General features: G+C 39.2%; 56 protein-coding genes, 1 tRNA gene and 1 pseudogene (2 of these 58 running past the window's edge). 28 read left to right on the forward strand and 30 right to left on the reverse strand.

Annotated features, from left to right (window positions below; genetic code table 11):
* The 3 genes in view from ACZ5XX_RS05735 to cfbC are tightly spaced (at most 19 nt apart) and all read left to right on the forward strand, a layout consistent with a single transcriptional unit that may run on beyond the window.
* A protein-coding gene (locus ACZ5XX_RS05735) for a peptidase U32 family protein (RefSeq protein ID WP_464583385.1) crosses the window boundary here: on the forward strand, nt 1-153 show its 3' portion. 1,038 nt of this gene lie to the left of the window's left edge; 153 of the gene's 1,191 nt are visible here — the last part of the coding sequence; its start codon lies beyond the left edge, outside the window; its stop codon occupies nt 151-153.
* A gap of 10 nt (nt 154-163) precedes the next feature.
* Nucleotides 164-640 carry a CBS domain-containing protein gene (locus tag ACZ5XX_RS05740; RefSeq protein WP_464583388.1) on the forward strand — a complete coding sequence of 159 codons (477 nt, stop codon included), beginning with the start codon at nt 164-166 and terminating at the stop codon, nt 638-640.
* Nucleotides 641-659: 19 nt separating this feature from the next.
* The gene (cfbC, locus tag ACZ5XX_RS05745) at nt 660-1,469 is read left to right on the forward strand and encodes a Ni-sirohydrochlorin a,c-diamide reductive cyclase ATP-dependent reductase subunit (protein WP_464583390.1); all 810 of its coding nucleotides are present in this window, start codon (nt 660-662) and stop codon (nt 1,467-1,469) included.
* On the opposite strand, the gene ACZ5XX_RS05750 is transcribed toward cfbC, so the two are convergent.
* Complete coding sequence (locus ACZ5XX_RS05750; protein ID WP_464583392.1) at nt 1,444-1,881, reverse strand: GIY-YIG nuclease family protein; 438 nt, start codon at nt 1,879-1,881, stop codon at nt 1,444-1,446. The two genes, cfbC and ACZ5XX_RS05750, sit on opposite strands and share 26 nt — an antisense overlap.
* Before the next feature lie 111 nt (nt 1,882-1,992).
* On the opposite strand from ACZ5XX_RS05750, the gene ACZ5XX_RS05755 reads away from it, so the two are divergent.
* Entirely contained in the window at nt 1,993-2,406 is a 414-nt protein-coding gene (locus ACZ5XX_RS05755; protein ID WP_464583394.1) for a DUF371 domain-containing protein, read from the forward strand.
* A gap of 32 nt (nt 2,407-2,438) precedes the next feature.
* On the opposite strand, the gene ACZ5XX_RS05760 is transcribed toward ACZ5XX_RS05755, so the two are convergent.
* Nucleotides 2,439-3,524, reverse strand: coding sequence for a transglutaminase domain-containing protein (locus ACZ5XX_RS05760; RefSeq protein WP_464583396.1), 1,086 nt, complete (start codon nt 3,522-3,524; stop codon nt 2,439-2,441).
* 413 nt (nt 3,525-3,937) lie between these two features.
* Nucleotides 3,938-4,021, reverse strand: a tRNA-Leu gene (locus ACZ5XX_RS05765).
* Nucleotides 4,022-4,141: 120 nt separating this feature from the next.
* On the opposite strand from ACZ5XX_RS05765, the gene ACZ5XX_RS05770 reads away from it, so the two are divergent.
* Genes ACZ5XX_RS05770 through galU form a run of 3 tightly spaced genes read left to right on the forward strand, consistent with a single transcriptional unit; the run spans nt 4,142 to nt 5,574 of the window.
* Complete coding sequence (locus ACZ5XX_RS05770) at nt 4,142-4,435, forward strand: DUF167 family protein (protein ID WP_464583398.1); 294 nt, start codon at nt 4,142-4,144, stop codon at nt 4,433-4,435.
* A gap of 24 nt (nt 4,436-4,459) precedes the next feature.
* The gene (locus ACZ5XX_RS05775) at nt 4,460-4,705 is read left to right on the forward strand and encodes a hypothetical protein (protein WP_464583400.1); all 246 of its coding nucleotides are present in this window, start codon (nt 4,460-4,462) and stop codon (nt 4,703-4,705) included.
* An 11-nt stretch (nt 4,706-4,716) separates the two neighbouring features.
* Nucleotides 4,717-5,574: a UTP--glucose-1-phosphate uridylyltransferase GalU gene (galU, locus tag ACZ5XX_RS05780; RefSeq protein WP_464583402.1), complete on the forward strand. Its 858-nt coding sequence runs from the start codon at nt 4,717-4,719 to the stop codon at nt 5,572-5,574.
* On the opposite strand, the gene ACZ5XX_RS05785 is transcribed toward galU, so the two are convergent.
* Nucleotides 5,546-6,787 carry a CPBP family glutamic-type intramembrane protease gene (locus tag ACZ5XX_RS05785; RefSeq protein ID WP_464583404.1) on the reverse strand — a complete coding sequence of 414 codons (1,242 nt, stop codon included), beginning with the start codon at nt 6,785-6,787 and terminating at the stop codon, nt 5,546-5,548. The two genes, galU and ACZ5XX_RS05785, sit on opposite strands and share 29 nt — an antisense overlap.
* A 305-nt stretch (nt 6,788-7,092) precedes the next feature.
* On the opposite strand from ACZ5XX_RS05785, the gene ACZ5XX_RS05790 reads away from it, so the two are divergent.
* A complete protein-coding gene (locus tag ACZ5XX_RS05790) occupies nt 7,093-8,439 on the forward strand; it encodes an MFS transporter (protein WP_464583406.1) in 1,347 nt (448 codons plus the stop codon).
* On the opposite strand, the gene galE is transcribed toward ACZ5XX_RS05790, so the two are convergent.
* Nucleotides 8,432-9,409, reverse strand: a complete 978-nt coding sequence (gene galE, locus ACZ5XX_RS05795) for a UDP-glucose 4-epimerase GalE (RefSeq protein WP_464583408.1) — start codon at nt 9,407-9,409, stop codon at nt 8,432-8,434. The genes ACZ5XX_RS05790 and galE overlap by 8 nt on opposite strands.
* Before the next feature lie 84 nt (nt 9,410-9,493).
* On the reverse strand, nt 9,494-10,015 hold the full coding sequence (locus ACZ5XX_RS05800; RefSeq protein WP_464583411.1) for a metal-dependent hydrolase: 522 nt from the start codon (nt 10,013-10,015) through the stop codon (nt 9,494-9,496).
* Between the two features lie 263 nt (nt 10,016-10,278).
* Between ACZ5XX_RS05800 and ACZ5XX_RS05805 the strand changes: the two genes are divergently transcribed.
* The 3 genes from ACZ5XX_RS05805 (at nt 10,279) to ACZ5XX_RS05815 (ending at nt 12,171) form a co-directional block, all read left to right on the forward strand.
* Nucleotides 10,279-10,596 carry a DUF4064 domain-containing protein gene (locus tag ACZ5XX_RS05805; RefSeq protein ID WP_464583413.1) on the forward strand — a complete coding sequence of 106 codons (318 nt, stop codon included), beginning with the start codon at nt 10,279-10,281 and terminating at the stop codon, nt 10,594-10,596.
* A 6-nt stretch (nt 10,597-10,602) separates the two neighbouring features.
* The gene (locus ACZ5XX_RS05810) at nt 10,603-11,016 is read left to right on the forward strand and encodes an FxLYD domain-containing protein (RefSeq protein WP_464583415.1); all 414 of its coding nucleotides are present in this window, start codon (nt 10,603-10,605) and stop codon (nt 11,014-11,016) included.
* Nucleotides 11,017-11,148: 132 nt separating this feature from the next.
* Nucleotides 11,149-12,171 carry an adenylosuccinate synthetase gene (locus tag ACZ5XX_RS05815; protein ID WP_464583417.1) on the forward strand — a complete coding sequence of 341 codons (1,023 nt, stop codon included), beginning with the start codon at nt 11,149-11,151 and terminating at the stop codon, nt 12,169-12,171.
* Here ACZ5XX_RS05815 and thiD read toward each other — a convergent pair.
* The 4 genes from thiD to proS are packed head-to-tail and all read right to left on the reverse strand — an operon-like array spanning nt 12,166 to nt 15,703.
* Complete coding sequence (gene thiD / locus ACZ5XX_RS05820) at nt 12,166-12,909, reverse strand: bifunctional hydroxymethylpyrimidine kinase/phosphomethylpyrimidine kinase (RefSeq protein ID WP_464583419.1); 744 nt, start codon at nt 12,907-12,909, stop codon at nt 12,166-12,168. The two genes, ACZ5XX_RS05815 and thiD, sit on opposite strands and share 6 nt — an antisense overlap.
* Before the next feature lie 6 nt (nt 12,910-12,915).
* Nucleotides 12,916-13,593, reverse strand: a complete 678-nt coding sequence (gene cofC / locus ACZ5XX_RS05825; protein WP_464583421.1) for a 2-phospho-L-lactate guanylyltransferase — start codon at nt 13,591-13,593, stop codon at nt 12,916-12,918.
* 15 nt (nt 13,594-13,608) lie between these two features.
* A complete protein-coding gene (locus tag ACZ5XX_RS05830; RefSeq protein WP_464583423.1) occupies nt 13,609-14,289 on the reverse strand; it encodes an ARPP-1 family domain-containing protein in 681 nt (226 codons plus the stop codon).
* 13 nt (nt 14,290-14,302) lie between these two features.
* Nucleotides 14,303-15,703: a proline--tRNA ligase gene (gene proS / locus ACZ5XX_RS05835; protein ID WP_464583425.1), complete on the reverse strand. Its 1,401-nt coding sequence runs from the start codon at nt 15,701-15,703 to the stop codon at nt 14,303-14,305.
* Between the two features lie 145 nt (nt 15,704-15,848).
* On the opposite strand from proS, the gene ACZ5XX_RS05840 reads away from it, so the two are divergent.
* From ACZ5XX_RS05840 to rpiA, 3 genes are read left to right on the forward strand one after another with little or no spacing between them, the layout of a single operon-like run.
* Nucleotides 15,849-16,895: an NAD(P)-dependent glycerol-1-phosphate dehydrogenase gene (locus tag ACZ5XX_RS05840; protein ID WP_464586258.1), complete on the forward strand. Its 1,047-nt coding sequence runs from the start codon at nt 15,849-15,851 to the stop codon at nt 16,893-16,895.
* Nucleotides 16,896-17,333, forward strand: coding sequence for a UPF0179 family protein (locus tag ACZ5XX_RS05845; protein ID WP_464583427.1), 438 nt, complete (start codon nt 16,896-16,898; stop codon nt 17,331-17,333).
* 21 nt (nt 17,334-17,354) lie between these two features.
* On the forward strand, nt 17,355-18,017 hold the full coding sequence (rpiA, locus tag ACZ5XX_RS05850; protein ID WP_464583429.1) for a ribose-5-phosphate isomerase RpiA: 663 nt from the start codon (nt 17,355-17,357) through the stop codon (nt 18,015-18,017).
* 14 nt (nt 18,018-18,031) lie between these two features.
* Here the strand turns inward: rpiA and ACZ5XX_RS05855 are convergent, their stop codons facing one another.
* The 3 genes and pseudogenes from ACZ5XX_RS05855 to ACZ5XX_RS05865 form a co-directional block, all read right to left on the reverse strand.
* Nucleotides 18,032-18,826, reverse strand: coding sequence for a metal ABC transporter permease (locus ACZ5XX_RS05855; RefSeq protein ID WP_464583431.1), 795 nt, complete (start codon nt 18,824-18,826; stop codon nt 18,032-18,034).
* Nucleotides 18,827-18,836: 10 nt separating this feature from the next.
* Nucleotides 18,837-19,481 (reverse strand): annotated as a pseudogene (locus ACZ5XX_RS05860) (metal ABC transporter ATP-binding protein); the annotation flags it as partial.
* A gap of 112 nt (nt 19,482-19,593) precedes the next feature.
* Entirely contained in the window at nt 19,594-20,442 is an 849-nt protein-coding gene (locus ACZ5XX_RS05865) for a metal ABC transporter solute-binding protein, Zn/Mn family (RefSeq protein WP_464583433.1), read from the reverse strand.
* An 85-nt stretch (nt 20,443-20,527) separates the two neighbouring features.
* Here ACZ5XX_RS05865 and ACZ5XX_RS05870 point away from each other — a divergent pair, with 85 nt between their 5' ends.
* Nucleotides 20,528-20,935 (forward strand): CopG family ribbon-helix-helix protein, encoded by a 408-nt coding sequence (locus ACZ5XX_RS05870; protein WP_464583435.1) that lies wholly within the window; start codon nt 20,528-20,530, stop codon nt 20,933-20,935.
* Here ACZ5XX_RS05870 and cobM read toward each other — a convergent pair.
* From cobM to ACZ5XX_RS05885, 3 genes are all read right to left on the reverse strand, one after another.
* On the reverse strand, nt 20,922-21,689 hold the full coding sequence (gene cobM, locus ACZ5XX_RS05875; protein WP_464583437.1) for a precorrin-4 C(11)-methyltransferase: 768 nt from the start codon (nt 21,687-21,689) through the stop codon (nt 20,922-20,924). The two genes, ACZ5XX_RS05870 and cobM, sit on opposite strands and share 14 nt — an antisense overlap.
* Nucleotides 21,686-21,943, reverse strand: a complete 258-nt coding sequence (locus ACZ5XX_RS05880; protein ID WP_464583439.1) for a TIGR00304 family membrane protein — start codon at nt 21,941-21,943, stop codon at nt 21,686-21,688. The genes cobM and ACZ5XX_RS05880 overlap by 4 nt, the downstream gene beginning before the upstream one ends.
* A 99-nt stretch (nt 21,944-22,042) precedes the next feature.
* Nucleotides 22,043-22,525: a methyl-coenzyme M reductase family protein gene (locus ACZ5XX_RS05885; RefSeq protein WP_464583441.1), complete on the reverse strand. Its 483-nt coding sequence runs from the start codon at nt 22,523-22,525 to the stop codon at nt 22,043-22,045.
* Nucleotides 22,526-22,627: 102 nt separating this feature from the next.
* Here ACZ5XX_RS05885 and ACZ5XX_RS05890 point away from each other — a divergent pair, with 102 nt between their 5' ends.
* The 7 genes from ACZ5XX_RS05890 to ACZ5XX_RS05920 all read left to right on the forward strand — a co-directional run bounded on the left by ACZ5XX_RS05890 (nt 22,628) and on the right by ACZ5XX_RS05920 (nt 27,475).
* Complete coding sequence (locus tag ACZ5XX_RS05890) at nt 22,628-23,071, forward strand: hypothetical protein (protein WP_464583443.1); 444 nt, start codon at nt 22,628-22,630, stop codon at nt 23,069-23,071.
* 82 nt (nt 23,072-23,153) lie between these two features.
* A complete protein-coding gene (locus ACZ5XX_RS05895) occupies nt 23,154-23,564 on the forward strand; it encodes a hypothetical protein (RefSeq protein WP_464583445.1) in 411 nt (136 codons plus the stop codon).
* 108 nt (nt 23,565-23,672) lie between these two features.
* Nucleotides 23,673-24,050: a roadblock/LC7 domain-containing protein gene (locus ACZ5XX_RS05900; protein ID WP_464583447.1), complete on the forward strand. Its 378-nt coding sequence runs from the start codon at nt 23,673-23,675 to the stop codon at nt 24,048-24,050.
* A gap of 2 nt (nt 24,051-24,052) precedes the next feature.
* A complete protein-coding gene (locus ACZ5XX_RS05905; protein WP_464583450.1) occupies nt 24,053-25,228 on the forward strand; it encodes an ATPase domain-containing protein in 1,176 nt (391 codons plus the stop codon).
* A 1-nt stretch (nt 25,229) separates the two neighbouring features.
* Nucleotides 25,230-25,928 (forward strand): RAD55 family ATPase, encoded by a 699-nt coding sequence (locus tag ACZ5XX_RS05910; protein WP_464583452.1) that lies wholly within the window; start codon nt 25,230-25,232, stop codon nt 25,926-25,928.
* 1 nt (nt 25,929) lies between these two features.
* Complete coding sequence (locus tag ACZ5XX_RS05915; RefSeq protein WP_464586260.1) at nt 25,930-26,616, forward strand: RAD55 family ATPase; 687 nt, start codon at nt 25,930-25,932, stop codon at nt 26,614-26,616.
* 1 nt (nt 26,617) lies between these two features.
* The gene (locus ACZ5XX_RS05920; protein WP_464583454.1) at nt 26,618-27,475 is read left to right on the forward strand and encodes a tetratricopeptide repeat protein; all 858 of its coding nucleotides are present in this window, start codon (nt 26,618-26,620) and stop codon (nt 27,473-27,475) included.
* Here the strand turns inward: ACZ5XX_RS05920 and ACZ5XX_RS05925 are convergent.
* The 4 genes from ACZ5XX_RS05925 to metG all read right to left on the reverse strand — a co-directional run bounded on the left by ACZ5XX_RS05925 (nt 27,455) and on the right by metG (nt 32,454).
* The gene (locus ACZ5XX_RS05925) at nt 27,455-28,336 is read right to left on the reverse strand and encodes an MraY family glycosyltransferase (protein WP_464586262.1); all 882 of its coding nucleotides are present in this window, start codon (nt 28,334-28,336) and stop codon (nt 27,455-27,457) included. The two genes, ACZ5XX_RS05920 and ACZ5XX_RS05925, sit on opposite strands and share 21 nt — an antisense overlap.
* An 85-nt stretch (nt 28,337-28,421) precedes the next feature.
* Nucleotides 28,422-28,883 (reverse strand): helix-turn-helix domain-containing protein, encoded by a 462-nt coding sequence (locus tag ACZ5XX_RS05930; protein WP_464583456.1) that lies wholly within the window; start codon nt 28,881-28,883, stop codon nt 28,422-28,424.
* 31 nt (nt 28,884-28,914) lie between these two features.
* A complete protein-coding gene (locus ACZ5XX_RS05935; protein WP_464586264.1) occupies nt 28,915-30,468 on the reverse strand; it encodes a DUF530 domain-containing protein in 1,554 nt (517 codons plus the stop codon).
* Nucleotides 30,469-30,492: 24 nt separating this feature from the next.
* The gene (metG, locus tag ACZ5XX_RS05940; RefSeq protein ID WP_464583458.1) at nt 30,493-32,454 is read right to left on the reverse strand and encodes a methionine--tRNA ligase; all 1,962 of its coding nucleotides are present in this window, start codon (nt 32,452-32,454) and stop codon (nt 30,493-30,495) included.
* 956 nt (nt 32,455-33,410) lie between these two features.
* On the opposite strand from metG, the gene ACZ5XX_RS05945 reads away from it, so the two are divergent.
* Nucleotides 33,411-33,716, forward strand: a complete 306-nt coding sequence (locus tag ACZ5XX_RS05945; protein WP_464583460.1) for a hypothetical protein — start codon at nt 33,411-33,413, stop codon at nt 33,714-33,716.
* 29 nt (nt 33,717-33,745) lie between these two features.
* Here ACZ5XX_RS05945 and ACZ5XX_RS05950 read toward each other — a convergent pair whose 3' ends face one another.
* The 3 genes from ACZ5XX_RS05950 to ACZ5XX_RS05960 form a co-directional block, all read right to left on the reverse strand.
* A complete protein-coding gene (locus ACZ5XX_RS05950) occupies nt 33,746-35,158 on the reverse strand; it encodes a Mur ligase family protein (RefSeq protein WP_464583462.1) in 1,413 nt (470 codons plus the stop codon).
* Nucleotides 35,159-36,241: 1,083 nt separating this feature from the next.
* Nucleotides 36,242-39,790, reverse strand: coding sequence for a cobaltochelatase subunit CobN (locus tag ACZ5XX_RS05955; RefSeq protein ID WP_464583464.1), 3,549 nt, complete (start codon nt 39,788-39,790; stop codon nt 36,242-36,244).
* 17 nt (nt 39,791-39,807) lie between these two features.
* Nucleotides 39,808-41,589 (reverse strand): AAA family ATPase, encoded by a 1,782-nt coding sequence (locus tag ACZ5XX_RS05960; protein ID WP_464583466.1) that lies wholly within the window; start codon nt 41,587-41,589, stop codon nt 39,808-39,810.
* Between the two features lie 188 nt (nt 41,590-41,777).
* On the opposite strand from ACZ5XX_RS05960, the gene ACZ5XX_RS05965 reads away from it, so the two are divergent.
* Nucleotides 41,778-42,122, forward strand: coding sequence for a hypothetical protein (locus tag ACZ5XX_RS05965; RefSeq protein WP_464583468.1), 345 nt, complete (start codon nt 41,778-41,780; stop codon nt 42,120-42,122).
* 390 nt (nt 42,123-42,512) lie between these two features.
* On the opposite strand, the gene ACZ5XX_RS05970 is transcribed toward ACZ5XX_RS05965, so the two are convergent.
* Nucleotides 42,513-43,610, reverse strand: coding sequence for a DUF763 domain-containing protein (locus ACZ5XX_RS05970; RefSeq protein WP_464583470.1), 1,098 nt, complete (start codon nt 43,608-43,610; stop codon nt 42,513-42,515).
* 607 nt (nt 43,611-44,217) lie between these two features.
* Between ACZ5XX_RS05970 and ACZ5XX_RS05975 the strand changes: the two genes are divergently transcribed.
* On the forward strand, nt 44,218-44,547 hold the full coding sequence (locus ACZ5XX_RS05975; RefSeq protein ID WP_464583472.1) for a TSUP family transporter: 330 nt from the start codon (nt 44,218-44,220) through the stop codon (nt 44,545-44,547).
* A 14-nt stretch (nt 44,548-44,561) separates the two neighbouring features.
* Nucleotides 44,562-44,753, forward strand: a complete 192-nt coding sequence (locus tag ACZ5XX_RS05980; protein WP_464586265.1) for a hypothetical protein — start codon at nt 44,562-44,564, stop codon at nt 44,751-44,753.
* Nucleotides 44,754-47,690: 2,937 nt separating this feature from the next.
* On the opposite strand, the gene ACZ5XX_RS05985 is transcribed toward ACZ5XX_RS05980, so the two are convergent.
* From ACZ5XX_RS05985 to ACZ5XX_RS06000, 4 genes are all read right to left on the reverse strand, one after another.
* Nucleotides 47,691-49,061 (reverse strand): MATE family efflux transporter, encoded by a 1,371-nt coding sequence (locus ACZ5XX_RS05985; RefSeq protein ID WP_464583474.1) that lies wholly within the window; start codon nt 49,059-49,061, stop codon nt 47,691-47,693.
* Nucleotides 49,062-49,181: 120 nt separating this feature from the next.
* The gene (locus ACZ5XX_RS05990) at nt 49,182-49,763 is read right to left on the reverse strand and encodes a hypothetical protein (RefSeq protein WP_464583476.1); all 582 of its coding nucleotides are present in this window, start codon (nt 49,761-49,763) and stop codon (nt 49,182-49,184) included.
* A gap of 20 nt (nt 49,764-49,783) precedes the next feature.
* Nucleotides 49,784-50,908 (reverse strand): DUF4352 domain-containing protein, encoded by a 1,125-nt coding sequence (locus ACZ5XX_RS05995; RefSeq protein ID WP_464583478.1) that lies wholly within the window; start codon nt 50,906-50,908, stop codon nt 49,784-49,786.
* Between the two features lie 60 nt (nt 50,909-50,968).
* On the reverse strand, nt 50,969-51,481 hold the full coding sequence (locus tag ACZ5XX_RS06000; RefSeq protein ID WP_464583480.1) for an RDD family protein: 513 nt from the start codon (nt 51,479-51,481) through the stop codon (nt 50,969-50,971).
* A gap of 359 nt (nt 51,482-51,840) precedes the next feature.
* Between ACZ5XX_RS06000 and ACZ5XX_RS06005 the strand changes: the two genes are divergently transcribed.
* Nucleotides 51,841-53,205, forward strand: a complete 1,365-nt coding sequence (locus ACZ5XX_RS06005; RefSeq protein ID WP_464583482.1) for a B12-binding domain-containing radical SAM protein — start codon at nt 51,841-51,843, stop codon at nt 53,203-53,205.
* A gap of 23 nt (nt 53,206-53,228) precedes the next feature.
* The gene (locus ACZ5XX_RS06010; RefSeq protein WP_464583484.1) at nt 53,229-54,782 is read left to right on the forward strand and encodes a B12-binding domain-containing radical SAM protein; all 1,554 of its coding nucleotides are present in this window, start codon (nt 53,229-53,231) and stop codon (nt 54,780-54,782) included.
* Here the strand turns inward: ACZ5XX_RS06010 and ACZ5XX_RS06015 are convergent.
* A complete protein-coding gene (locus tag ACZ5XX_RS06015; RefSeq protein WP_464583486.1) occupies nt 54,779-55,204 on the reverse strand; it encodes a YkvA family protein in 426 nt (141 codons plus the stop codon). The two genes, ACZ5XX_RS06010 and ACZ5XX_RS06015, sit on opposite strands and share 4 nt — an antisense overlap.
* A 3-nt stretch (nt 55,205-55,207) precedes the next feature.
* Nucleotides 55,208-57,671: the 3' portion of an ATP-dependent helicase gene (locus ACZ5XX_RS06020; protein ID WP_464583488.1), read on the reverse strand. 251 nt of this gene lie beyond the right edge of the window; only the last 2,464 of its 2,715 coding nucleotides appear in the window; the start codon falls outside the window, past its right edge; it ends in the stop codon at nt 55,208-55,210.

A 57,671-nucleotide genomic window follows, 5' to 3' on the forward strand; every position in this document is an offset into this window, starting at 1 on the left:
GGGAAAACTACGGGTTCATTAACTGAGAAAGTGGAATCCTTACAGATAAATGGAAAAAACGTTAAAAAAGCAGAGAAATGTAGAGTTGGGGTCAAAGTAACAGATAGAGTAAGGCCCGGAGACCTTATATACAAGAGAGTGAAAAGAGGGTAAGGTGATAAATTTGATAAAGGTAGAAGATGCAATGCAAAAAAATGTTATAACAATCAAAAACGACATGAAGATAGAAGAAGCCGCTAGAATATTAAGGGAGAATAGGATAAGCGGCGCCCCGGTCATAGACAAAAACAACAGATTAGTTGGCATATTAAGTGAAGGAGACATCATAAGACTCATCGAAGTCCATTCCCCCAAATTAAACTTAATACTCCCCTCACCATTGGACCTCATAGAATTGCCCATTAGAATGAAACATGAATATGATGAGATAGTGAAAGGGCTAAAAAAGGCTGCAGTAACATTAGTTGATGAGATAATGACGCGAAAACCCATCACAATAAGACCAGGCCAATCAGTATCAGATGCTGCTGAACTCATGGACAAACATAAAATAAAAAGATTGCCAGTAGTAGACGATGAAGGCAACCTCATGGGCATAATCACAAGAGGCGATATTATAGGGGCACTAGTAAAAACATAGAATCTGTGAGGTCCCTCCATTGACAAAAAAGATAGCAATTTATGGAAAAGGCGGTATCGGTAAATCGACTATCGTCGCCAACATAGCAGCATCCTACTCCCAAAAATATAATGTACTGGTTATAGGCTGCGACCCCAAAGCCGACACTACAAGGACATTATATGGTTCAAGGATACCCACAGTACTATCTATTTTAAGGGAAAACAAAGAACCCAATCCCGAGGAGGTGGTATACAAAGGTTATAATGATATATCATGTGTCGAGAGTGGCGGCCCCGAGCCGGGGGTTGGCTGCGCCGGCCGCGGGGTTATAGTTGCCATGAATCTTCTTGAAAGACTTGGCGTCTTCGAGGAATCATTTGATATCATCATATATGATGTGCTTGGTGATGTTGTATGTGGGGGCTTCGCAGTACCATTAAGGGAAGAATTTGCAGATGAAGTCTACATTGTAACATCTGGGGAATACATGTCACTCTACGCGGCTAATAATATAGCTAAGGGTATAAAGAAGCTTAAAAGCAGACTTGGTGGGATAATCTGCAACTGTAAAGGTATCAAGGACGAGACAAGGATCGTGGGATCATTCGCAGAGAGGATAGGATCGAAGGTTATAGGGGTTATACCTAAGAGCGAACTTGTACCTGAAAGCGAAATCGAAGCCATGACAGTTATAGAAAAATTTCCAGATTCAAAACAGGCTATGGTTTATCATGAGCTTGCTGAGAGAATCTATGAAAACGAGGATTTCACAGTACCAGAGCCCCTTGCCATGGACGAATTTGAAGAATTCTTCAAAGAACTTAAAAAAAGGGCTTCAGATCTTTAAGGAACATAACCTCGGCGCCTAATTCTTTCATAACATTTAAAATCGCATTCATCGCAACCTCAAAACTCTCATAGTAGTGTAAATGGGATCTGCACCTACAATCAGAACATCCGAAACCTTCAATGGACCCATGATTTTCTAATCCATTAGAGATCAAACATTCGAGCCGTCTTTTATCTGCTGTGAATATCACATCCTCTATTATTGTATTTTCATGGGCTAGAAGATAATCAATATGCCAACGAATCTTCTTATCATCTGAAAGATGCCTTCTGATCCTAGCCTCTAATGAATTTAAAGCCGAACCAACATATACATAGTATCCACGTTCCATTTTAACTCTACCAAGCCTGCCAACATTTAAATATGAGGTCTCTCCAACTCTAATAATTAGACAATAAGTTCCCCTCATCATTATCAGCCTAGTCCTTAGAACTTTATGTTTAAGATGAATCTTCGCAGGCCAGCAGGCGAACTCTGGCTCAGCCTAGTCCTTAGAACTTTATGTTTAAGATGTGATACCATGAAATATGTATTTTATGCTAGGGGCCATCCTAATGTAACTTCAAAGCATAAGTCTACATTTGAGATCACAATGGATGAAGAAATTGGGAAAACAGCTGATTGTATTATAGGTGTTAGTTCGTCAACTTCCATGAAAGATTTTCCAAGGGAATTTAAAAAGGCGATTGCAAATAAAAATGCCAAGATCAAAGTTATATTAAAAACAGAAAATGCAAAGGATGAAATAAGTGGTAGGGGCCATCCAAATTTGACTTTGGATCATCCAAGGGATATGGTGTGTCGTAAAAGCGATTATATTTGTGACAGAACTTTAATGATAAAAGCTGATAAAGCCGCTTGTGACCTTAAAAGAGAACTGATAGAAGACCTAAAAAAAGGTTCTGATCTTAGGGTTGAAATAATAATAAAATAAAAAAAGGAATTGTGGGGGGGCGTATAGGGAGCCTAGAATGGTAGGCTTGCATATATTCCCAGTATTTTTGCTGTTGCTGTGTTCCAACTGTTTATTACACCTAAACTGTTCCTAGTGCTTGTTGCATCCGCGTTATACCATGCTCCTTTGATGTAGATTTGTGCCCAGACATGTCCATAGGTTCCGCTGGAGAATGTGCAGATTCCATGCATGTAGCGTGCTGGAAGGCTGGCTGCCCTTGCAAGTGCCACGACAAGATGTGCATGGTCACAACAATTACCAGTCCTGTATTTTAGGGTTCCAACAGCACCATACCTCGTATTATAATAGAAACTGTAGCTTATATTATCCCTGACCCATTCAAAGACGGCTTTGGCCTTATCCCATTCACTTGTAAGACCAGCAGTTAACTGAGCCGCCAATTTCTGAATACTAGGATCATTCACCTGACAATTCGCAGTAGCCACAAGATACTGGCTGAGTCCAGAATTTGATGTGTTTCCTTGCTCTGTTGTTGAACTTCCTGAATTTGTTGATGATCCTGAATTTTTTGTTTGGATGTTTTTCACTGTAACATAATTGGGTAATCTGCCCTTGTCATTATAGAATGCGAGTATTTTGCTCATTGTATAGGCTATGCTCTCTGGGTTTACCCGTCCAATGTTGGTAGTTACATAATTGGGTAATCTGCCATTTGTTTTTATGAAATTGGCCAATGAAGATGTTGATTTGATGTAATTTGATTTTGTTAGGGTGCCTGTTGCTGTTCCTGTTGGATTGGATGCTGGTAAGACTTTTATTGGAGTTATTGTAGTTGTTGTTTTATAGTACTTGTTGATGTTTAGGATGGCTTGTGCCATGAGATATGTGAATTGTTCTTTCGTCACTTTTTGACTTCCGACTTGGACAGTTGGTGGAACTGCATTGTTCTTTTCTGTATAACTTTTAACTGTTTTAGCCGCGGTTATCACGTCCTTTGTTGTTACGGGTGTCTGGACATCCCCGGCTGCAGCATACGAATTTTCAGATTGATAATCTCCTTGGGTATTATTGACTGTTATGTTATCTTGTGCATGGCATCCTCCTATATTTAATATGAGGAAGCATGCCATTAGCATGTAGATTAACCCTTTAATCGAAATTTTACCGCCTCCATATCCCAGCCCTTATATCAGGGTGCTGGGATGATATAACATTGTGACACGGATCTCATATATAAATATTTTGGTCCAATTTTGGGAAAAAGACGATCTCAGAGCTTCTTAAAAAATAAAAAACGTTATTAAAGGTTTTCATTCATCTAAAGTGTTGGTTTAAATTATTAGAGAGTATTTTGGAAGTTTGAGCTCTAAACGATCTTATATTGTTCAACAAAGTCATCTCTAAAACTTATAAAGGTAATAAAATGTGGATGGTCATGGATAAAGAAGCATCTTTTGGTGCTCTCACACCTTCTCATACCCTCTTCTATTGTGCCTTGATCATACAAAGGGGAAAATGATAGGTTCATGGGAAATTGGGAGGATATAGATGCAGGGGACGGGATTCGAACCCGCGAAGGGACTCCCCCACTAGGCCCTCAACCTAGCGCCTTTGACCACTCGACCACCCCTGCATGTAGATAGTGGGAAGAACTAAAAAGGAGGAAACATTTAGCTTTTTCAGACCATTGATATATTATGGTCATTATATAAATTTTTCGGATGAATTTTTTTTTCGTGGAGGTGAAAGGAGGATGAGGGCTATAAAAGAGGAGGGTAACAACATTTTAGTTGATATAGAAGTTTCTGTAAGGTCGCAAAAGTTTGAAATAGGCGATTATAATCCATGGAGAAAAAGATTAGAAGTTAAAGTGAGATCTCCCCCATCAAAGGGAAAGGCTAACAAAGAACTTATAAAAGAATTTTCTATTATTACCGGGAGAGAAGTTGAAATCGTACGTGGTATTAAAAGTCCATATAAAACTTTGAAGATTAGAAAAATTGATAAGGATGATTTCATGAAAAAATTGAAGAAAAAAAGTTATTAATGATAGCTGATAAAAACAAACATTATGATATCCATAATATCCGTGACGACCAGTAACATTACTCCTACTACAAGTCAGACCATGATATATGGTATAATAGCAGTTATTACATTAGTAATATTCCTTGGATTAAGGGAAGTTTTAGAGGCGGATGAAAACAAAAGCAAGAAGATAAAAGCTTTTATATCAGAATCCGATATTGTGATAATACCATTGTTAATAGTATTCGCAGGAATATTAATCTATAAGATCATCACAATACTGAAATAGTGGGGGTTTATATGAAAGCGGTTATACCAGCAGCGGGTCTGGGCACGCGGTTTCTACCAGTTACTAAAGCTCAACCAAAGGAAATGTTACCAGTATATGACAAGCCAACAATACAATATGTTGTTGAAGAGGCGGTTGCCTCAGGTATAGATGATATACTTATTGTAACAGGAAAGGGTAAACGATCAATTGAAGATCATTTTGACAAATCCTTTGAACTTGAATATTTCCTTGAAAAGAACGGAAAACACGAACTTTTAGAGAGTGTTGAAAAAATCTCCGAACTAGCAGATATTTACTATGTAAGACAAAAGGAGCAAAGAGGCCTTGGAGATGCTATATATTGTGCTAAGAAGCATGTTGATGGCGAAGAAGTATTCGCGGTGCTCCTAGGGGATACTATAACAATCTCAGATATACCATGTACTAGACAGCTTATGGACACATATGAGGAGTATGGTTCGTCAGTTATTGCAGTGGAAAAGGTCCCTAAGGAAAAGGTTGAAATGTATGGTGTGATCAAACCAAAAACTCTGACAGAAGACCTTTATATAGTGGAGGATCTTGTCGAAAAACCTTCACCTGAAGAAGCTCCTTCTAATTTTGCCATAATAGGACGCTATGTGCTTGAAAATGAAATATTTGATCACATAGAGAACACTAGCCCAGGTGTGGGTGGTGAAATTCAATTAACAGATGCTATGAGATTTCTTGATAGAATCTATGGTTATGTGTTCAATGGTAAAACCTATGATATTGGTAACAAGATTGACTGGCTTAAAACATCCATAGAATTCGCATTAGAAGATGAGGGCATAAAAGAGGACATCATAGACCATCTCAAAGAGCTGCTAAATGAAAGGGTATGAAAAGGAAAACCATGAAATTGCATAATCCATGTGAGAATGTTATACCAACAATACTCTCTGTTTTCTGATACATATAACCATAGAATATGGCAACGAGGAATACAAATATGAGCTCATAGAGGGATCCCCATCCAACATGACAGATAGTGAAGAGTACTGAAGCATATAACAAACCGGGTGAAACTCCTAGAAGCTTTTCCGAATTTCTTTGTAATATTCCCCTGAAAAGTAGCTCTTCTGCAAGCCCCGCGCATATTAATATAAAAAAGCCTACAAGCAGATATGGAAAAGTTGACATTGGTATGAATGGCTTCGGATGCAAGATCATAAACTCAATATAACCTATAGGGAACCCGGTTAAAGCTATTAAAAACTGTAAATTGGGTTTCTTCAAGATTAAACCAACTTCTTCCACTTTCGATTTCTGGGTTTTCATTAATACATATGCTAAGGCAAAAAGTGGCAATGATATTATTAATAACTGATAGATCTGGGGAGTCACTACAGGTATTGAAAAACTTACAATCCTGATCAAGGGCAGTATTATCATAGAATTTAAAAGTCTTTTCAACTTTTCATTGGAGACTAGGGAAGAATGAATCAACAAAGCAAATAATATGAGGACATGGGCCCCAAGGCCAGCTAAAACATTTATGTATACTGTTAAGATTTCGGCGAGAAGTATAACGATGGGATAGCCTATAAGTGATAGCAAATCCCTATTTATAGGCTGTTCAGATAAATATCCTTCTATACTTTTTATTTTGGCATAGGATGACAGTACAAGATTAGTATCATCTATTAGAGTGCAGAGTTTATGGTACTTCTTGTATAATTTGAGGGCATCTTCAAATTTGCCTTCTTCTTCTAATAGTCTGGCATGATGGTATATGGCTTTGGCTTGATTTTTAGTGTCATTGAGTCTTTTGAATTTCTCAGCGGCTTCTTTATACATTTTCTGGGCGTTTTTATGGTTTCCTTTTTTTTCATGGATTATACCAATATTAAGGATTGAAAGCGCTTCCCCTCTAGGATTTTTGCATTTATTATAAAGTTTCTTGGCGTTTTTATAACTTTCAAGGGCATGGTCTTTCATGTTAACTTCCTGGTAAACTCTCCCTAATTTTAAGAGTATTTCAGCTGTTCTTTTTAGATCTCCCCTATGGGCAGATTTTAGAAGTTCTGCTTGAAGTTTTTCAAAATTTTCTTTCAAGGGTTTTCTCCCTCCCATTTGATATTCGCCATTCCCATTGGAAAGTTCACCTCCCCATGGGAATCTCTCTTTGACTTTCGGATAGAGGCCGTTTTTTCAAGTTTAGGGTACTTATAAGATTATTTTCACACCAGACCTATTGTGGTTATTGTAGTGCGGGCTCTTCAGGACATTGTATGGTGCCGTTCAAGTTTATTATTTTTTTTAATTTAAGCTCCTCTTCATGGTGATGTTCCCCGAGAATTTCATTACTTATCACCTTTGCATCAAAGTTTCATATAATAGCTTTTATAGATTTTTTATCCATGAAGATTATTGAGGATCCGCGGTCATATGCTTTCCTCATGGCAATTTTAGCATCTTTTTTAACGCCTTTTGTAGCTTCATCCATAAATGTGGCTCTTCCAAGTATAGGTTTAGAGTTTGCTATGGATCCTTTTGTATTGGCTTGGGTGCCTACTGTTTATTTGCTTGCTGTTGGCAGCCTACTTATCCCTATGGGTCGTCTTGCTGATATTTATGGGAGGAGGAGGATATTTCAGTTTGGCATTATCTTGTTCACAGTTTCTTCTATATTTGCCGGTTTTTCCATTTCTGCGGAGATGCTGTTATTATTTAAGGTTATTCAAGGTATTGGGGGTGCTATGATATTCAGTAATATTTCAGCTATTATATTTTCTGTTTTTCCACCGGTTGAGAGAGGTTATGCCCTTGGATGGTCTGCTACTGGAACCTATTTTGGATTGTTTTTTGGCCCCGCCCTTGGAGGTTTTTTGACGCGGTATTTTGGTTGGAGGAGTATCTTTTATTTTAATGTGCCATTAAGTGCTTTATGTGCTTATGCCATTGGGAAGATAGAATTTGAATGGAGGGAAGCTGAAGGTGAAAGGTTCGATTTCCTGGGCGCATTTTTAATGGCCTCTTCGCTGATTCTAATCATTGTAGGGTTTTCATTGGTCAGATCTTTTTATGGTTTGTTATTTTTCATCTTGGGGGTTGTTTTATCCTATTTTTTCTATAGGTATGAGGTTGGATATGATAGTCCCTTGTTTGATGTTAGATTGTTTGAGAATAGAAGTTTCATATGGAATGGATTCACAACTTTTATAAGTTATTTTGCTGGGTATCCTGTGATTTTTCTTTTGAGTTTATATCTTCAATATTTTCATGGGTTAAATCCTTGGAAGACGGGTATGATACTTGCAATCCAACCTATCCTCATAGCATTGGTGTCTCCTGTAGCCGGGAAACTTTCGGATAAGAAGAGTCCGAAGGGTGTGGCTGCAACAGGTATAGTTATCATAATCTGGGCCATGGTTATATTTTCATTTTTAGGTTCTTTGTATTTGATCGCCCTTGGATTGGTTTTCATGGGTTTGGGTTTTGCATTTTTTTCCATCCCGAATAGTAAGCTTGTTATGGAGGCTGTGGAGAGAAGATTTTTGGGTGTGGCATCTGCAACACTGGTGACATTTAGGGTGCTTGGTCAGCTTATTGGCATGGCCTTGATAGTTCTTTTCGTTAATATATATCTTGGTGGGGGATCTATTGCAGCTGGTAGGGGGTCTTTCCAGGCTCTTATGGTTGTGTCATTTATATCCTTTATCCTGCTTCTAATAGTGGGGCTTCTGTTAACATTGAAGGCTAGATAATCTCATTGTTAAGTTTTTGGTGCCATTCCCATGCCGTTTCAATTATACTTTTTATACTGGTAAATTTTGGTTTCCACCCGAGGATTTCGCGGGCTTTTTTTGAGCTTCCGATGAGGCGGGGCGGGTCTCCCGGTCTTCTCTGCGATTCAATTGCAGGTATTTTTTTTCCTGTAACTTCTCTACATGTTTCTATAATTTCTTTGACTGAGAATCCATCACCATTGCCTAGGTTGAATATTCCGCTTTTATCCTCTTCTAGAAATTTAAGGGCTCTGTAATGTGCGTCTGCGAGGTCCATCACATGTATGTAGTCTCTTATACAGGTACCGTCTGGTGTTGGATAATCTGTGCCAAAGATTTGAACATTTTCCCTTTTACCTATTGCAACATCTAATATTATTGGTATTAAGTGGGTTTCTGGTTTGTGCCATTCCCCTATTTCGGTTTGGGGGTCTGCACCAGCGGCGTTAAAGTATCTCAGTGAAACGTAGTTGAAATCATATGCGTTACTATAATCTTCTAGGATGTTTTCTATCATGAGCTTGGAGCGGCCATAGGGGCTTATGGGATTGCATGGGTGATCTTCGGTTATTGGAACTTTTATGGGGTTTCCATAGACTGCACAGGTAGATGAGAAAATGAAATTTTTAACGTTACTTTTTTGCATGGCTTCTATGAGATTCAATGTGTTCTTGACGTTGTTTTTGTAATAGGATCTTGGGTCTTGGATGGATTCTCTTACATCTGTGAGGGCTGCGAAGTGCATCACCGCACTTATATCATATTCTCTGAAGATCCTGTCAAGTAATCTTCTGTCTTTAAGGTCTCCTTTTATGAATTCCCCCCATTTAACAAATTCTTCATGTCCTTTACTCAGATTGTCGAATATTAGTGTTTTATATCCTTTATTTGATAGGAATTTGTTAACATGGGATCCGATGTAACCTGCACCTCCAACAATGAATATCATATTATAAGGTATTGGGGGCGGTCTATTATACAATTTTCGAATGTGGGGGGGATTCACATCCTCGGTGTGTGAGGTTGATCCCTATTATGCTTGTTCTTTTTCTCTTTTTTTAATTATCATGGTTAGTGTGATGAAAAGGAGCATTGAAGCTATCCCAAAACCTGATATGACCCCTGTGTATGTGTTAAAACCTGTTTCGAGTCTAGTGTAGGTTATCTTTATGGGCGGGCCTATGAATAGAAAACCGGGGTTGTTGAATGATACCTTCATGGGGAATTCTATTATTAGGCCTGTGTCAATGAGTGGGTAGAGTGGGAATATTGGGGAGGTGTCTAGGAGGTCGAGTAGGAGGTGTGAGAATATAAAGAAGGCTATTATACTTGTATAAGTCCAGGATTTTCTGGTGATTTTTTCGATTATGAGTAGGGGTGATATAATGATTGTTAGTGTGATGATGGAATGTAGGATGCCGGGCAATCCTATTACCTTGTCGAGGTCTGGGAGTAGGCTGAAGAGGGCTAAGGTGAATGTATAATAGGGGTTGAGTTCTTTTCTGAAGAAGTATATTATTGTCAAGGGTATGAATATGTGGGTTAGTATATCCATATTATCCTCCTTGAATATTCTTTTGTTGTTTTGGGGATGTACGTAATATTTTTACTATTTTCAGTTTTTCAGCGATTAAATTTTTTTGCTTTCTGCATTATCCGTTAAGTGTTATAGTTTATTTTATTCCTACTTATGTTAATTTTTAGTATGGGTACGCTTTTTTTATATTATTTTATTATCTGATAACAGTTATATTTATATATTAGATGTTTTAATATTTTATGTGTACAAAATAATGGATATTGTGGAGGGTGGTTGAATTGGTTGAGGAAATGCGGAATTCTAGGATACTTGAAATGGTGCTTGGGATAATTGGGAGCATATTCGGACTCCTTGGCGGCCTTTTTGCAATCTTTTTTTCAGTGTTTGCATCAAAGATATTTTATCTTGGTATAAGTGCGGTGATGGCATCTATCCTTGGTATAATAGGCGCCGTCTATGTGCGTGAAAACCCAAGAAATGGTGGTATAATATTGATTGTGAGTGCTATATGGCTCCTGATAAGCATATCAGCATTCGCAATCCCTGGAACAATATTTTTAGGTATAAGCGGTATTTTAGCAATTATAAGGAGGTGAGAGAATATGAGGGCAATCGCACCCCTACTATTAGTAATGCTTGCAGTGGCTGTGTGCGGATGTACCAGCACGTCAGACACCGACCTAAACGCAGAGAATTCTGACCTAAAAGTAGAAAACCTTGAAGTAATCCCGGAAGGTTATGGTTATTATTCCATAAAAGGTCAAATAACACCGTCAAGGGATTTTGACTACCTCGAAATTGTGCTTAGATGGTATGATGCAGAAGGCAGTGTCATACAAGAAGACCCACTAGCATGGAACATTAATAATGTTAAGTCAGGTCAATCTGTTAAATTCAGCACTTATTCCTACATAGATGCAGGTACGCCAGCAAAAGTTGATCTAATGATATTCGAGGATCCATTCTCAAGTGGAGATGAAAGTTCGGCCATATACAAGACCACTCTAAACGTCTGATCAACATTCTATTTTTCCCTTTTTTTTGAGTTCTTCCAAGATTGTCTTATTTCTTCTAGATAGAAAAATTTTTTATTAATCATCCTCCTAATATATGAGAGGCAGAATAAAAACTATTTGGAGAGCATAAATATGACATGTACTGTACTAGTAGGTGGCGGATGGGGCGATGAAGGTAAGGGAAAATGCATCACTTACCTCTGTTACCATGATAAACCATCCATAATTGCTAGGGCTGGTGTAGGACCTAACGCTGGGCACTCCGTAGAGTTCAAAGGCGAAAAGTATGCCTTAAGACTCACACCGTCTGGTTTTATTCACATGGATGCTAAGCTACTAATAGGAGCCGGTGTACTAATAGACCCTGAAGTCTTCCTCCACGAAATGGAAAATCTGAACAAATATAATGTCCAGGGAAGAACTTTCATAGATTATAGATGTGCTATCATCGAAGAAAAACATAAAATCCAGGACAGAGCATCTGATTACTTGTCAAAGAAGATTGGGAGTACAGGTACGGGGTGCGGTCCTGCGAATGCAGAGCGGGTCATGAGAACTGCCAAACTTGCAAGGGAAATACCCGAACTAGAAGAATATTTGACTGATGTCCCCCTTGAAATAAACAAGACCCTTGACGAGGGGGGTGATGTTTTCATTGAAGGTTCACAAGGTTTTGGCCTCTCACTCTACTACGGGACCTACCCTTATGTCACTAGTAAAGATACCACTGCAAGCACGGCTGCAGCTGATGTGGGTGTTGGACCAACACGCGTAGATGAGGTTATAACAGTATTCAAAGCATATGCTACAAGAGTAGGTAAGGGGCCGTTCCCCACGGAGATAAGCCAAGAAGAAGCCGAGAAGATGGGATTGGAAGAGTATGGGACAGTCACGGGTAGGAGGCGGAGGATAGGTCTCTTTGACATGGACATGGCAAGGGAATCATGCATGATAAATGGGACAACACAAATAGCGGTTACTTGTGTTGATCGTTTATATCCAAGGTGTGAAAGGGTTCGTGAGTATTCCAAGCTTTCAGGCGAGGCTAAGAGGTTCATTGAGGAGATAGAGGATGCTACAGGGGTTCCGGTGACTATAATATCTACTGGCCCGGATCTTGAGGATACTATTGATCTGAGGGATGAACTTTTATAGTTTCCAGAATTGGTTGGGTGTCCCCCACTTGCCATGGCGTATGGCTTCCTTTACGAACCTTGTGGCCATTTTTATACTTTCTTCTAGGCTGAAACCCCTTGTTAGGTAGGCGACTATAGCTGCTGAAAATGAACACCCACTTCCATGGGTGTTTTTGCTTTTTATTAACTTTTCTTCGAAGATTTCGATTTTACCATCAAAAAATATGTTCTTACCCTTTAGGTGGCCTCCTGTGATTATTACATTGCATTTTCTGCCTATTTTCTTAGCGGCTTTTTCAGCGTCTTTGATTGTTTTTATTCTTGTATTGGATAGTGCTTCGGCTTCTTGTAGATTGGGTGTTACTAGTATGGATTCTTTGAGTAGGTATTTTTTAAGGGCTTTGATTGTTCCTTTTACTGCTAGCGGCGAACCTGACTCTGCTATCATAACCGGGTCTGTGACTGTTTTAAGCTTGTATTCTCGTATTTTCCGTGTGACTGTTTTTATGATATCCTCTGAGTATAGCATTCCTGTTTTTGCATATTCTATGGGCAGGTATTCCATGATTAGGTCTATTTGTTCTTCTATGAACCTTGGGGGTAGGGGGTGTATACTGGCAACTCTAATAGGATTTTGGGCTGTTAAGGCCGTTATGGCGGCTGCTCCATAAACTTTGAGGGCTGAGAATGTTTTAACATCGTTTAGAATGCCCGCGCCAGCGGATGGGTCGAATCCGGCGATTGTTAATGCGATCATCTGAAATTACCTTTTGGGTTCTTTTTCTATTCGGAGTCTTTCAGCACCCCTTGAGGGTTTCACTTTCAGTTTGAGATCTTCTAGGTAGGATTGGGTGTAGGTGTTTTTTCCATGGAGTATTATCTCGCCGAGGTCTTCGGCAGTGTTAACATCAAGGGATAGGTAGAATGAATCATGGATTTTGATGGAGAAGTTTAATCTTTTAGCCTCTTTCACATGTTCGAAAAAGCTGCAGTCCCCAAAGCGCAATCTTATAGTCCCTGGGGGGAATAGGAGTGCGTTTGTCCCGCCGCCCTTGGCGGGGGCTATTATCACATCATATTCTTCCGCGTCCTTGATTAATCTTTCTAGGTTGGCTTTGCCGATTAGCGGCACATCTGATGGTACTATTATGATCCTGTCACATTTAGATTCGCACCATTTGACTGCCTGTTCCAGGGCCCCGTTAAGGTCTGTTTGGCCCTTTTCTTTGAGTGTTTGGACTCCTAGTTCATTGGAGAAGTGGAGAACTTCTTCGTCGGCGCTTATGACGATTACTTCATCTAAATTTTTTTTCAGACTTTTTGTAACGTCTTTTAGCATGACTTTTAGGAGGTTCTCTCTTTCTGATGGTGACAGTGTTGGTGAAAGTCTCGTTTTTGCATGTGCGAATGGTGAAACAGGGATGATTCCATAAATTTTCATGTTCTTTGATCCCCTCTATTTTAGTCCGAGGAATTCCATGATTTCGTCCAGCCAGTTTTTGCCACCTGCGAGTATTGTGCTGTTTATGTTCATGGAATTTAGTTGTTCTTCGGTGAGGTTGAATTTTGCCATGAGCTCTGCCTTTGTAAATGAAAGGTTTTCCTTGAATTGGTAGAAATACATGTTGTTTGCCCTTACTGTGTAATAGACTTCTCCACTGTATATGTCAAAGTTGGATCCTCTCGCCAGTAACCAGATTTTTAATTGTGTGTTAAATGCTTCTGAGGGATTTTCTGGGTTTGATAATTCTATGACCTCTTGTATCATAGTTGGGGCTTTATCTGACACGTTTAGGTGGCTTCCTTTAATGGCGCTTTGTTCTGGTTCGATACAATAGGCTGGTATTGTACTGTTACCCTTTGGGGGTATTATTTCGTCCCTTGCAATTACAAGGTCTTCTGATCCTGGGTTGGTTAAGATTGTTCCCTTTTCCACTTTTACTGGCTCTTCGCTATTGGTGGAGACAAGTACTTGATGGGGGATTGTCCCGGCAGGGGTTATCTGGGTTATGTTAACGTTTCCTTTTTCATATGCTTCCTTGAGGGTTATACCCTCCTGGTGGAGGTAGCAGAGGAATCCTAGCCCCCCTGCGAAGATTATTATGAGGCTGATTAGGATCAGGGCCCTCAGGTTCATGGTATATTCTCCATTAGTATGTTTTAGCTAGGAAAGCTTTATATTCGGCTTCTTTCCCACAATTTATACAGGAACTTTTCTTCTTAGCCTCGCTTACCCCGAGGATGTCTACTTTTATCTTTTCTTCTATGTTTTTCCCGCATTCTTCATTTCCGCACCATGGGAATGAGATTATGCCCTTTTTTTCCTCTATTATTTTTTTCGCTTCCTTGAGGTTGGGGGCTGTTCTTATATTTTCTCGCATTTTTTTCCATGCTTCTTCTCTTAACATTCTAGTAATATCATGGAGTATTTTATCTATTTTTTCTTCTAGGTTTTCTAGTTTTATTTCAATTTTTTCTTTGGTGTCCCGTCTTGCAACTACCACAACCTTCTTTTTAAGGTCTCTTGGCCCGATTTCTATGCGGAGTGGCGCTCCTTTCATCTCCCATTCGTAATATTTTCTCCCGGCCCTTATATCTCTATCATCTAGTTTCACTCGGAAGCCAGAATCCTCTAATCTGTATCTGATTTCTTCACAGGCTTTCATAACCTCTTCTGCTTCTTCTTTGAAGATTATTGGTACTATGATTATCTGATATGGTGCGACCTTTGGTGGTAGGCGCAGGCCTGAATCGTCTCCGTGGACGGCTATTATGGATGCTATGATCCTATCAGATAATCCGTAACAGGTCTGGTATGCGTATTCGTGTTCACCCGTGGGTGTTTCAAATTTTATATTGAAAGTTTTGGAGAAGGTTTGTCCAAGGTTGTGAACAGTTGCGATTTGTAATGTTTTGCCATCTGGTAGTAGCGTGTCAAAGGCTATTGTATAGTTGGATCCTGGGAATTTGTCCCATGGTGGCCTCTTCGTTATAATATATGGTATTGCTAGGCTGTTAAAGAACTCCTTGTAAAGTCTGATAGCCTCTTGGACTTGTTCTTCAGCTTCTTCCATTGTCCCATGTACTGTATGGGCTTCTTTGAATGTTGTGATCTCCCTTACACGTATAAGTGGCCTTGTATGCTTTGTCTCATACCTGAAAGTGTTAACTATCTGGTAGATCTTCAATGGGAGATCTGTGTGGGATCTTATCCATAACGAGAACATTGGGTACATTGCTGTTTCACTAGTGGGTCTGAGGGCTAGTTTCTTGTTTAACTTTGTAAGTCCTCCATGGGTTATCCAGTAGACTTCATCTTCGAAACCTTTTACATGGATTGATTCCTTTTCAAGTTGATCTTCAGGTATTAAGAGTGGGAATAGGGTTTCTTGATGGTCCCGGTCTAGGATGTTTCGGAGGATTTTTAGGGTGTGTTTCCGTAACTGGAAACCATAGGGTAACCATACATTCATACCCTTGATGGGATATCTTGAGTCGATTATTTCTGCCTCCTCTAGGATATTATGGAACCATTCACTGAAATCTATCATTTTTATCCACCATTCAATGAGGGTTTATGTGGGCTTTAGAAACTCCTATAATTTTTTCCTCCAAAAATATTTTTATCAGTAAATAAAATTTTTAATGGTGAAAGATTATTTTATTCCTTATTTAAAGTTGTTGTTTGTGATGGAGATGAATCCGAGGAAGATAGAATTGCCAAGGGAAATACACACTGGCCCGGGTGTGATAAAAAATACGGGGATCATATGTAAAGATCTCAGATTCAAAGGTAAGGTTATGGTTGTCACGGGTTATAAGACCTTTAAGATAGCTGGTAAGGATGTTATAGGTAGTCTTGAAGCTGAGGATTTTGAAGCCGAGTATATGAAGGTTAAGGAGGCTTCAATGGAATCTGTTATGATGGTCAAGGAAAATCTTGATGATATTTCCCTAGTATTGGGTGTGGGTGGTGGTAAAGTTATAGATGTTGCCAAGATGGCAGCAACCCTCGCAGGTTTATCTTTTATAAGTGTACCCACTGCCGCCTCCCATGATGGTATAGCATCTCCTAGGGCATCAATTCGTGACGGTGAAAGGGGATCGGTTTCCATGAAGGCAACATCACCCATTGGTGTTATAGCAGATACAGACATAATAATCAAAGCCCCATTTAGGCTCCTTGCCTCGGGTTGTGCTGATATAGTATCTAATTATACAGCCATACTAGACTGGAAACTAGCCCATAGGCTTCTTAATGAGCGATATAGTGAATCTGCAGCGGCGCTTTCGCTCATGACGGCTAAGATGATTATTAAATCTGCTGATGCCATAAAGGAGGGGCTTGAAAGGAGCGCGCGCCTCGTTGTAAAATCCCTTATAAGCAGTGGTATAGCCATAAGTATAGCAGGTACCAGCAGACCCGCAAGCGGATCCGAACACAAATTCAGCCACGCCCTCGACAAAATAGCCCCTAAACCAGCACTCCACGGCGAACAATGCGGCGTCGGCACGATAATGATGATGCACCTCCACGGAGGGGACTGGAAATTCATAAAAGACGCCCTGAAAAAAATGCACGCGCCTACAACAGCCTATGAGCTTGGCATAGAACCAGAGTATATAATAGAAGCCCTTACAAAGGCCCATACCATACGCAGGGAACGGTATACTATATTAGGGGACAGGGGACTTACAAGGGAGGCTGCCGAGAAACTCGCGAAAAAAACGGAAGTGATATAATTGATAACACTAATAGGGGAAAAACTCGCGAAGAAAGGATTAACCTTCATGTACCAAAGACCGGCGAAGGCTTGTGAAGATTGTAGATATAAATCCGTGTGTATCGACCCCCTCGAGACAGGGAGAATCTACAAGATAAAAGAGGTGAAGGATATTGTACATACTTGTCCAATACATGAAGGCAGAAAAGTAAAGGTTGTTGAGGTTGAAAAAGCTGACATAGAAGCATTAATAGATGCTAAAATGGCATTTGAGGGGTCTGTAGTATTATTTGAAACTCCTGAATGCGATGAAGAATGCAATATGAGAAGTTTATGCTTCCCAGAGGGGATAAGAGCCTCAGATAAATGTAAAATCAAGAAGAATCTTGGCAAGGTTGATGAATGCAAAAAAGGTTACAAGTTGAACAAGGTCCTCCTTGAGATCATCTCCAGATAAAAAAAGTGTGTGGGGATTATGATGAATTTGAAGAAAATGGTCGCATATAAAGCCGCCGAGCAGATAAAAGACGGGCAAGTAGTTGGCCTTGGCACCGGTTCCACAGCACGATACTTCATAGAAAAAGTGGGTATGCGCATACGAAAAGAAGAACTAGATATACTCGCGGTACCCACCTCTTATCAATCATTGTTCCTTGCAAGGGATTGGGAGATCCCCATCACTAGTATAATGGAGCATGATGTTGATGTTGCTGTTGACGGGGCTGATGAGGTTGACAAGGACTTTAACCTTCTTAAGGGTGGTGGGGCGGCCCATACACAAGAAAAGATCATAGATTACTCAGCAAGTGAGTTTATTGTTATAGTGGATGATTCTAAACTCACAGATAAACTCGACAAACCAGTGCCAGTAGAGGTTATACCAGCATCTTCTCGTCTCGTATGTGAGGAATTAAATTCTATGGGGGCTGAAGTCAAGATCAGAATCTCTGATGCAAAGGATGGGCCGCTGATCACTGACAATGGAAATTTCATTATCGACGCAGATTTCGGACCTATTGAAGATCCAATAAACCTAGAATATGAGATAAACAATATCCCAGGGGTCTTAGAAAACGGCATATTTTCCAGGGGTGTTGATAGGGTGATGGTAGGTACAAGAGATGGGATAATCGAACTTTAAACACAAAATGAGTTTCATGTTCTTTTTACAATATAGGTGGCGATAAAAAATATTGCTAGTATCATTACTATTGTGGCCCCAGAGGATACGTCAAGGATGTATGAAACCCATAAACCTGTTAGCGTGAATATTATCCCGATCATTGATGATAATATCATCATCCTTGGAATTTTGAAAGTGAATTGCCTTGCGGTTACAGCAGGGATGGTGAGAAGTGCTATCACCAAGATTATACCAACTACTTTTATAAGGATCACAACACTTAAAGCCACAAGTGTTAAAAGCAACAGATAGAATAAGTTTACAGGAACCCCTATAACCTGTGAAAATTCTTCATCAAAGGATATGGCGGTAAATTCTCTATTAAATAAAAGCACACTTGATATTATGATCAAGTCTAATACTAGCATCATCCAAAGATCTGTTCTCGTAACCGTTAGTATGTTACCAAAAAGATAACTGAAGAGGTCGCTGGCATAACCAGGGGTCAAACTTATAAATATTACACCGAGGGACATTCCAACTGACCATAGTATTCCAATAGCAGTATCTTCACTGATCTTAACATTCCTTGTGATGACTCCCATGAGAAAAGCTGATATGATACTGAACGGTATTGCTGTGATCACGGGGTTGATTCCGAGGAAATAACCGAGGCCAATTCCTCCAAATGCTGCATGGGATATACCTCCACTTAGGGATACTATCCTTTTAATCACGATATAGGTGCCAACCACTCCACAGGCTATGCTTACGAGTATTGCTGCTATGAAGGCGTTTTGCATGAACTGGTATTCAAGGCCTATCATAATGGTCACTTTAATGTTTTCTCAGAACCCTGTGGGGTATCCCATGGGCTATCAATTCTACTGGGCACTTATAGACATCCTCAATAGATTCTAGGGCTTCCCCTGGGGGTCCGTGGGTGAATAATCTCTGGTTTAGGCATGCGATCCTGTCAACATGGGTTGCGACCATCCCTATATCATGGGATACCATTACAATGGCCATTTCTCTTTTAAGTTCATCTAATATTTCGTAGAATTTTTCCTGGAATAGGGGGTCTACACTACTTGTCGGTTCATCTAATAATAGAAGTTCTCCCTCCCTTACAAGGGCCCTTGCAAGGAATACCCTCTGTAATTGCCCCCCTGAAAGGTTATCCAATCTTTCATCTTTTAAATTGCTGATCTCCAGCCTTTCAAGCCATTTTTCCACTTTTTCTTTGTCTTCTTGTGTGTAGCCTTGAAGTGGGGCGTGGTAGCATCCCATGAGCACTGTTTCGAAGACATTTATGGGGAAGTCTGCGTCAAAATGGCGCCTTTGTGGGAGGTAACCTATTTTTTCCCTTGCTTCTTCGGGTTTGAGGCCGAATACTTGGATTTTTCCACTGGTTGGTTTTAGGAGGCCTACTATCATCTTGAGTAGGGTTGTCTTGCCGCCGCCATTTGGGCCTATGATAGCTAAGAATTCGTTCTTGTAAATTTCGAAGTTTATATCTTCTAGTATTGTCTTGTTATCGATTTTGTAATATAGTTTTTTAATTTCAACAGCTTTATCCATCTTATCATCCAATTCAGATACCTTTGAGGATTTGTAGCATTTTTTCCATGTTTTCTATGTAGTTTTCCGCGAGTGGGTCTATTGTGACTATCTTTGCATCTATTTCATCTGCTATGGCTTGGACGCTTTGTTTGTTGGATTGTGGTGATACTATTATTATTTTTATATTGTCTTTTTTGGCTTCTTGGATGATCTTTGCGAGTGTCTGTGGTGATGGCTCTTTACCTTCTTTTTCTATTGTTATCTGTTCTAGTTTGTAGTCTCTGCATAGGTAGGCCCAGGCAGGATGATATACTAATATTTTCTTGTTTTGTTTTTCTGTGAGGGTTTGGTTGAATTCTCCATCTAATTTTTCGAGTCTTGAAACGTATTTTTCCATGTTTTCATTGTAGTATCCTTTGTTGTTCGGGTCTTCTTCTGTGAGGGCCTTGCAGATATTTTCAACTATTATGATGGCGTTTCGCGGTGATGTCCATACGTGTGGGTCTTCTTTCATGAGTTTTATATTCTCTGAGCAGTTTATTATCTTCATGTTTGGGTTTAGTTCTTTTAGTTTTTCCATCCATGTTTTTTCGAATTCTATACCTGAGCCTATCTGGAAGTAGATTTTTGCCTTTGATAGCTCTTTTAATTGGCTTGGTTGGGGCTCGTAGGTGTGTGGGTCTGCTCCTGGGGGTACCATTACTATGACTTTTACTTTGTCTCCGCCTACTGCTTCTATGAATTCCTTTTGGGGCATTATTGATGCTGCTACGATTATTTTCTCTTCGGGGCTTGTTTCCCATCTTTTACTTGTTGTATATAACAGTGTGCATATTATGATGGCGATTATGATTAATATGAATATTCTGGTTTTTTTCATTGGTAGATTATTTATTGATTTCATCCTTAAAAAATTTATTAATAATATGGAGAATATTTAATAATTTTTATGATAACATTTTTAAATGTTTATTAATATAGTTTTGGTTATGGCTGTGATCAGCATTTCAATAAGCAAAAAACTCCTAGAGGAAATAGACACTTTGAAAGATGAGATGGGATTTTCAAGCCGCTCAGACATTATAAGAACAGCCTCCAGAATGTTAATAGATGCTAAGAGGAAACAAATGAAAATAAAAGGCGAAGTTAACGGCGTGCTTTTCTTAATACACAAAAGGGAAGTTGAAGACAAGGTCAACGATATCAAACATGATTATGAGACTATCATAAACACACAGATTCACAGTCACTTGAAAAACAAGAATTGTCTTGAAATCTTCATCCTAGAAGGTGAAGCTGAAAAAATAAGGGAACTCACTTCGAGATTTCGAAATTGTGGGAAAATGGAACACCTAGAACTTATAATAATCTAGCCTTACGATATCCATGACTAAAACTAGCATCATATAACATTGAACTTTCAAAGTCTCCAGGTTCGAGAACATCACCCACTATGATAATAGCAGTCCTCTGAATATTACTTTTCTTCACTTTATTTTCTATATCGGAAAGTTTACCCTTTATTATCTCCTCATCGTCCCACGAAGCCCTTTTAACCACGGCCACGGGTGTATCATCACTATAATGTTCCCTTAAATTTTTAACAACTTCCCCGATTTTATGAACTCCAAGGAATATGCACATGGTGGAATTATGCCTTGCAAGATCGCCCAGATCTTCACCTGGGGGTACTGGCGTTCTCCCAGGGGGTCTTGTGATTATAACAGTCTGAGAAACACCAGGCACAGTTAACTCCCGTTTAAGGGCGGCTGCAGCAGCGAAAAGTGAACTCACCCCTGGTATAATATCGAATGGGATGTTTCTCTTTTTAAGCTCCTTCATCTGTTCCATTATAGCCCCATAAATTGAAGGGTCACCTGTATGTATCCTGGCAATAATCTTCCCGGAGCTGGCACCATCCACCATGACTTTTACTATCTCATCTAATGTCATGGATGAACTATCATAGATCCTAGCAGAATCAGGTGCAAAATCTAAAATCTTCTTGTTCACAAGGGAACCTGCATATATTATAATATCAGAATCTTTGATTATCTTAACAGCCTTTAAAGTTAAAAGTTCTGGGTCTCCGGGCCCGCCGCCAATAAAAAACACCTTCCCCTTCATAAAACCCTCCCTCTATAGAATAATATGTAAGCTACTACCATTAATATTATAGCCATTAGGAATCCTATGATCGCCATCCCCCTATCACTTCCAAAGATTATGGGGATGGGCCCGATCATTATAACCCCACCTGTTTTAACCTCCGCGCCTTCCTTTGTCTTGGTGAACATGCCTATGATGCTGCCAGCGAATATGAGGAATATACCAACTATTATGAGGATTGTCCCAACTATTATCAGTGAGTTAGTGTTCAACTTTTATCAAACCTCCCCGCGGTGAATCTCAAGTCAGCGTACACTGAATGGTCTGGTTAGTGTTTAACTTTTATCAAACCTCCCCCCTATTGAAAGGTTTTACTGGTTGATCCTTATCCTATATTCGGTCATGCCTTTATTATCTCTTTTTTCTAACAGTTCCATTTCCACCATTGCATCTAGGACTTCTGTAATGTCAACGAAGCATTCTGGTGAATTTTCACAGAGTTTGATTTCACATGGGCAGATTATCTTTTCTTCTATTTCCTCTTCTCCCATCCATTGGGGGTTCCTAGTCAATGAGTCATGTAGGAGCATGCAGAGTAGTATTCTCCTTTTCTTGTCTTCGTCAAATGGTAATTCTTGGATGAACCCTTTTATTCCAGTTACAATCGTCTTTAATTGTTCCTCTTCTTCTTCAGGTATTATTGTTAGAGCTTTAACTTCCTCGGCTAGGAAGTATTCACCTCTGCTCACATTGAAACGATCCTTTTTAAGCACTAAGCCCCCAATGTCTTCAACATATTCTTCAAATTCCTCGAATCTATAGGGGCCTCCACTAAATAATACTATCTTATACATTTTAATCCCCTATTTTATATTGTGTGGGGCTCTTCTATAAAATCGTAAGGGAAAAATTATATTAATATTTTATCATATTATCATACTAAGGTTTGTGATATTATGATAGGATGTGAAAAGGGGGTTCTCACAACGGATTTTCTGGTCTCATTCCTCTGCTTGTCCTTCATAGTATCTTATCTAATGGTTACAGCATCTTATAGGATGGATTACGCTAATGAGGAGAGGATATTAACTGATTTAAGGGTTTTAATGGATGAATTGGCCGGTAAGATTAATCTTGTATTGGCTGGTGGCCCGGGACATGAGGTGATCTTCACAACCCCTACTAGTATTCATGGTTCAAGGTACCAGTTATGGGTCAATTCCACTGGAGTATATGGTATGGTTAATGGTAGGTATGGTAGATCCCTCATTTATCCTACTACTGTAGTTGATTCTAGTGGGAATCCTAGAAGGATTATGTTGCGGCCCGGACTCACTTACAGCATCAAGAATCTTAAAAGGGGTAATGGGACTATTATAATGATAACAGAGGCGAAATAGGATGGATAAAGGGCAGATAACAGGGGAGTATATTCTCCTATTGGGATTCACTATCTCAGCACTGATTCTATTATCCTCTTTTTTGGAAGATAGTCTGGAATTGGATATTGCTATTGCAGCTGCGAGGGATGGTGCCATCCAAGGGGCTAACATGAATGAACTCGCAGTCTATCCAAGGCATGCATACTATGAATATGAAACGAGAAAGAGTATGCTTTTACAACCGTCTTCTGTCCAGATCATTAAAGTGGAGACTATAAGAGAAGGATATAATAGAACTTATGGAAAATATAAAATTAGGCTTATAGTGTATGCCCATCTAGAAAAGGAGATCCCAGATGATTGTAGGGACTCCCTAGGAGATAGGATAAACTATTATATGCGGAGAAACATTTGTTTAACATTTAAAACAGAAAATATAACTAATGATTTTTATAATCCTGCCTTTTCATATAATTACATGTTCACAACATCAGATGTGAAATGGATATAAAATCGAAAATCACTAGTATGATAAGGTTACAGATAGTTTATCCATATTCGCGGTGGGGGACTTTGCAGGATATTATATATTGATAAAATTTTTTTGTTGGGTGAATCTATGACCAAGACAAAAAAGGAGAAATTAGATGATGTTATTTCAGGTTTCATGCAAGTTGGACAGATAAGGGCATGTGGGATCGTATCCAAGGAAGGTCTTCTTATCAATGCTCGCACACCCCCTGATGTGGATGCGAGAATATTCTCAGCTTTATGTTCCACTATCATGGGGGCTGCTGAGGCGGCTTCTGGCCAGATGAACACTGGTGCAGTGGATGAGATCACTGTAAGAACTGAGAAGGGTATAATAATCTTAAAACCTGCGGGTGAAAAGGCCATATTAACGGTGCTCGCAGAACCAGAAGCCCAATTGGGGCTTTTACTTGTTGAAATGGAGACTAGAGCGGGTCAGGTTGAAGAAATTCTCAAGGAGATGTGAAGATGAAAAGGACTTACATCCCCAAACTTGACGATATACTCGGTGGAGGTATAATCGATAACGCCTCTGTAATGTTCTCTGCCGTTCCTGGCGTGGATTATGAAGCATTCGGTTACCAGATGCTGAATGGACGATTAAAAGATGGGGATAAGGGCTTCATATTCACGAACGTAGCCGAACCTGAAACCATAGTATATGAGTTCAGATCCTATGGTTGGGATCTTGAAAAATTCTTACAGGATGGTCAGGCTTTCTTTGTTGATGGAACTTCACCATTCATGGGTTTACCATCAGATGCGAAATATTCTATCAAAGACTATTCACAAGTAGAAGAGGCGATCATGGAAGCTATAGAGGACGTACCGGATGGTATAGGTGTCATAAATAATCTTTCAACCTTGATAGATTATCTTGGAGAAGATGAGACAATAGACATTATTAAAAAATGGAACCTGCACGGTAAAAAATATAATACTAGCCTAGTTTATCTTTTCACAAAATGGGATTATAATTCCAATTTGATCCAGAATCTTAAAAAGTCCATGGATTGTGTGGTTGAGATTAAAACAATAGAGGAAAGGGTTATAATAGGCCAGGGTTTCATGGTAGCTCATTCTTCATGGTCTGAACCATCAGATACTATGGTATTATTCTTTGTGGTGCAACCTGGGGGAGTTAAAGTATACATACCTAAGATACTGGTCACGGGCCCATATAATGCGGGTAAATCGACTTTCGTGAAGAAAATATCAAAGAAGTCTGTTTCAGTTGACAGGAAGGCTTTATCGGCTTTCCCAACCACGATAGCATTGGATATAGGACATCTTGAATATAAAGGTTTTGTAGCTGATGTATTCGGCACACCGGGTCAAGAACGGTTTGATCTCCTATTAGATGTTCTGGGCAAGGAATCGGTTGGTGCTTTCATAATCGTTGACTCAACAGCCCCACAAACCTTTGCAAGGGCCAAGGAGATGATAAGGAAGACAAAGGCAGAGGCCATACCAAAGGTTTTAGTCGCGAATAAGCAAGATTTGCCAGGGGCGCTTTCACCTGAGGAAATACGTGAAAAGATGAAAGTTGGCAAGGACATCCCTATCATACCAGCAATAGTAACAGAGGGAAGGGGAGTTACTGACGCCCTTGAAGCCCTCCTAGGGCTAATATATGGTGATTGAATTGATTGTAAGGATTTCATCAGGGATTCCAGGCTTAGATGAACTTATAGGAAATGGGGGCGGGTCGTTCGCCGAGAACACCGTTACCCTCATCTATGGCCCTCCAAAAGTTGGAAAATCCGTCTTTTCTTATCAGTTTGCATATGAGGGTCTTCGTAATAATGAGCCATGCCTTTATATCAGTACAGATTATGGCTTGAAAGACATGGAAAGAAATATAGCCAATTTCGGTTGGAACCTCAACGAATATATCGAGAATGAAAATTTTTATCTCATAGATGCGATATCAACAATTTCTGGCGGGGAGGTTGAGAGTAAACCCAATTATCTTCTAGCATCTGTGCATAATCCTACCGATATCATGGTAAAATTGGGAATGGCCCTGCGCCAGATAACATCAAAGTTGCCCCGTTTCAGGTCAGTTCTTGATTCTTTAACAACCCTCATGGCATTTAATGATGAAGTTTTGATTGTGAGGGTGCTCACCATTTACATAATGCGTATAAAAGAGAGTGGGGGAACAGCTATTGTAACCTACACTGAAGGTTCGGCCGATTCCAAGGTTGAGAACATGTTAAAGGCCATAGTAGATAATATAATCCACCTTGACGGGGAGAACCTTACCATAGAGGCTATGATTGGAAGTGGTAAGGTAAGGGCACCCTATAATATAACCTCTAAGGGTATAATAGTTGATTAGTGTGATGTTCATGGAAGACCATAATATGGAATTTTTTGATTATCTCTTCGAGGATGCGGCGCCGGGGGATCTTATATTAGTTTATGGCCCCCCTAAGGTGGGTAAATCCATATTCTGTTATCAGTTTCTTTATTCAAGCCTTGTGGGTGGCGAGCCATGTTTGTATATAGTGGCTGATTATGGTTCGAGGCAACTTGAGCAGAGGATGATGGAATTCAATTGGTTTCTGCGACCATATATTCAAAATGGTGATGTTTACATTATAGATCTTTTAACTCGCTTGGCTGGTGTTAAGGTTGAGGATTCAGGGACATTAAAGTTTTCATCAGTCCAAAACCTCACTGATCTTATGGTAAAGGTGGGTGTGAGTACACGTTCATTATTCAGAAAATCGTCCAAATTTAGGGCGATCCTAGATTCTCTCACTGTGATATTCGCATTCAACCCCCCAAACCTCGTATTAAGGCTTTTAAAAGCATATAAGGCTCGTATAAGTGAGGCTAGGGGTATAGGGGTTGTGGTGCATACGACAGGTACTGTTGAACCTTCAATTGAAAATTCCTTGATGGAGTTAGCTGATTTAAAATTATGTTTTGATGGGGAGAAAATCCAGGCAGAATCTTCAGCAGGTGAAAAGTTTGTTCAATACACTATAACAGATAAGGGAGTTAAAAATATTAGGGGATAAAATGATACTTGACTTATTTGGAAGGAAAAGGTCGTTAGAGGATTATATCCGCCGCCTCCAAGAATTATGGGAAGAAGAATTCGATATTTTGTTGTCAATAGCAGGATATTATCTTGATAAGGGTGAACATGAAGATGCTATGGAATATCTTGAAAAAGCGTTTAAGGTAGCTGTTGAAATGGATGATAAAGAACTTGAAGCTCTCGTATTGGATTCTATGGGCGAGGTTTACCTAGATAAAAGGGAGATAGATGTTGCTATTGAATATTTTAAGGAGGCATTCAAGATTTATTCTTCAATTAAATCACCCAATAGAGAAGAGATGAAAGAGAAGATAAAAGAAGTCGAAAAGATGAAAGAAGCCATAGAAATGGCTAAATTGCATGAAAAACTTGGAGAAACTTCCACTTTTAGACCGGGAAAGTTTGAAGTTGATATTGACAAGATAGTTCCAAAATTGAGAACATTACTTGGACGTTTAGAATCAGTATATAAACCATCTGAGAGTAGTATTGAAGAGTTGAAAGAAGCCTTAGATATAGCTGCCACGATTAACGATGAATCGAGTGAGGCTTCCATCCTCCTAATCCTTGGAACCCGTTCATTCGAAGATAAAAATTATGATGAAGCATTCAATTATTTTAAACGAGCTGAAGAGCTATTCAGTAAAACAGAGGATAAGATGTCACTTGGAACTGTGAATGTTTTCCTAGGTATCATATACTTCCTCAGAGGAAATGAAGAAGAGGCCCTAGAGAATTTTAAAAATGCTATTGAACTTTTTAGAGATTCAGACGACCCTAAAGCTTCGGAGATTATCAGGGATATTTGTAGGTTATTATATCGGATCAAGAGGTAGTACAAAGGCTAATAGTATCCCGAGGGAACCGAATAATATCCCTATAAGCCATACAATGAGCACAACATGTTTTTCTTTCATTGGCCTTCTAAGTATCCATCTTATAAGTGAATTGAACCCTTCTGAAGGGGCTACAAGTCTACCATCTTCTGTCACCCTTGTCGGTGCGTGATGATGCCTCTCCATCACACCTGCACTATGGAATTTTAGGAGAGAATCTATTATATTCGGCAATAATATAATGAATGCTATACTCTTTATACGTCCTATGAATGCTACAGCGGCTATACATGCCCCTATTATAAGTGTCCCAACATCCCCAGGGAATACACGTGAAGGATAACGATTGTATATTAAAAAGGCTAAGAGAGAGCCTAACATTGTCATTGTGATGAGTGAAACATCATATTTTCCCATTATTATACAAGATGCTGTGAGTGATATCATGGCTATAGATCCTAATCCTGATTCGATTCCATTCAAGCCAGCTAGCATGTTAGTGAGGTTTGAAGTGATGGAAACTGCTATTGGCATGCTTATAAGATATAATATGCCCACGTTAGGGGGAGCTACCCATATAAGTGGGAGTCCTGCCAAGAATAAGAGGAATACTTTTTCTTTTGATGAGAGTCTTACAAGGTCGTCCACCATCCCAACAAGGCCAACTAGTATAATAACGAGTAGGGTTACCATGAGTTCATAGTGTAGTTTTGGGAATGTGCAGATTGCTATGAACATTCCTATTATGAATCCAAATAATATTCCAATGCCGCCCATCTCGGCGACTATTGGCTTGGAGATCTTGTGGATGTCTTTCCCGACCACGTTGGCATTCATTAGCTTGTTTATTAATCTTGGCATTACAAGGTAGGTTGATGAAAATGCCACGGCAAAACAGATAATAGATACTGTTATTATAGTGTTGAATTCAACTGTTAGCACGGAATCACCCTTTTTTGATTATATAGTAGACTGTCCTTAGGGGTATATTAAATTTTTCGGCTATTTTTTTCGCTGGTATGCCCTTTTCTGCCATTTTCTGCACGCGCATCCGCGTGATTTTATCATATTTAGGCTTGGGGCCTCTTTTGAGTTTCATGTCCCCTTTGAGGTAGTATATAGTCTTGAGGGGTATCTTTGTTATACTCGCTATCTCTTTTGGGGTTTTGCCTTCACTTATAAGCTTTCTGATCATTTTCACATCCTTTTCGGCGTATTTGCGCCGTCTTCTAGGTTCTACTTTTATTCCTAGGTCTTTGAGGGCTTTGAGGTATTTTGGTGGGATTCTATTATATAGGCTGGGTGGGCATGTGATTTTTTCAAGGTCGGGGTTTTTTTCAAGGACTTCTATTATTCTACGTGAAGTTAATGGCTGGTTTATATGTATTTCTTTAGCCAATATGATCACTTTCTCTTTTTTGTGGCATTTGATGTGTAGTTTATTTGATCATTTCCATGAAGAGCCTGGCCTTGTTGGTGGGTTTTGTAAGGGCTTTTATGTTTTCTTTTTCTTTTTTTAACTCGTTTAATGTAATTGAGAATATATTAGCACATGCTTTTTCATCTATATCAGATTCTAGGTTGATTATAGCGGCTCCGAAGGCTCTTTGGTTGATTTTCATGTGCAGACCTTTTATTTTTTCTTCTATCTCAAATTTTTTCAATAATAATTTTTGAAGGTTTTTTATATAAAATATTTTCTCACCATATTCTCTGAGGAGTTTAACGGCTTCTCTGTCCATTTTATTAAATGTTTTGGATTGTCTGCGGTCTAGGACTGGTCCAAGGCCTGGGAATGGGCCTGCATATTTACTTCTCCTGTCATAGGATGTTGTGAGATAGTAGCATGTGATATCCCATAATATGAGGGTTATGGGGATTTTTGAGAAGATGTCCTTGATTATTTTTTCTCTCAATTCTAGGTCAGATTTGAGGTCTGGTCTGAGGTTTCCGTCTTTATCTGCCAGACCTTCTTGGATGAGGAGGTTTCTTAGTCTTCTTTTTCGGATTTCTTCAAGTTCTTCTCCTGTAAAAGGTAGTGAGTATTCTTTAGCCTCTTCAAGTATTTCATCATATCTTTTAACTAGCTGGGGTTTTTTTAATCTTTTTTTGAGGATTTCATTTTCTCTTTTGGCTATGAAATCTTGGACAAAGCCGGAGTAGCCTAGTGCTAGTGCTGTTCTAATATGTCTATCATTGATTATTGTGGATTTTCTACGATGGAATTGTATGAATTCTATCCTTGCATGGGGTCCGTATTCTTGTTTTAATTTTTCTTCATAGTCGATGTGGTCGATGTCTTCGATGGTCATCTTTTTTCTGATCCAGCGCCCAGATTTAGGAATTTTAACGATCATGGTTGCTGAGGTTATGGTTCCACTTTTCTCATCTTTTAGGAGTCTTATAATCTTTTTGAAGGATTCCCTGGCCCATGGGGTTAATTGGGAGATTTTAACCATATAGTCTCCTGAAAGAGGAAGGTGTGGTATTATCTCAGGGCGTTTTATGTTCCCTTCTTCGAATTTTACTTGGAGGGTGGAGCCGCATTCACATTCTCTAAGTCTATTCTCTGGTAATTCGCCGAGTTTGAAGACTCTTCTGCACCTTGGACAAGTTAGGGTGCCGTGTTCTTCTAGGTGGCCTAGTGCTATCTTATGGGATGCTATTGCAGAGTTTACCCTGTCCAGGATGTTCTTTTTGAGTGAGGCTTTCATCCTGAAATATTGTGCTTGTCTTCTTATGTCATGGAGGTCCTCTGCTTTCAACTCACCCTTTAGTGGGGGGCCGTAGATTGCCACTGAACGGTATGGTGTTTTGAATCCTTTCAGCTCCATTCTCTTTTTTATCTTTTGGAGTTTCATTAGATTGGATCTTAGATAAGCGTATGTTTCAACGAAACCTTTGGGGTCTATGAGGTTATCTAGGTTTATCTTATGGGTTTTTATACTTTCTAGGAATTTTTCAGATTTTGCTATGAGGGCTGGTTCCTCCATTTTTATCAACGATCTTTTTTAGGTTTATTTTATCCTTTCACCTATCTTACCATCTTCTACTGTTAGTAAGCCCATTTTTTCTGCTGTTGCGAGTATCATGCCCTCAGATTTTACCCCGAATAATTTTGTAGGTTTTATATTGGCTAGTACTATGACTTTTTTCCCTGGAAGTTCATTTGCTGAATATTTTGATCCTATGCCAGCCACTACTTGGATTGTTTTATCACTTAGGTCAACTTTCAATTTTAGTAGTTTGTCTGAGCCTTTGATCTCGGAGGCTTCTGATATTCTACCTACTCTAAGGTCTAATTTTGCGAAATCTTCTATGCTAACATCTTCTCGGGGTTTTGTCTTCTGGTGGAGTTTGCGTTTTTCCTCTTCTATGATCTTGTCTTGGATCTTGGCGAATAATGGTTCGGCTTCTCTGATTTCATGGCCGGCCTTGATTGGGGTGGTGGCGTCATCCCATGATATACCCTCTAAATTGAGTATCTCCAGTATCTTGGCGGATTTCCTGGGCATGTATGGTTTTAGGAGCGCTCCTATAGCCTTGGCTAGCTGGTTACAAGTGAATATGCAAGCCGCGGCCCTGTCAGGTTCTTCTTTAATGGTTTTCCATGGCTCTTGGTCGTTGAAGTACTTGTTACCCTTCTTCGCCAAGCCTATTATCTCTACGAGCCCTTCTCTGAAATTGAATCTTTCAATGGCATCTTCGATATCTTTTTTAGCCTTTTTAATATCCTCTATGATTCGGATGTCCTCATCTTCTAGATTGGCTTTGGGTATCCTACTATCATAGAACCGGTTGGTGAATGAAAATGTGCGATGTAGGAAGTTGCCTAGGATGTCTGCTAGTTCATCATTCACTCTCCTTTGGAAGTCATCCCATGAGAAATCGGTGTCCCTTGTTAGGGGGGCGTTTATTGTAAGATAATATCTTAGGATGTCGCTTTCAAATCTTTCCAGGAATTCTGATGTCCAGACAACCCAGTTTTTGCTCGTGGACATTTTCTTACCCTCGAGGGAGAGGTATTCTCCTGCTATGATATAATCTGGTAGTTTGCAACCATAGGCCATGAGGAGCGCGGGCCAGAAAATTGCATGATGATAGATTATATCTTTTCCTATGAAGTGGACTACTGTGTCTTCCCAGTATTCTTTCCAGTCTTTGCCTGTTTTTTCGCTCCATTCAACTGCTGATGAAATATAGCCCAGGAATGCTTCTCCCCAGACGTAGATTATTTTTCCCTTGGCTTCTTTGAGGGGGACTGGTATTCCCCATTCCATGTCCCTTGTAAGTATCCAATCCTTTAGGCCTTCCTTCACCCATTGAAGTGCGTAATTTTTAACATTCGCAGGCAAGTTCTTATTTGATTTTATCCATTTGAGGAGTTTATTTTGGAATTTGCTCAATCTAAAGAAGTAGTGCCTAGATTTTCTGACTTCTGGTTTTGAGCCACATATCATACACTTGGGGTTGACTAATTGTAGGGGTTCGAGGTGTCTGCCACAGGCTTCGCAATGATCTCCCCGGGCGCCATCAGCCCCACAGTATGGACATTTACCCTCAACGTACCTGTCAGGGAGAAAACGTTGACATTCCCTACAATATAATTGTTTTATATCCTTCTCATAGATAAAATCCTTTTTGTAGAGTTTTAGGAAGAATTTTTGGGATATCTTATGATGTAATGGGTTGCTTGTACGTGAAAAATTATCAAATGATATGTCACATGCTTCAAGGTCGCGACGAATCATCTTATAATAATGTGTTGCCACTTCAAGAGGATCCTTTGATTCCTTCTCGGCCTTGACAGCTATTGGCGTCCCATGTTCATCTGTTGCACATACAAACAAAACATCTCTACCTTTCATCCTATTGTAGCGGGCATAGATATCGGCTGGTATATATGTTGATCTTAAATGTCCAAGATGCGTTGGCCCATTTGCATATGGAAGTGCACATGTGATAAATACTCTCTTCACTGTTCTATCCCTCCGAGAAATGACATTTACCTAGCCTTAGTTTGAATTTGAGCTAATATATATTTTCCTATCCTCCAGAAAGGATAGCCTTAACGGCCAAATCGCATCCTATGCTTTTTTCTGATAGGATGATCATCCCCATAAAATGGAATCTCGATAATTTATATAGTTAAGAAAAATATTTTTTTAGCATTTGGCGCTGTTAGATCTTCTTCCAAAAAGTAAAGGATACAGTATTTCATGGGAAATTTGAGAGATGTACACATTCCCATATAAATAATAGTTATGGTATGTAGAATAAGGATGGTATGCTGACTAGCTACAAATTCTATCCCCCATAAGTAGATCTAAAATTATAGTCCCCTTAATGTCTTAATCCTATAAGATTAAGTGTAAAAGATTTTTTTTGATGTCACCATGAGGTTAAACTATAACCCATTCCCATCTTTAAATGTAGATTCCCTTCACATTTTGATTTATGTACGTGAGTGTTGTGGTTGATGTTTATGCGCATTGGATGATTTTATTCTTATATGGGAGGCAGTGGTCTACAATACTGTTGTAGTGGTTGCGCTCATCTTGAGCGTCGTATGGGTGATGATACAGCTTATAATCATCAGGGTGGAATGTTATTTGAGGGGTATCCCCTTGTAGTATATTCCTATTATTATTCATGGCGCTTTTGGTTGTATCTCATAGACTTTTTGCATCCTTTGTTCCCCCATCGTGGATCGGTTGGCCTCATAGGGGGTTACTTTTGAAATATTTTGTACTTAAGTATCCACTTATAGGATAGAGAGGGTTTTGCAGGTAAAATAGTCTGATTGGATGTTTAGTGCAAGGGTCAATAATTTTTTTTGTATTCATTTTTTCTAATTTTTATAAGATATTTTATATACTATAGAAAACAAAATGTATATTAGATTTTTTCAAATCTGTGTATAAGGGTGAAAATATTGACAAAGATAGGAAAAATATTGTATGAGGTTTTTGCGAAACATCCTCAGATGAAAGAAAGATTCAAAAAGAAGATTGATAAGGGATTAACAGCCAGTAAAATGAAAGAATATGTTGACATGGGACAACCGTGTTATTTATTATTCCCCGATCCTACAAGTTTCGGATGCCAAGGATGCGACCTTAAATGTAAAAGGGCGACTACAACATGCCAAAAGTTGAAGAAACATTCACTTAGTGAAATAGCTGATAAAACGCAATTTTACAAGCGCTTCGAAACATTACTTCAGCCAACAATAAACTAAACATGCCCCAGAAGGGGGTCCTAAGAAAACTATAAGGTGGATTCAAACTTTGATTTTAGTCTGGCCCAGAGTAAGTGTTCAGGTCCGCACCCAGAAACTATAATGGATTTTGTGGATGCTTCTTTTATAACTTTGAGGATTTCATCTATCTTTTTATCTATGTGTTCATTTGATATGGGATGGAAGCTAGAATCGAAATATCCTTTGATGATCTTATAATATTTCTCCGCTGCAGAAATTGATTCTCGTCCTGGAAAAACATGGACTTTCATAGGCTGTGCAGATCTGATAACTCTTAGATGGTCTTGGAATATTTCATCTTCACCTTTGTCTGGGGTTGTATAGATGAGTGTCAGCTCATGTGATGGATGAAATTGGAGGTTAGCTTTTAGCGCGTCCCCATTGTCTCCTTGGCCTATACCCACGGTTTTATCATCTAATTTGAATATTTCGAATCTTCCAGGTGGTAGGGAGAATTTTTCAAGTTCCTGTGCTGTTTTTTTCATGGTTTCTTTTATATTTTCTGGGTTGGGGGTTAATGTGATATAGGCTGTGGAGGCGCAGAGGAAATTGTAGATGTTGTGGATGCCAAAATTTGGAACCTTTAATTTGAACTTTGATGAGATCCTCTTTTGGCTTGTATAATTGTATGTTTCACTGGCAATCTCTATTTTCCACTTTTTGTCTTCTTTGGATATTCTTGTTATTTTGACGTTGGGCTCTGGCCTTGAGAATCCACAATTACACTTGTATATTCCACGATGATTTAAGTATCTCTTGGAGTATTCTAGTTTTTTGCCGCATCTTGGACAATGTACTGGCGCGCTTAGGGGTGTTTCATCCTCCAAACCCACTTCGAGGCCATAATAGGCTACTTGGACGTCTTTTTCTTTCTCCATTCCAATGTAGGCTGTTCTTGGGTCATCAGCGTTACAGATTATAACACCTTTTTTCATTGGGGCTGAGAGCAATCTTTTAGCTTTGAAGTATTCTCTGAATGGGTTTTTCTCCCCTGCGACCATTAGGTGCTCTCTGGAAATTGTGGTATAAATGACGCCGATGGGATCTACGTATTCACAGACTGTATCTGGGATTGAATATTTAGATGTTCTGATACCATATTCAAACACTCCCAGATCAGATTCCTTTCTTAGTAGTCCTGTTGCAACAGCATTTATTGTGTTACTGTCGAAGTTGCATGAGACTGAAGAATCTTTTTTTAGGAGTAGGCATAACATTTTTGTGGTTGTTGTTTTACCATTTGTTCCGGTTATGAGTATGTTCCCAATCTTTGACCTCTTTGAAAGTTCTTTTAGACAATCAAGTCCACCTACTTTAAGGAACAGGTAACCTGGGAAACTTCTACCCATACCTTTTCCAAGTTTGACTATGAAAAGGGCTAACTTCCCTGCTATACGTGCTATAGTACACTTAAATGTCATTTCAACATCCTCTTCTCGTGTTTTAGGATATTACCTCCGTGGGATCTAAATTTTCTTATTATTCAGAAAAGTGTAAAGTGTGGGGATACCTTTTCCATACTATTCTATAATTGTCCCATATAAAAGGTATGAAATGGGTTAACATTTCCCCTCTTTTTTTGATGATGTTTTTAGAGAATCTTCTCTTCTGATGAGAAGGTGCGGATACAGAAGCCTTGAGAGTAATAGTTTTAATTGCTTTGAAAAATTTGTGAGAATTTGATTGCAAGAGCTACCTACTGAACCTCCAGTACAGGATGTGAGGATTGTAGAAAATACAACTAGATAAAAACAGTATTTTTTTTGCTTTTAATCTTTATTTACTTTATCTTTTTTAAACAGCCCTATTTACACTTGAAACCCATAAAAATCCTCGAATATTACTTGATACGAATAAATAAAAAATACTTTGTTAATTTATGTCCTTTCTCGACCTGTTGTTAAATAATCCCATACCAGGATACTTGGGCTAGTTTTTTCATTGTCTTACGTGGTATGAAATCTCAGGTTAGATTCATGTCTTTAGATTGCAATAGCTTATCTACTATGATATTCTTTTGCAGCTTCTAAAAAAATCTTCAAATATAAGTACCTTAAATTTCCTGACTTAATCATTGATGTCGCGGTCAATTCATGCTGCAGTTTTTTGCAAAAAGAGCAAAAAATCCCCATTTTTGCCTTCATAATAGTAGGTTTTAGCTTTTTTTCTATCATGGTTTCATAGTACTTGTAAAGCCAATCTGTGACTTTTCTCTCTTCCACACCTTTAAGTATAATCTGAAAACTTTCATTTAAAAGATGGCTTTTGTTCAGCTTTCGCTTTAACAGTCAGATCTAGATGGGGAGGTTAGGCCAGTTAATTCGTATGTGTTTTCCTGATAAAAATCCATTTGAATATGGAGGGCCTTTAGGGAGAGGTCGATTCTGAGGAGTGAAATTTTGATTTTGCAGTGCTAAAAAATATTATTTTAATGAATGGGGGTTGTGAGAGTCTGTAAACTCCAGATGAAGCCTCAGTCGTAAAGAAAGCCTTTGCGTGGTGGTTCACTCGAGTTGGTATTCTATTGATATTAGTGTTTCCCTGATTTTTTGGATTTTTTCTTTTGAAGTCTTCCAGTAGCCTCTTCTCTCAGTTTCAAGTAATATTTCGCCGATTTCGATGGTGGCGAATGGATTATTTTCTAGGAGTTTCTTTCTCATCTGGGGGTCGAGTATTAACTTGTCTGCTACGTTCTCATATATCCAGTTTTCAACTTTATCTGTGGTGGCTGAAAATCCTAGTAGATGTTCTATCCTGTCTCTGATATGTTTTGCACCGTGGAAGTCGTGTTTTAGCATGCCATCTAACCATTTGGGGTTAAGTATACGGGTCCTTGCGGCTCTTTCAATTGTCTTGTCAAGGTCTTCTATGTATATTTCTTCTTCGGTTGAATCTATGACTTTTATAGTGGCTTCTTCGCCTTTACATGCTTTGACTGAACTTGAAAGTCCGCCGAGGAATTCATAGTAATGGTCAAGGTCTGTGACTTCATATTCAACATTGTCTCTTTCTTGGGTTACAATGTCTACACGTGCCAGTTGCTTTTTTAGGATTTCATCTTCTCTTTTTATGCCATCTGGGAGGTATGCATAGGACATGCAATCTCTGTAGGCGTCTGATAGTTCTTCTTCTTCGTCCCAGGAGCTGTTTTCGACGAGTTGCGGGAGGTTGGTGGCATATTCTTTTGGTGAGGGTCCGAATATCCTTGCGAGGGATTTGTCTTCAAGGTAGTGTTTTCTTATGTAGTTCATGTCTTCTGGTTCGTTGAGTTCTGCTACTTGTTTGAATGCCCTGTTTAGTAGGTCTATCTGTGTCCCTAGTGTGTCCCTGAATATCCCGCAGATGTTCACTACCACGTCGACTCTAGGCCTTCCAAGCTCTTCAAGGGGTATTACTTCGAATTTTTTGACCCATGGCCCATATTTTCTTGTTAGGCGGAGGCCTAAGAGTTCTAGTATCATTGATATTGTGTCCCCGCCGGTTTTGAGGGTTTCGAATCCCCATAGGATTATCCCTATGGTTTCAGGGTATTTTCCATGGTATTTTAAGTGTTCTTTGATTAGGAGTTCTGCGGCTTTGCGGCCTCTGTTTTCTGATGCTACTGTTGGTATTTTCATTGGGTCGAATGCGAACATACTATAGCCTGTTGGGTATGTTTCTGGATCTTTTATGGGGTCTCCGCCCCTGTTGGGTTTGATGTATTCTCCATTTAGGGCTTTTATAAGTGATTTGCTTTCAGATGAGAAATTAATGGTCTTGGAGAGTTCTTTCACCCATTCTATGTAGTCTTTTGGGAGGTGTTCTGGGATTTTATCTTCTAGGATATCTTTTAGTATTTTTCTGGCTTCTTTTTCCAACTTTTCTGGCGGTAATTTTTTGAATCTTTTGGATAGTATTTTGAGTATTGATGGATGTTCCCTGTCAAATCTCAAAACCCCTAATAAGTAATCTATTTGTTCTTCCAGGCTCCATTCTCTGTCCATATAATGCAATCCTGATGGTATTAGACGTTTTTTCATCCTGTGGAGTTCTTTTTCGATTTCGTCCAAATCTGTGGGCATGTTCAATGTTTCAGCTTTTTCCTTTATGAGTTTGAGGGTTTCTTCTCCCTCCTCTTCCCTGTATTCTTCTAGGAGGTCTTCGAGTATTAGATATTCTCCGTATAGGTCTGATGGTCTCATTGGAGGTGATGCATGTGAAATACAGAGTGCATAGGACCTTCTTTTGGCTATGGTCGATTCTGAGGTGTTACCCACCCAATAGTAGTATATGTGTGGGATTGTGCCTATTAGCAGGTCTGGGTAGCATGAGCTTGAGAGGCCTGTTTCTTTGCCTGGGGTGAATTCGAGGGTTCCGTGCATGCCAAAGTGTATTATGGCATCTACTTTAAGGACATCTTCGAGGTAGTGGTAGAATGCTAGATATTGATGGTGTGGGGGTAGGTCCTTGCTATGGTAATTTTCCGGATCCTCATGAACTCCCCTTGAAGGTTGCACACAAAGGTAGACTCCTCCAAGGTCGAGTATGGGTAATGTTATCCCTTTTTGGTCTGTCATTATATTTCCTGGGGGTTCACCCCAGTATTCTATGATATTCTCTTGGATTTTTTCTGGGAGTTTTTTGAACCAGCTAGTATATTCTTTTATGTTGAGATGATGACCTGACCTTTTAAGGTATCTTGGAGTGTTTATAATACCATTTTCTAGTAGGAGGTCCTTAAGGTTTTCTTTTGGTATCCTAATTTTGTATCCATGTTTTTTGAGCTTTTTGAGGAATATTTCAAGGCTTTTGAAAACGTCGAGGTATCCTGCGCTTCCAAGATTGCCCTCGCCTGGAGGATAATTATAAATGACTATGGCGATCTTTTTCTCATGGTTCTCTTTATTCTTGAGTTTTAGCCAATTGAGGATTCTCTTGGAGAATTTTTCCATTCTTTCGGGGAGTACTTCAACTATTCTGATTTTTCCAAGGTCTTCGTCGTCTTTTGTCCGCATTGCTGCTGTGAAAAAGGGTTCAATTCCACCATCCAGTTCAGGTAAAGTCACGGCCAATATTACTTCCATTGGTTTAAGACTTTCATCTCTGGTCTCCCATTCGTTGAGGTCTGTTTCATGACCCCTTAAACATATAAGGTAGGGGGCGTTGATCTCTTCCATTAATTGATAGGTGACTTGGGGGTCGCCTCCATATGGGCCACCATGGATTTGGAAATATTGTAAATTTATAAAGAGGTCGATTTCCATCATGTATTCTTTGAGGGCTTTAATGTTGTAGCTGATGCCATCTGAGAACACTATTATACAGTTCACTTTATCATAAAGGTTTTCGTAGAGGGCCTCTACGAGTGGTCTTGTATCATCAAAGTGCATTCCACTATAGAATAGTATACCGATAGTGTTAAGTTCTGGTTTGAAATCTGCTGCCGTTTTGTATTCTTCCAAATCTTTGTATACGCCCTTGTATGGATGGTATAGTCCATATTTGGGCATTTTCACCGGTTCGGGTATTTTGTTTATGTTGAGGTCGCAGTATTCTCTTAGTATGTATAATAGCATGTTTTTGAGGTTTTCAGGGTTGCTTTGCTTGTAATATTCCAAGATTTTGAACCATTTTCTGAGATCTTCTTTGATTTCATGTGGGCCGTGGGTTTCTATTATATTTTTAAGTTCATCTTCTTTTATGAGTGGGTTTATGTTTACTCCTTTCTTTTGGAGTTCTTTGATGAGTTCATGCATGTTTAGTTTTCCAATCCTTGTAAGGCTGAGTATCCTGTGGCTGCTCCATACTAGTGAGATGACGGTTTTTTCTCTCCCAGCCAGTAAGTGGGGTAGTTTTCTGCCGAGTCGTTCATCACCTCTTATATCGACTAGTATCACATCAGACTCACTAATTTCTCTTTTTATATCGTCTAATGGAGTTTTAGGGTCCTCGTATTTGTCAAGGTATATTTTTCTGATTTTTACTATGTTCCCATATTTGCCTTTTATTTTGTTCAGAGCTTCTTTGAGGGATATTGTATTGTTTATTGTGGTGATTGCTAAAACTTTTTTCATAGGGGGCCCCCTCTATTTTAAATGAGTATTTCATCTAGATAGAATATTGGTGAGTCGAATTTAGCCGCGATTTCTTCAAGGACTCCTATATTGCGCCCTTTGGGCTCCGCGTCCACAAAGACTAAATTTAATCTTTTGAGTTTTGGGTAGAGTATTCTAAGGTCTTCTTCAAGGTTGGATTTTATGAAAATGTTGCAGCGCCCATCAGAGATGATTATGAGTGTGGGGGATAGTTCCTTGTACTTGGATGCTAACTTAGCCGCCTCCATGAGTGCAGGCGTTAATGGTGTTTTACCCCCAATTTCCAAGTTTTCGAGGATCTCATTCAATTTTGTGAAGTTTGTTGTGGGTTCGCTTATTATCTGGGCTTCATCGCCTTTGAATGATATTAGGCTGATTTTGTTCTTTTTTTCATAGGATTCTTTGAGTAGTAGCCATGCTATTGTCTTGGCGAATTTTATTTTTTTGTCGAGTTTCATTGAAGATGATGAGTCTAGGATTATTATGTATAGTGCTTCTGCTTTGCTTATTCTCACTTTTTCCATTAAGTGTTCTGGTAGGGTTTCCATGGGATTCTTTGGGTTTTCTTGTATGGCCTTTTTTATTGTTGCATCGATCGCGATACTATCTGGGTTTGTGGTTTCCTTTGCTTTGATGTATTTCCCCCTTTTTCCTGTGACGCTGGCAGAATTTTTGCCTTGTAAAGTGCCTGTGAGTTCAGCCATTTTCACACCTTTTTTGAGTTTTCTCTTTTTATCTATTTCGAAGTCATCTTCTGGTTCCTCAATTAGTTCTTCAATTAGTTCCTCGTCGATTTCTTGTTCTTTTTCGAATGGTAACTGTTTTATTCTATGTTTTAGTGCGAGTAGTGCGGCTTCTTTCACGTCTTTTTCTTTCACTTTCTTTCTTTTGTTGAATGCTGCGATTGCCGTGGCGGTTTTTGCTGTTATAATATCGGCCCGATGCGTCCTGATACCGATGGCTGCTGATATCTTCACTATAAGCTCAAGAAGTTCCTCTGAAATTTCAACTTTATCTAAGAGACTTTTGGCGTTTATTATTCTTTCCTGTAGTTCTTTTTGTTTTTTTAGGAATTTTTCCTGGAATTTTATTGGGTTTTCATCGAATTTCATCCTATATTTTATTATTTTGAGCCTTTTCTTGGGGTCTGTTAGGGCTTTAGCCTCTACGCAGAGTCCGAATCTGTCAAGTATCTGGGGTCTTAGGTCGCCTTCTTCTGGGTTCATTGTACCTACCAATATAAACTTGGATGGATGGGATACTGAGACTCCTTCCCTTTCGATGATGTTAACCCCCATGGCAGCTGCATCCAATAGAACATTCACGATATGGTCATCTAGGAGGTTGACTTCGTCGATGTAGAGTATGTTACCATTTGCACGAGCGAGTATACCAGGTTCCAGGGCCTTTACACCTTCTTTAAGGGCCTTTTTGATATCAAGTGATCCTACTACCATGTCTTCTGTGGCAGAGACTGGGAGTTCCACTATTGACATCCCCTTTTTTATGGTGGGTAATTTGCCTTCTTGTTCAAGGATCTTTTCACATTCTTGGCAGAGAAAATTTTCATTGGGGTTGCAGTTAAATGGGCAACCATCAACTACTTCTCTTATTGGTAATAGTTCTGCGAATGCCCTCACAGCAGTTGATTTCCCAGTGCCTTTATCTCCTTTTATGAGCACCCCACCTATCGTGGGGTCAATTGCATTTAAGATTAGGGCTTTTTTAAGATGCTCTTGCCCAACAATGGCAGTGAATGGGAACACTGAAAATTTCATAGACATCACCATTAAAGAAGATTTATAGACAGGTTAGGTATATAAATAACCAACATAGTATTAACAATTTAAATATAGAAATAAGATAGGGTAATACAAATTGTGCTGTTTTAATAAAAGCATGAAAAAAATTCTCTATATAATGTGTCAAATATAGTTCCATAGGAGTTTATGAGGTAAAAGGTCCCATGAAAACCAAAATATTGGAGGCTGTCCAGAAAGCCATAAGCGAGGGCGAACCTTTCAAAGATTTTTTAGAAGCATGTAAGGTAGTTGAAACTCCATTAAGGACTACTATAATATATCCTGGTGGCTGTGGCGGCTTCGTGAACATAGAATATTATGAAGACCTTGATGTTCTCGTCATAGACCCGTCACGCCACTGGGGCGAAGAAAAAATAGTCATAAACGCCTCCAAGGAAAATGAAACCCGAATATACAAACCTCAAATAGGCCTTAAGACCAGTATAGACCCTATAACCAGGGAAATCATAAAAGAATTCTTCGAACTATTGGAAGTGGGAGGGGTATGATCCTTCCAGGGTTTTAAAATACGAATGTTATCAGCCAAGCCAGGATAAGATACAAGGCCACCCCAGAGACTAAAGCCGGCCAGAAACCGTGCTTGGGGGTCATATAAACCAAACAAATAAGATAGATAATCCAAACCGGTGTCAGAAAGAGCAAACCTTTAAGATATGAAAGCACTGGCCGCATACCAGCCTCTAAATAGATTGTGGACAATGTGAGGACGGTGACAGATGGGAACATGGCAATAAAAGCCGCTAAAACACCCTTCTCTCTACTCCCAAAATATGTGGTTAAACTTACGACAATGCCACCAAGGATGAAATAGAAAATCAACTTTATATTTGTCCCCATCCTAAATCATCCCCCAGCTTATAAATTAAGGGGAAGGGTCATTATAGTCCCCCATTTTTTGATATGAAATTTTCTAAGGATCTGAGCGCCCGTATCTTGTCCTCTTTGTCTATTTTTGACTCATTAACAACATCCTCGAGGAATTGGATTGTATTATCATATACTCTCTTTTCCACTGGATATGGGTGGCCGTCCTTTCCGCCATGAGCAAAAGCGTATTTTACGGGATCTTCCCAACTTGGAGGCTCACCATATAATAGGTCAGAGAGCAGTGCTAAGGCCCTTATCTTCTTAGGCCCCATACCCTTAACTAGAATTAGATCTTCATAGTTTTCTGGTTGTATCTCATAGGCCTTTTCCAGTATTTGGAAGTCTGCCTCTGTGAAGACTTGCCATATTTCATGGTGTGGTGGCATTTCAAGTATACTATAATTGTAGAGTGTTGTCTGCCCTGTAATCTGCCCTTTTAAGTGTTCTGGCCCATCACATACAAGCTCCAAGCTTATATTCCTTGCGTTTCTACTTTCAGGCGCAGTCATATTCAAAACTTTTCTTTCTCGGCTTATACTTATAATACCAGTATGTGGGTTTTCAACGAAATCAGTTAGGTCTTGGCTTGACCAATGGTAGCGGCGCGCATATCCTCTCCTACTGTTAAGACCTTGTTGTATTGCTGTCCATTCCCCTATCTCATCCACTATAAAAGTATGATGGTATAATTGGTATGAATCTTGTATGCATGAATTGTCAACTTTTGCTACGAGGCGACTTGCACGTATCAAGTCCTGAGCTTCAATGTTAAAGAATTCTTCGGCGCCTTTTAGTTCTTTTGGCGTCTTCCTAGAAGCTTTGCCCTTTCCCCCAGTCACAAGGATGCCATGTTCTTCTGGGTTAATAGCATTTTTAAGGGCTGCACAAGTTGTTGTGGTAGTCCCTGAAGAGTGCCAATCAAAGCCTAGGATGCAAGAAAATGATTGGAACCAAAATGGATCGGAAATTCTCCTTAGAAATTCGCGACTCCCATACTCATCTATTATAATAGAAGTGATGGCCTTGGCAAGTTTCACCATTCGTTTAAAAAGCCACCTTGGGGTATGACCACCATGCAATGGTAAATTAGCATGACCTGTTCTTCTCATGAGAAAGACACCTTTATGATATTTTAGCTTTTATATGATATTAATTTGCCGATTTTTTCAGAGACTCTCACACATTGTACAAATACAAAAAAATCACATAAGTAGCTGGTTAGAATTGAAAGAGACACTGAAGTACCCATATTTCATTGAGGAAAATTTTGCTTGTCCCAGTAGGGGCGGTCTTATCCTCTTTTCGGCAGGTTTGCACCTTCTTGTATCCCCATGGACTTGGATGCTTCAATGAATAGTCTTTTTTATGTTGAGTAGTAATGTATTTCACTTCTTATGGGACTCCATGGAGGATAAATATTTAATGTGTGGTCTTATTCCTCTTTTTCTTTGAAGTGTTTCCTTTTTCCAGAAATTAAGATCAGCATATCATGAAAATCATAATTATTTTTATTAAAACGCTCTACATACCCCCATGGCGCAGAAGTTAAATAGGCTGTGATGGAGAGTGAGTGATGATGGAAATTGGTTTGATAATATTTTTCTTTTGTTATAGGTATCCTAGCAGGATTATTGGGAAGTTTGATTGGTACTGGTGGATGTGCATTAATGCTACCTATCTTGTCTTTTTATTGTATATAGAGGGGATATTAATCAATTGCCTATTGCTATTGGAACAACTCTTGTTGCTGTGATATTTACCACCATTTCTGGAGCATATGGACATTTGAGGATTGGAAATGTTCATAAAGGAACAGCTCTTTGGTTAGGGATTGATGGCACAATTGGTGTTATAGTTGGATCTCTCATATTTTCGTTTTTAGTCTTCTATAACTATCTCTTAATCCTTGAATTGATACTAGGACTTGTCTTCTTATGGCCAGCCATAAGAATGATCAAGGAAGGGATATTTTCACCACCCCCCATGAAGGAGGGTGACCAGATCGGGGGAAAGGTTGGAAAAAGGCCGTATTTGGGTTCCTCGTAGGTATTGCGACTGGAATAGCAGGTTTAGGTGGAGGATATGCTCTAGTACCTGGTATGATCTACCTTTTCGGGGCGCCAGTTTATATTACTATGGGCACGTCTCTAGCAGCTATGATACCCCTAGCATTGATTGGTGGCTTGCTTAAAATTTTGGGAAGTTATGTAAACATAGTATTTGCAGTATCAGTTGGTATTGGGACATCCTAGGCGCGCAGATAGGGCCAAAGATAATCAAGAAAATAAAACCAAACATTCTAAAGGCCATATTTGGGGTCGTATTTCTCTATGTCTCATTGAAGTACATACTACTCTACTTTGGTATACATATATAATGGTTGGAAAATGGGAGTGGAAAGGTGCTCTGTATCGTTTGAAGGATAAGTATGATTATCTTCTTTTCCATTTTTTATTTTTTGTGTGGGGTATGGTCAATTGGGAAATCTGAAAGAGTCCAGTGGGGTTGAACGAGGTTGTGTGGTGAGGGGCTTGGTGTCCATATTTTCTTCGTTATAGGCTAATATAACGAACATAGAAAACGAGCGAAAAAACGACCCTCAAGCTTATAAAAAGGCATGCCGATCCCCCCAATTTTATGTAAAGTTCTGTAAATTGAGAGCCTGAAATCTGTCCCCCACATAGAGAAGGGATTTGATCCAAGGATAAAGTGGTTATATAGTAACACAATTATACCACTAAAGACCTTGGAGAACCCCCCCTTTAAAGAGAAGCTTTAAAAGCTTTTAACATTTTTCAAAGCAGGTTTAAAATCTTCCTAATTTATAGCGTTGAATTCCAAGGATTGGATCTACAATTTTAACAATAGGGTGTTGATAATATTCCCTGTTTTTATAATTGATTATTCTATTCTCCCTGCGTGGAATTTTCTGCTTTTTGAATCAGCTTCATGAAATGCTCATACTTTAAAGTGAATTTAAATTCGACTATCTTATGTCATTCTTCTAAAATCATATTCCTGCTTTGGTTCTTGGATTCTATTCGTTTTTAGTTGTATAGCTATTCATATTCACGGGGGGCAGCGGTAAATGGCCTATAATCATTTTCACGTAAGGGTTCTGTTTCGTAAAATGGAGTTTTCATGCTGACACGACTCTTGTTTTGAACATATCTTTTCAGGAAGTGAAGCATTAGTGTCCTTTTCGCTGGTGCTTGATGAGTTGCGCGGCGAAATAAATGCGACTATCAAAATTGCATGGAAGAGTAAAAAGCCGATCATTCTATTCAATGAAAACCCTATTCTTTGAGATCTTTTTTGTTGATTTTATAGGTCTTTTCATTTTCGATAAGCATAGAAAGAGAGTTGCAATACTTCCAACAGAACAAGGAAGATCTTCTTGTGATTAGGGAAATATCTTGAGAGCTTTAAAAATAAACAGAAGGGTTTAAACCAAGACCTAGGGCTAGAGTTCTTATGTAACAATCAATATATGCTGTTACATAAGAGACATTAAGAGATATACATGTTTCATAGCTTGAAAAAAAGTCTTTTGGGGGGGTTACTAACATCCACCTTTCTTTGGTATTGGTAGGAGATATTTTGATTTTGTGAACGCTAAAAAAATGCTGGAACAGAGGCGAACATACTGGATCTTTATAACCTCGATATTATTTTTTTCAACGTTAGCGTGAAGGATCCCCCCTTATGGGATTGGAATTCACAGTCAATTAAAATCCTTTGTTGGTCATGGGAATCTAACGTGCAAGGGGAACATGTAAATTCTAAATTAGGGACTTTGTTAGTTTTGGGGTTGGGTTTAGTTTGTGGAAATGTGTTGGCGGATTTGCGGGTTAGAGTTTTGAGTACGGTTTTATGTTGGTTTTTTGAGTAATGGGGGTTTGCAAAGTTGTTATTATATTTTATTTTGAGCGTTTCATCTAATTTGATGTAAGTGGCGTCGGTGTTGGCAGGTTTCTTCCGTTATTGCGGGAGCGGATTTTTCGCATGATTAACGATACTTTGTAAATGTTTTTCAATCTTGTTGAATAGTTATCTTTTTTTTGTTTATGCCCTTTTTGAATAGGTCTTCTGTTAGGGGATGGGTACTTATGGGATTTTCTCTATATTTTTCCACTCAGCATAGGAAGGTTGGGGGTTGGTAAAAATGAAAGCTTCATGTTGCTCATTTGTTAAAATATGGGACAGCATTTATCTCTTCGAGGAAATCAGGGCCCTACCATAACCATATATTTGATGTAGTTATAGACGCTATAGCTTTTCTTTCATAATTCTATACAACAGTTTTAGGTGGACAAGATATTCAGAAGCTTTTATTTGTGGCGGTTTTACATTTCACTAATTATGGGGGTGTAGGTGCCTATGACTATCATGTCCCAGCCGTATTTTCTGTGGCGGGCTCATTTTGTGTGGTTCTTGGCCAGGTTGGCTGCTGAATTCTTGTGCAAGCTTATATGGGTAAAAGCTTCCGGCTAGGATGAAGTATACTGAAGAACTTTTGGTTTGTTCTATCTACTATGTAAATACATTTATTGTATTCTGCAAAATTTCTTCCACAGTTGAAGCAATGATAATAATACCATAAGTCTCCTTGGGGGCCGGTAGCATATTGCTAGGCTTGACCGCCGCAGAATGGACATATAGGACCCAGTTCACCCATATATGTCAAAATTTCGGCTGGGAATGCTGTAATTCCACCATTATCTTCGAATGTGCTAGCTTGGTTGACGGGTCCATCTCGTTTTCAGGTATACTTTTCTCTCTTTGCATAATGGGGACTTCCTTGGAGATCTGCATTAACATTTCAGTTGTAAATCCTAGGAATCCAAACTAGGATAAAACAAATGGAGGAGAACCTTCGTTGCCTTATCCATGATAAACCCTCTCTCATCTAATATCTTTAATTGAAAAGTTTTCACATTCTAAAAATTCGCAATTTGGAAGGGGTGAAGGGTAATATAAGCCAGTAGTTGTTGGAATACATGATAACGAGGAAGATACTAATCTTTAAGGTAAGATCCATGTTGATAATGGGAAAATAGAATTCATATAGCAAGAGATCATGCAACATGGATTCGATTATAAGGTTTTTTTACAGAAAGGATGGGAAGGAGCATGCTGCGGGGGAATGTCATCTTCCCATGACACTAAAGGGGGGGTAAATTGAGGCTTCAGTGTAGTTGTTGTAACCGTTTTATGTAAATTCGGGCCCAAAGGCATGCTATCATACTCCCTACAATATCACCTGCAACTATACCCCACCAAGCCCCTCGCTGGCCAAGATTAAACATGATGGCTAATATATAGGCGAATATAACTATGAAGAGTAATTGTCTTATTATTGTTAATATTAGTGAGGTTGTTCCTTTCCCTATGCCTTGGAATATGGAATTGGACATGAGGCCTGGGGGTATGAAGATGTAGAATAGGCACATTATCCTCAGAAATTCGGTTATTGTCGGGGCTAAATGTCTCGCTTGTGGAGAATATGTAAATATCATTGAAATATATGGTGCAAGGACGAAAGTTAGTGTGCTTGTGACTGTGGCCACGAGCATGCCCATTTTTATAGAATAGTTATGGGCTATAGAGAGGTTGTTGTATTTTCTGGCTCCGTAGGCTACCCCTGCCACGGTAATGGTGCCTGTGCCAATTGATATGAGTGGTACAAAGCCTATCATCACAACTCTCCAACCGGCTGAATAGACTGCTACTGCATCGGTCCCAGCTACTGTAACGAATATTATGTTGAGGATAGCTGTCCCTGCAGAGATCACGAAAAATTCTACACTGGCTGGTAAGGCGACTTCTAGGATGGATTTAGCGACTTTGAAGTTGGCTTTGAAATATTTCCATGACAATCTTGTGAATGTGTCTTTTTTGTAAAGGAACCAGTATATTATAATGGCTGATACGAGTGCTTGGGATGCTAAGGTTGCCCATGCTGCTCCGGCAATGCCCATCTTTAGTGAATAGATGAGGATGGGGTCTAGTATCATGTTAATGATAGCTGATATTATCATGGCATACATGGTTCTTTTGGTGTCCCCTTCGCCTCGTAGTATTCCATAAGCAGAACCTGTGAATAGTATGAAAATTGTACCGGCAAATATTATACGACCATAGGTGAGGGAAAGATTGAGGGCATTTCTCGCTCCTAACATTAAAAGGAGATTTTTTAGGGAAAATTCTAATAGTAGGGTGATGAGTAGTGAAATGATAAGTGTGAGTATTATGGTGTGTATTGCAGTGTTGTTCATTCGTTTAGTTTTTTTGGCTCCGATGCATCTGGAAATGGCTGAGGTTGCACCGGCTCCAAGGCCATTTGATAGGCCGACGAGTATCATGTAAATTGGTGTGACGAATCCAATAGCTGCGAGGGCATCTCCTCCCAATCCAGAAACCCAAATTGCATCTATTAAATTATAGGTTGATGTTAAGAGCATGGCAACGATAAGATGACTTGAAAGTTTCAGAATGGCTCTTCTAGGGTCTCCTGTGATGAGAGCAACACCCTCTGTATCATCTTTTTTTTCATTCAAAAAATCACAGCCTATATTACCGCTAGAAACTTTCCACTAAAAATAGTAGAAAAAAATCATTATTAATCTTTTTTGTAAAAAAATATCTAAAAGAATATAAAAAAAGGGAGAGCTCATGTTTTAGCCGCCTAGTTTCTCAACTATCCTCTGAAGTCCTGGCTTTCCTATTTTAACTCTCCAATTCTCCAACTCTTTACCTAATTTTATGAATTCATCTATATCTGCTTTGAGGGCTTCTGTATCGCCTTTCTCAAAATCGTCGGCCATCTTGTTCATGAGGGTGATTAGCTTTTCTGCTTTTTCTTCTACGTCTTTGCTGTAGACTTCCCTTATGTCCTTTGCAACATCCCCCATCAATAGAACATCATATCTGAAAGCCACGTCTTCCCGATTACTGCTACAATTATATTTAAACTCTTGGAGTTCTTTTAATGGTATTTCACTTCTAATTTCATCTGCTATCTTTTTTCTTTCTTCTGCTGGGATGACCTTAAGGTCAACTCCTTCAAGCATTGATCTTATCTCTTCCATTTCTTTTATTTCACTGGGTGTTATGAATGGCTCTTCCATTGCCTTCAAGTCATCCTTAAAGGTTTTCAGGTCTTTTGGGACGAGTGTTGTCATGGCATATGCATAGTAGCTTGCATAGCCGCCGACAACTAACACTAAAACTATTATCAAAGCCCAATACTTCTTATCCATCTTTTATTCACCTCCAATTTTTATTGGAGTCCGATTATTGGGATGTTTGCATTCTCTAGGAGTATGGTATATGAGCCTGTATAGCTGACTCCATAGGCGCTGCCCTTTTCTGTGCCCACCACCTTCAGTAGTAATCCTGTTGTTTTATCATAATAGCATGTTTCTCTCACGCCATTCCCTTCTATTTTGGTTACCCAGCATTCGACTTTTTTGCCCATGAAATCTATTGTACTGGAACCCTCCAAGGTTTCAGTTCCTACTTCTTCTCCATTTTCAAAGACTGGTATGGAGTCGCCTGGTGCTGTTAACGCATCCCTAGGGAAGAAGCATTGGGAAGAATATGTCCCGTTCTCATCTTGGAGTGTTTCAGGATCAAAAGTGGAGGATTGGGAAGCTATTGGCTCTTGATACACTTCGCTGCTTAGCCATATTGTCTCGCCGCTCCTTTCGATGACTTCCTCTATGTTTCCTGCCGTGGCATTCCTATAGGTAACATTTCCTTTCAAGGAATAGGTCTTATTATTTACTGTGCCATCCCATTTGTAGTTTGCATATATTCCAGGGCTTGGTATGGTTTTGATGGAACCTATACCAGCATTTTTTGGCTCTGAAAGCGGATCCAAAATAGAAGTATATTCTATAATCTCTGGGCTTCCTTCAACGTCAAAAACTAGTAAGAAGCTTCTACTTTCCCCTCCAGGTATTTCAACACTTTCTGGGATGTCTGTGCCCTGACCATAAAAATTTGAATAATCCATGTATTCATTTTCACGTAGAAGGCTGAAATCGCTTGCATAAACCCTTATTGGATCTTTTCCATTGTTTTTCACCGTCACGTTCATAACAATGAACCTATCATTGTTTGGTGTGTTATTAACGACACTGTCTAGGGCATATGCCGAATTTACAGTTAGCGAAACGTCCACATCAACCAGAAGGCAACTGATAATATAAATTGCTAAGACAGCAATTAAAACATATCCAAAGGATGCCAAGACCATCTTCCAAGGACTCCTTGACCTGAAACCAGGCACCTTATCTAAAAATCCACCCCGGCCACTCACTTCATAGGTTAATCTTGCGCCGCATTTCTGGCAGAATTTCGCTTTTTCGGGGTTTTTCGCCCCGCATCTCGCACAATACAAGAATTGACCCCCCCAGACTCATATTTATGGGATTACGTGAAAAAGGTGATTCAAGCCCTCCTATTCCTTGATAACTATGGTGTTGGCTGCCTTATCACCCAATCTTTGATTTTCATCCGAGCTGGCGATTAATATTATCCCTATCAGACCAGCAAACAGGAAGTCAATTATTCTTAATAGGTTTCGTATGAGACTTTGCCCCCAGCCTATACCTTCTCCTGTATCTTTATCCACAACTCTTATTGAAAGCGCCATTTTACCTAAGGTTTGACCTTTACTAGCAGCTTCTAGAAAAATAAAATAACCAAATTCTACTAAGAAGCCTATCACAACACCCACCCAGTATGTTTCAGAACTTGACAAATAAAAACCTAAACTGACGATGAGGTAACTTACTATCCAAATAATAATAAATATACCTATAACGATTATAATAAGGTCGAGTAGGCATGCTCCGATTCTCTGTCCCAAACTTGCATATTCAATTCCAAACTTTTTCCCGCAATTTTGACAGAAATCCGCTTCCGAAGGGTTTAGGGTTCCGCATTTTGGACATGTTATTTCATTTGTCACGAACCTCACCCCACACTAAAAAAATATGAACAGATTTCTAATGGATTTTTTTATTAATTTTTTCGCATTTCTCTTGAATCAAAAATATTATATATGAGTGCTGGAGAATTTTTTTCCGTAGAAATGCTATTTTTTGGTGTTCATCCATGAGCACAGAGCTAAGGCAAAGGGATGATAGTAGGCATCCTCCATTTTGTATTTGGAAATGAAGAAGTCTTCTTAGAGATTTTCGATGCCGTATCAGGTTTATGGCCATGAAAGTTATAGTGTGTGGGAAACACTTATATGCGTGTAAGTACTCACATACATATATAAGGGTGTGCTCATCCTTCCTTTAAACATACCATAGGTGTAAAACAATGGCAGATGTTGTACTTATAAATCCTCTTGACAAGACCCATGTAAGTGAAATGTTGGAGTTACAGGCTCCTCCCCTCAATCTAATGTATCTTGGGGCCTCATTGGAGAAAGCATCCTTTTCTGTTAAGATTTTAGATGACTCTCTTAAAGAGTGGGGATATAACCAAGTGAATAAGCTCGTGGAAAAGCTTAATCCTTTCATAGTGGGTGTCACCGCAACCACGGCAACGATCAAAAGTAGTCTAGAATATATTAAATCCATTAAACGTTTATTACCAGATGTTTTAACAGTCATTGGCGGACCTCATACAACATTTTTACCAATAGATACTCTGAAAAGTTTAAAAGAATTGGACACTGTTGTGATAGGTGAAGGTGAAGAAACTTTCATAGAACTTGCGGAAAAGTATGAGAAAAGAGGCAAAGAAGGATTAGAAGAGGTTAAAGGGATAGCATATCGCAATCAATCCAGGATAAAAGTCAATGAGCCCAGGCCATTCATACAAGACCTTGACAGCATCCCATTCCCTGCAAGGCACCTTGTACCATTCAAGGAATATGAAACATCAAAGAATGGCCAGGCACACATTATAACAAGCAGAGGATGCACATACTCTTGCAGATACTGTTCATCATCCCTTATCATGGGTAGGAGGTTCAGGGCACGATCTCCTGAAAATGTGGTTGATGAGATCGAAGAACTCTACGACAAATACAAAATCGAAGAGATAGGATTCATAGATGATACTTTCGTATTAAATAAGAGAAGAGCACTTGCAATAGCTGACGAGATCAAGGAAAGATCCTTGGATATTACATGGAGCACATCATCAAGGGTGAACACCATCGACAAGCAACTGTTAAGTAATCTTAAAAGTGCGGGTTTACAATCAATATATTATGGTATAGAGTCGGGCTCTCAACGAGTCCTAAACCTTATGAACAAGAAAATCACGTTAAGGCAGTCAGAGGATGCTGTTAAGATCGCGAAGGACCTTGGAATAGAAGTTATGGCATCATTCATGTTCGGATATCCTGGGGAGACACCAGCTGAAATGGACAAAACAATAGATTTTTCCATTAAACTTGACCCAGATTATGCACAATATTCTATTCTAACACCATTCCCAGGGACGCCCATCTACCAAAAACTTGAAAAGAAAGGATTAATCGAAAAGGACTGGGAAAAATACACGGTCCTCGATCCTGTTATAAAATATGAAAGATTTGGTCTTAGCAGAAAAATCGTTAAAAGGAAATTATTTGAGGCTTACTTCAAATTTTATAGAAGATTATCTTATTATATTAAGCATCCTCACATGATCAAAGTAGTTTTAAAAACTGTCCTTAAAAGTTTAACATAGGACCCCCCTATGGGGGTTTGAATTTGAGGATCATCTTAACAGCTGATGAAACGTTAACAACAACTTATAGGGATTTGCCCCTTGCAGATTTCCTTGGATGCGCACCTCCACAGAGGATACCTCCAATCCTTTATAGGTTCATAGACACGCAGGTACCTCACAAGAATGGTCGATTGACATTCGCACCATATTCTCTACGTAAAATCGAGGCAGCATTACTTAAAAGTTACAAGGATGTTGTGGTTGCTCATCCACAACACATAGAAAAATTCATCAAAGAAGATACTAGGATAGTTGCTGTAACAGCCATGGACCCTCTTGGCCTTGGACCAGTTACAATGATATTCACAGAAGGCGGAAAATTACCATCATATACCAGGATAAAATTCACATCCCTCATAAAAAAGATAAATGAATATAGGCGAGTGAAGGGCTTAGATTTTAAGATTGTTGTGGGAGGCCCCGGGGCCTGGCAATTAGAAGTCAAAAAGGATGAAATGGAAAAGCTTGGCATAGACCATTTAATAATAGGTGAGACAGAACATCAAATCATCAAGATATTCAGGGAGATAGAGGATGGGTGCGCTCACAAAATAATCCATGTTAAGGGATGGCCATCCACTGATGAAATACCAACTATTCTAAACCCATCATATAAGGGGATGATAGAGGTTATGAGGGGATGTGGTCGTGGCTGCAAGTTCTGCGACCCTAATATCCGGAAAGCCAGATTCTATCCGATGGAAAAGATAATAGAGGAAGTTGAGGTGAATAGTAGGGCTGGTCAGAGTTCGGCATGGCTTCATAGCGAAGACATATTCAATTACATGATAGAGAATAAAAAGCATTATCGGCCAAATGAGGACGCTGTGATCAGATTATTCGAGGAGGTTTTGAAGAGAGTGGATTATGCGAATCCAACACATGGGAATGTTAGCGGGGCTTTGGCCGCGCCGAGGATCTTGGAGAAAGTGGCGGAATTAAATGATGCTAACATACATAGATGGGTGGGTATACAAGTGGGATTAGAGACGGCTTCTCCCACGCTTATAGAGAAGATTGGGAATAATAAGGTGAAGCCCTTTGATGCGAATGAATGGCCTTGGGTATTGCTGAATGGAACTTATGCTTTTAACAAGTATTTCTGGTTCCCTGCCTATACAAGTATTGTGGGCTTGCCAGGTGAAACAGAAGAAGATGAGATCGACACTGCCAGGCTGATAATCACGATGAGGGAGAAACTCAGAAAAGAATTGGGTGAAAAGGCTCATTTCATAGTTGTGCCCTTGGCCTTCGTGCCAATGGGCCTTCTAAAGGAGGAGGAGTTTTTTGATGTTGACGGTCAACTTACACCTGGTAGGTTATTGCATATTTATCATGCTTGGAGGCAGATACTCTGGGAATTTGAGCATGGTTTCAAGATTGTGAAGCCTGGTATTGTTTCATTCTTGTTTTCGCCTTTGATAAAGTTGGGTTTGAAGTTCCTTCTACGGAGTATTGAGAAGTGGGCTGCTAGGAATGGTGTGAATGTGAAAAAGCCTTTGGAGCCTATGGATATTAAGCTTGAAAGATTTTAGTCCAGGTTTTCTAAGCCTGTATATGATAGTATTTTTTTCGCGTCTTTGCCTAGTATTTCTTTTGAATGTTTTTGACATTCTTTGATCGTTGATTTCAGGTCTTCTTCGCCTTTCCAGTACTTTTCAAGGTAATCGTAGCCGAGGTTTTCTGCTATTTTTTCTATGATGAGTGAGCAGAGGTATATGTCGTCGATGTAACCGTGTGGTCCATAAATTTCTTCAGGTAGGATGTCATAGGGTGCTACGAAGTATCCTAGGGTGGCGCATATCATGAGGCGTTCTTTGGGGTTGAGTTTCTTATCATCTAATAGTTCTGAGAGTAGTTGGAAAATCTCTGGGGCATAGTCTATTATCATCTCATAGTTTCCCCGGTATTTGTCCAAGTTTTCCCTTAAAATGTCATAAAATCCTTTGAAATGCATATTTTATCCTCCGATTCCGCAGATATCCTGGAATATGCAGAATCTGCAAAAGTAGGTTTTTCTCGGCTCGAATTCTCCTCTTTTTATAAGGTTTACTATTTTTTCGATTTTATCTTTTATTTTATATTCTGGGTCTGGTTTGAGGCTTGTTCTCTTATTATCTAGGATTGTGTAGGCTGTTAGTTTGTCAAAGTTGTATTTGTTTGAGAGCGCATATTCGTATGTTCTAAGTTGGAAGTCTACGCCCATATGTTCGATGTTAGTTTTTTTCTTCGCCTTAAAGTCTATGAGTTCTAGTTCTCCATCCTTGTTTTCTATTATGAGATCTGTTCTGCCCCTTATTATTATATCTTCTTTGGGGATGGAGAATGGCTCTTCAACGGCTATAATCCTTTTTATATAATCTTTGTTTTTATTATAATAGTTTTCTAGTTGATTTTCCAATTCTTTGCATCTTTTTCCCTGGCAGGCTTTGACAAGTTCTTTAATGTCTATTTTTTCTTTTATTTTCATTTTTTTGTGCAGGATTTCCAGACAATTGTGCAATGTTTTGCCATAACGTTGCATTGGAGTTTCGGGATAAATGAAACCATAATGGTATATCATCATGTATCTGAATGGACACTCATTGTATGCGTAGAGGGATGAGAAGTCAACTGTCATTATCCTATTCTCCTCAAGACTCCTTTTAACGCACTTTTCCACTCTCTTGCAGCCCCATTCAAGTTCGCACTTATCTATAAGCTCTTTTATGAATGGTGAATGTCCCACTTTCCTAGTGCGAATCCTCTGGGCTGTTGATATTATGAGGATATCTTGGGCTCGTGTCATGGCAACATAAAATAGGCGACGTTCCTCATCACCTAACTGACCCTTGAAGAGTTTAAGATGCCCTGGTATAGGAATAAAGGTCCTGTCTTTCTTGGCTTTTCTGGGGAATCTACAATTTATTACAGAGCATAGGATAACGACTGGGAATTCAAGGCCCTTAGCCTGGTGTATTGTCATTATCTTAACAGAGTTTGGATTGTCAAGGGTTTCTCCATCATATTGCATGTGCTTTGGCAATAAATAAAAATACCACAAGAGGTCTTGTACGCTAGGCCTGATGTGCGTTCTTTCGTACTTGTGGATTATTGAGCTGAGCTTTGCAAGGTTGAGAAGTTTCATCTTACTCTCGGAGCTGCCTTCTTTTATTAGACGTTTTAGGTAGCCAGTAATTTCAAGTATCCTATAAAATATCCGGAGGATACTCGTAGGTTTCTCCTTTATCTCTTCTTTGAGTCTGTTCAGGTTTAAGAGTTTCTTTATATCCTCTGGGTTGGTTATACCTGCTTTTTTGAATGATTTCTTTTTTAGGAGTGATGATAGTTTGAATCTCCGGGGGAGGTTGTCAAGGGCCTTCTTGGTTTCATTGGTAAGTCCTAGTAATTCTCCTTTGAACGTTGAAATATTCCACCAGTCCCAACGTTTAAAGTTCTTGTAGCGTGGAGGGCTAACATATCCCATGAAGTATAGTATATTCCTTATTTCATCTTTTTCGAGGAATGAGCCATCCCCTTTTATGGTATATGGTATGCCTTCTCTTTCAAGTTCTGTTAGGATCTTACCTGCATGATATTTCACGCTCTTGAAAAGTAGGGCTACGTAACCGTAATCTGGGATTATATTATCCCTTTTAAAATTTTTCAGTAATTTAACGATCCTTCGGGCTTCGTCTTTAGTGTCTCTGCTTTCTATGATTATAACATCATAGCCACCTTTTCGTTTAGGTTTTATCTTTTTCTTGTGGTGGCGGCTCTTTTTCATAAATTCGTCAGCTATTTTTATGATACCAGCCCTTGACCTGAAATTTTCGTCGAGGATTATTTTGTGGGCGTTAAATTTATCCTCAAATGATATGATATTCTCTACTGTAGATCCTCTGAAACCGTAGATGCTCTGGTCTTCATCACCTACTACGCAAATATTTTCACCAGTGATGAGTTCGAATAATCTTTCTTGTATGGGGTTGGTGTCCTGGTATTCGTCGATGAGAATGTATTTGAAGCGCCTTCTCAAATCCTCCCTTATACTTTCATTTGATTCTAGGAGTTCAACGGCAGTTTTTTGCAATCCTGGGAAATCTATTTTACCTTCTTTTTTAAGTAATTCTAGGTATTTCTTGTAGCAGTCGCAGAGGCCATGATATCTTCTCTTTTTCGGATGTTCCCTTTTTAGTGTCTTTTTGAATTCGTCTGGTTCTATCATGTTTTCGCTGCATTCATTAAAGAAGTTTATGACATCTGGGGCTTCGCTCATCCTTATGTATTTGTTGAGTCCTAACCTGTAAAAGTGGGATCTTATAAAGATGAGTTGGCTGTCTTCGTCTAGGATGTCGAAGTCGGCGCCGAATTCATGGTATTCATTGTATTCGTGCAGTATCTTGTTGCAGAATGAGTGGATTGTGGAAACTTGCATGCTTTCA

Source organism: Methanothermobacter crinale, from assembly GCF_055397825.1.

What these genes read in the sequence shown, in the direction of transcription:
- ACZ5XX_RS05750 (WP_464583392.1), bottom strand. Translation starts at nt 1,881, where the DNA reads ATGAGGGGAACTTATTGTCTAATTATTAGAGTTGGAGAGACCTCATAT.
- ACZ5XX_RS05755 (WP_464583394.1), top strand. Translation starts at nt 1,993, where the DNA reads ATGAAATATGTATTTTATGCTAGGGGCCATCCTAATGTAACTTCAAAG.
- ACZ5XX_RS05760 (WP_464583396.1), bottom strand. Translation starts at nt 3,524, where the DNA reads ATGCTAATGGCATGCTTCCTCATATTAAATATAGGAGGATGCCATGCA.
- ACZ5XX_RS05770 (WP_464583398.1), top strand. Translation starts at nt 4,142, where the DNA reads ATGAGGGCTATAAAAGAGGAGGGTAACAACATTTTAGTTGATATAGAA.
- ACZ5XX_RS05775 (WP_464583400.1), top strand. Translation starts at nt 4,460, where the DNA reads ATGATATCCATAATATCCGTGACGACCAGTAACATTACTCCTACTACA.
- galU (WP_464583402.1), top strand. Translation starts at nt 4,717, where the DNA reads ATGAAAGCGGTTATACCAGCAGCGGGTCTGGGCACGCGGTTTCTACCA.
- ACZ5XX_RS05790 (WP_464583406.1), top strand. Translation starts at nt 7,093, where the DNA reads ATGAAGATTATTGAGGATCCGCGGTCATATGCTTTCCTCATGGCAATT.
- galE (WP_464583408.1), bottom strand. Translation starts at nt 9,409, where the DNA reads ATGATATTCATTGTTGGAGGTGCAGGTTACATCGGATCCCATGTTAAC.
- ACZ5XX_RS05800 (WP_464583411.1), bottom strand. Translation starts at nt 10,015, where the DNA reads ATGGATATACTAACCCACATATTCATACCCTTGACAATAATATACTTC.
- ACZ5XX_RS05810 (WP_464583415.1), top strand. Translation starts at nt 10,603, where the DNA reads ATGAGGGCAATCGCACCCCTACTATTAGTAATGCTTGCAGTGGCTGTG.
- ACZ5XX_RS05815 (WP_464583417.1), top strand. Translation starts at nt 11,149, where the DNA reads ATGACATGTACTGTACTAGTAGGTGGCGGATGGGGCGATGAAGGTAAG.
- thiD (WP_464583419.1), bottom strand. Translation starts at nt 12,909, where the DNA reads ATGATCGCATTAACAATCGCCGGATTCGACCCATCCGCTGGCGCGGGC.
- cofC (WP_464583421.1), bottom strand. Translation starts at nt 13,593, where the DNA reads ATGAAAATTTATGGAATCATCCCTGTTTCACCATTCGCACATGCAAAA.
- ACZ5XX_RS05830 (WP_464583423.1), bottom strand. Translation starts at nt 14,289, where the DNA reads ATGAACCTGAGGGCCCTGATCCTAATCAGCCTCATAATAATCTTCGCA.
- proS (WP_464583425.1), bottom strand. Translation starts at nt 15,703, where the DNA reads ATGATAGATTTCAGTGAATGGTTCCATAATATCCTAGAGGAGGCAGAA.
- ACZ5XX_RS05840 (WP_464586258.1), top strand. Translation starts at nt 15,849, where the DNA reads ATGAATCCGAGGAAGATAGAATTGCCAAGGGAAATACACACTGGCCCG.
- rpiA (WP_464583429.1), top strand. Translation starts at nt 17,355, where the DNA reads ATGAATTTGAAGAAAATGGTCGCATATAAAGCCGCCGAGCAGATAAAA.
- ACZ5XX_RS05855 (WP_464583431.1), bottom strand. Translation starts at nt 18,826, where the DNA reads ATGATAGGCCTTGAATACCAGTTCATGCAAAACGCCTTCATAGCAGCA.
- ACZ5XX_RS05865 (WP_464583433.1), bottom strand. Translation starts at nt 20,442, where the DNA reads ATGAAAAAAACCAGAATATTCATATTAATCATAATCGCCATCATAATA.
- ACZ5XX_RS05870 (WP_464583435.1), top strand. Translation starts at nt 20,528, where the DNA reads ATGTTTATTAATATAGTTTTGGTTATGGCTGTGATCAGCATTTCAATA.
- cobM (WP_464583437.1), bottom strand. Translation starts at nt 21,689, where the DNA reads ATGAAGGGGAAGGTGTTTTTTATTGGCGGCGGGCCCGGAGACCCAGAA.
- ACZ5XX_RS05885 (WP_464583441.1), bottom strand. Translation starts at nt 22,525, where the DNA reads ATGTATAAGATAGTATTATTTAGTGGAGGCCCCTATAGATTCGAGGAA.
- ACZ5XX_RS05890 (WP_464583443.1), top strand. Translation starts at nt 22,628, where the DNA reads ATGATAGGATGTGAAAAGGGGGTTCTCACAACGGATTTTCTGGTCTCA.
- ACZ5XX_RS05900 (WP_464583447.1), top strand. Translation starts at nt 23,673, where the DNA reads ATGACCAAGACAAAAAAGGAGAAATTAGATGATGTTATTTCAGGTTTC.
- ACZ5XX_RS05905 (WP_464583450.1), top strand. Translation starts at nt 24,053, where the DNA reads ATGAAAAGGACTTACATCCCCAAACTTGACGATATACTCGGTGGAGGT.
- ACZ5XX_RS05920 (WP_464583454.1), top strand. Translation starts at nt 26,618, where the DNA reads ATGATACTTGACTTATTTGGAAGGAAAAGGTCGTTAGAGGATTATATC.
- ACZ5XX_RS05925 (WP_464586262.1), bottom strand. Translation starts at nt 28,336, where the DNA reads ATGCCAAGATTAATAAACAAGCTAATGAATGCCAACGTGGTCGGGAAA.
- ACZ5XX_RS05935 (WP_464586264.1), bottom strand. Translation starts at nt 30,468, where the DNA reads ATGGAGGAACCAGCCCTCATAGCAAAATCTGAAAAATTCCTAGAAAGT.
- ACZ5XX_RS05950 (WP_464583462.1), bottom strand. Translation starts at nt 35,158, where the DNA reads ATGACATTTAAGTGTACTATAGCACGTATAGCAGGGAAGTTAGCCCTT.
- ACZ5XX_RS05955 (WP_464583464.1), bottom strand. Translation starts at nt 39,790, where the DNA reads ATGAAAAAAGTTTTAGCAATCACCACAATAAACAATACAATATCCCTC.
- ACZ5XX_RS05960 (WP_464583466.1), bottom strand. Translation starts at nt 41,589, where the DNA reads ATGAAATTTTCAGTGTTCCCATTCACTGCCATTGTTGGGCAAGAGCAT.
- ACZ5XX_RS05965 (WP_464583468.1), top strand. Translation starts at nt 41,778, where the DNA reads ATGAAAACCAAAATATTGGAGGCTGTCCAGAAAGCCATAAGCGAGGGC.
- ACZ5XX_RS05970 (WP_464583470.1), bottom strand. Translation starts at nt 43,610, where the DNA reads ATGAGAAGAACAGGTCATGCTAATTTACCATTGCATGGTGGTCATACC.
- ACZ5XX_RS05990 (WP_464583476.1), bottom strand. Translation starts at nt 49,763, where the DNA reads ATGGATAAGAAGTATTGGGCTTTGATAATAGTTTTAGTGTTAGTTGTC.
- ACZ5XX_RS06005 (WP_464583482.1), top strand. Translation starts at nt 51,841, where the DNA reads ATGGCAGATGTTGTACTTATAAATCCTCTTGACAAGACCCATGTAAGT.
- ACZ5XX_RS06015 (WP_464583486.1), bottom strand. Translation starts at nt 55,204, where the DNA reads ATGCATTTCAAAGGATTTTATGACATTTTAAGGGAAAACTTGGACAAA.